Here is a 55,895-nt window from a genome sequence, read left to right as displayed (position 1 = left end):
GTGCAACCGTTGCGCGCCTTGCGCCTGCAATGGAAAGCCGCCGCTAGCGAGGATGCCGGGCTGAATGATTTGCGCGAACAGGTAAAGTCACTGGAGATGGAAGCCGAACGACATCTGCTGTCACGGCTGGAACGATTGGCACAGAGTTGGCCGCAGTATGAGGAGACCGAACGAACGGCCTGGCTCGAAGGTGTGGCGGCGGGTGCCGCCAACCTGGACCGCGACGCGCTGCATCAGCTGCGCGTCGCGGTAAGCAGCACTTAGGAAGCGCTGGTTGGGGTGGTTGCTGCGATCGATGCGGCGGCCGGCGTTGGCGCTGGCGTGGCTGTCGAGGTGGCTGCTGCTAAAGCAGACGTTGCTGCCGGAGCCGGGTTGGTTGGCTTGGCAACTGGCGCGGTGGCCGGCTTGGCGGCAACCGGTTTTTTCACCGCGGGTTTAGCAGCCGGTTTGGTAGCGGCAGGTTTGGCTGCTGGTTTCGCTGCGGCAGGTTTTGCAGCAGTGGTTGGCTTGGCTGCAGCAGGTTTTGCAGCAGCAGTTTTGGCAGCCGGTTTGGCTGCAGGTTTGGCTGCAGCTTTTGCAGCTGGCTTGGCAGCTGTTTTAGTCGCGACTGATTTCGCGGCTGGCTTGGCAGCAGGTTTCGCAGCGGCAGTTTTTGCAGCTGGTTTTGCGGCCGGTTTGGCAGCTGCTTTCGCCGCTGCAGTTTTCGCCACCGCGGGTTTAGCAGCAGCGGTTCTTGCAGCCGGTTTAGCGGCAGCTGTTTTGGCAGCGGCTGGCTTGGCAGCAGGTTTCGCAGCGGCAGGTTTGGCAGCCGGTTTTGCAGCCCTTGCAGCGACAGTTGTTTTCGCCGCAGGTTTAGCGGCAGGTTTTGCTGCGGCTTTCACCGGTGCTTTGGCAGCCGGTTTGGCAGCAGACTTGGCCGGTGCTTTTGCAGCAGCCGGTTTGGCAGCGGCTTTCTTGGCAGGAGCCGCAGCAGGCTTGGCCGAACGCAGGGACAACGCCTTGCCGACAGCCTCTTGTACACGACCGACGCCCTGGGCCAGTTTCAGGCTTTCTTGAGCATCGCGCTTGAGTTGCAGAATGTAGCTGCGCGTTTCGGATTGACGATCCTTGAGGGCATCGAGCAAGTCCTCAAGCTCCTTCACCGCACCCTTGGCTTTGGCTTGTGCCTTGGCCTTGCCGGCCGCCGCAGCGTCCTGCAATTTGGTACGGGACTTGTGCAATTTCTCTTGCGCTTTTCCGCGTTGCTTCTCCAGTTTGGCGAGCAGTTTTTCAGCATCAGCCAAGGCTTGGGAACAAGCGTTTTCCAAATGCTCGAGCAGGCTGCCCGAGAGTTGTTGGAGTAAGTGCAACGGAGTATTTACTGGCTTCTTGGTGGCCGACATGGTTTTACCTCCTGGCTGACGTGAATGCGGCTCATACTAGACCTCTGCTGCAACCGCCGCTAGGGCATGTTGACAGTATCGAAAGCACTACGTTGCAACGAAGTAAAAATGTTCTGTGCTTGCGCAAAACCAGTTCACCTTTGAACGCATTCACACTGGCATAATCCTGCGCATCTCAGGTCGGAGAGTGCCCATGTCGCGCTACCTTTTTTTATCGTTGTGCGTGGTTTTTTCTGTGGCACAAGCCGCCGAAAAAACCGCCGCAAATGACACTCACGATCTCGCTTACAGCTTGGGCGCAAGCCTTGGCGAACGCTTGCGCCAGGAAGTTCCGGACCTGCAACTTCAGGCCCTGCTCGAAGGTTTGCAACAGGCCTATCAAGGCAAGCCGCTGGCACTGAAAGATGAGCGGATCGAACAGATTCTGGCTGAGCATGAAGCCCGGATTGCCATGCAGTCGCCTGTGCCGCAAAGCGAATTGGCATTGGAAAACGAGCGACGGTTTCTCGTTGAAGAAAAAGCCAAACCCGGCGTTCGCGAACTGGCCGATGGAATACTGCTGACAGAGTTGGCGCCGGGCACCGGTGCCAAGGCCGGTCCGAATGGCAAGGTCCAGGTGCTGTATATCGGACGCCTGCCTGACGGCTCAGTGTTCGACCAAAACAGCGAGGCGCAGTGGTTCAGTCTGGATAGTGTGATCACGGGTTGGCGCAGTGCGCTGCAAAACATGCCGGTCGGCGCGAAATGGCGCCTGGTGATCCCATCGGCCCAAGCCTATGGTGCCGACGGTGCCGGCGACCTGATTGCGCCATTCACGCCGCTGGTATTCGAGGTCGAATTGCGCGGTGCTAAAAGCTGAAAACCGGAAACGAAAAACGGCGCGCATTTGCGCACCGTTTTGAGGGTGTTGCTGGATAAGGTTCAGGCTTGAACCGAATCCTCTTCCTTGTGAGCAGTGTGCAGCACTTCGATCAGGCAATCTTCCAGTTCGAAGCGTTCGTGCAACAAGCCACCCAGCTCCTTGAATTTCTCCGCGACACACTTGCCGGCATCACACAGGTCGTTGAACGCCAGCAGCTTCTCGGTGATGACGTCGATGCGCGGGTAAATTGTCTCGGCCAACTCCAGACCACGAGAATCACCGAACGCCTTGGCTTCGCCCGTCAGCTGTTCGTAGATCTCGAAATGCCCGGCAGACACGTAGTCGACCAGCACACCGCAGAATTCCTGCAACGGTTTTCGGTTCTCGCCCAAAGCTTCGGGCTTGGCGCCGAGAGCGTCATAGGCCCGAACCAGTTCGTGACGCTCCTGCAACCAGCGATCGATCAGCAGATGCACTCCACCCCAACGTTCCTGAGCATTCTGACAACTTTCGAGCATGGTGATTCTCTCTTCCCTTGTGGGTCATGCTGCTCTACACCTGTCGCACACTTGAAGATCAAGAATCGACCAGGCAGAGCGTCATTCGAGCAACATAAATCCAATGACACGTGCGGGCCAGATTATGCCCGCGCGCCTATGGCTTCAAGGTACGCAGGAGATAAAGTTCATACAAGTGTTTAATCACCCGCCAATGCCCGGTGCGACGACTCGCCGCTGAGCGGTCGCTGACACGCGATCCAGACAAGGCGCAGCAACTGATACCCGCCCAGAATCATCATCGCAACGAAGAACAGCAAACTCCATTCCGGGATGCTCAGGTCGAACAGCGTCCAGGAAATTTCCGCGCAATCGGCGGTTCCTTTGAACATTCGCTGCACGACACAAAGCCAGGGCGTACTGGCGAACAGATCGGCCAGATCAGGCGAACATGTCGATAACTGATGCACCGGATCGCTCTGCAACACCACCTGCCGCCACGCCGTGATGGTGCCCGCCAGACTGCAGAACAGACCCAGCAACCAATACAGGAAGGATCCAAAGCGTCCAGGTCCCTGCACCGAAGCCGTCAGGCAGACACCCGTCAGCAGCGCCAGGCAAACTCGCTGCAACAGGCACAACCCGCAAGGCTTGAGGCCGACCACATATTCCAGGTGATAGGAAACGCCCAAGGCCAGGGCACCTGCAATGAAAACCATGAAAAACAAGGAGCGTGAGCAGGCCAAAGACATGGCTTTTCCGTAACAGTAGAGACAGGCGGTTACGGTAGAGGAAAGCGCAGCAGCCTTTCAAGGCAGGCCCCCACGGACACTTCACCAGAAGTGTAGGGAATTCCCGACAGCGTCGAGAGGATTTGATGTAGTCCTCTGTAGGACTTTGCCGGCGAAGGATTACAACGCTGAAACAGTGGCGGGTTCGAAGCGATTCCCGCCCTGTAGCCGCTGCCGAAGGCTGCGTTCGGCTGCGAAGCAGTCGTCATAAGTTTAACGTGCCCGCCTGATCAAACTGCGGCGTCTGATTTTGCGACTGCTGCGCAGCCGAACGCAGGCTGCGCCAGCTGCTACAGGGGCGGGAATCAGGCGTGAGCCGGCACTGGCAGCGGTGCCGCCAGCAAACGCTCATCCAATAGACCCAAGCCCTCCTGGAACAGCTGATTACTGCGTTCGGTGTCACCCAGTTGCGCCAGCAACCGCGCCAGCTCGGCGCAGGCTTCAGGGTTGCGCTGCACGCGCAGGCTGCTCTCCAGATAATCCCGGGCCTTGCCCCACAGACTGCTTTGCAGGCACAAACGGCCCAACGTCAGCAGCAAGCTCGGGTCGGCGGGATGATCCTTGAGCCAACCCTCGGCGGTGTGCAGTTGCCTGGCCGGATCGCTGCCGCGAACCAGTCCGTAAAGGCGTGCCAGATGGCTGTCGTATTTGCGCTTGAGGGCTGCACGCAGGACCTCCTCGGCCTCGACCTGTGCCCCTAGTTGCCGCAATTGCTCGGCATAGGCCAGCACCAGTTGCGGTTCCTGGCGCTGAGCGGCGGTGAGTTGCTGCCAGGCGCGATTGAGTGATTGCAAACCGACCGTTCCGTCCTCTTCCCGCTGCGCCGCCAACGAAAGATTTTCACCCCAGGCACGGCGCTCCAGCTCAGCCAGTTCGGCCGGTGGCAATACCTTGTCCTTGCGTAACTCCGGCAACAAGCGAATCACTGCCGACCAGTCGCCCCGCTGCTGAAGCAGGCGCTGCAACTGGCGCAGGGTCTGGACATTATGAGGGTGACGCTCGTGCATGGCTTGCAGGGTTACCAGCGCGCCTTCAGTGTCGCCGCGGTCAGTCTGCAACTGGGCATGGTTCAAGGCAATCGCCAGCTCGGCCTGGGGCTGCCGCTCGAGGGCGCGCTCCAGCAGGTTGTCGCTTTCCTCGTAGTGACCTTGTTCGTTCGCGGCGCGGGCAGCACCGAGGTAGTAGAGCAGCGGCTGGCGCTCGGCTTCCGCTGCGCGATACAAATGACGCTGCGCACTGGCCCAGCGGCCCTCGGCCAAATCCAGCTGACCGTGTTCTATCGCCACTTGCACCCGCCGACTGCGATTGCGCCGGGACCATGGATTGACCACTCCACCGGAAGTCGTCACCAGCTCGATCAGTGCCTTGATGCCCCAGAACACCAGCCAAAGCACGGCCACCAGGGCGAGGGTTGCCCACAGGCTCGATTCGTAACGGAAAGTTTTGTAGGCGATCAGCACATAGCCAGAATGCTCGGCAATCGCCAGCCCCAGCGCGGCAGCCGCCGCGATGACCACGAACACGATCACATAGAGGCGCTTCATGGCATGGCCTCCTGCGTCGTGCTCGCGGCAGGTTTGGCCAGAGGTTTCACCGACTCCTCGGCGTTGACGTTGCGCCGCTCAAGATAGGCCTGGACCGTACTCAACGTGCCCGTCAGATCTGGCGTGATCACCGTGACTGGCTGCTTGCTCAACTCGGCCACCTGCTCCAGCATGACTTTGCTCTGAGGGTTGTCCGGGTTGAAGTTGCTCTTGAGCACGTCCCGCGCTTCGGCCAGCGCTTGTGTGTAAACCGCGGCCTGGCCATTGAGCGCGGCCCATTGCGCCTGCTCCAGCGCCAGGCTCAGGGCCAGACGCACCTGGCTCAAGCTCTGCCCTGCCAGCAACGGCCGGACATTCTTGTCGGCGTTGAAATCGATGCGGATATAACGAGAGATCTGATCCCACCATTGCGCCCAGCGACTGGCGCCGTCGCCATCAGCGGTCAGGCCCAGCAGGGATTCGCCACGATCCTTGTACTCAGGCGCCAGCTCGGTGAGGTTGATCACCTGATCGCGCAAGGCACCCAGTCGCAGGAACAACCCGGTGCGATCCGGCTGTTCGGTACTGCGCAGGGCCACCAGGGTTTTGGCCACTTGCTCGCGAGCAGCGAAAGCCCCGGGGTCGTTCTGTTCACGAAGAATTTCGTCGGCGCCTTGCACCAGAGCCTGGGCGCTGCTGATGTCCTGCAATGCCGACAGACGCAGGCTGGCCAGGCGCAGCAAGTGCTCGGCTTCGGCCAGACGCCAGTCCTTGCGGCTCGCGCCGAGGACGGTTTCCAGACGTTGATTCAGGCGTTGCTGATCGCCTTGGAGTTGAGTGACCAGACGACTGCGCGCGTCGAGTTCCTCGGCAGCAGGCATTTGCTCGAGGCGAGCCGTCAGGCGTTGTTCGTTGAGCTTCAAGCTCTGGGCCTGATCGTTCAGCGCCTGAACCTGACTCAACTGTTGCTGGTTATTGGCTTGCAGGTGACGCACCTGCCAGACTCCCCAGCCGCCCACGGCAACACCTGCCGCGCCCAACAGCAGCGCGACGGTTGCCAACCCATTACCTCGGCGCTGCTCAACAGCAGGTGGCGCAGTTTCAACCGGTGCATCAGCCGGTGCATCAAGCACGGGCCGGACGTCATCTTTAGGCAAGGCTGTTTCGCTCACGTATCCATCCTTTGCATTAGAAAACGGGCACGGGGTGTTCCCGTAACGCCGCCAGCAAGGCCGCGGCACTGGCGCCACGACAATCCACAACTGTTTGGGCCCCGGCGGCGCGTGCCAGCTCGGCGACCCTGGGGCTTGGAACAAACAACGGCAGCCGCACCATGCTCGGCCAGGCATCGCCAGCCAATCGGTGCAGGTGCTCAAAACCCTGTCCACTGCTGACCACCAGCCCGTTCAAGCGTTCCGCCTTGATCCGGTCAGGCAGCGTTGCCGACGGGTACTGCGGCAAACCGCGTCGGTACAACTCCAGATACTCGACACTAGCACCAAGCTCGCGTAAACGCTCAGCCAGCAGCTCGCGCCCACCCTCCCCGCGCAGGATCAGCACTCGCGGATCGGGACCGGCGACAGCCTCGCGCAACGGCGCAAGCGCAAGCAAGGCTTCGCTGTCATCGCCGTCGACCGGGAAGCTCACATCCAGCCCGCTATCCTCGAGAATCTGCGCCGTCGCCGCGCCCACGCTGAACCACTTCAGGCACGGTGGTTGCGACCAGTACTGGTTGAGCAGACTGACAGCGATTCTGGCGGCCGGTTTGCTGACCACGATCACCGCGCAATAGTTTTCCAGGTTCTGAATCACTTCGCGCATTGTGTCAGAGGCAGGAATCGGCTCGATATCCAAAAGCGGCAAGCTGCTGCTGAAAATCCCCGCGTCGGCCAGCACACGGGCAAGCGCCGCCGATTCATCCGCAGGGCGCGTCAGCAACAGGCGCCAGCCAGTCACTCGTGCCCTGCCTCGCCATAGACTGCTTTCAGAATGTCGGCGGCGCCCTGGCTCAGCAGGTCTTCAGCCACTTGCACACCCAATGCCTCGGCATCAGCCCGCGGCGCCCGGGCCTCGGCGCTGAGCAACAGGCCGCCGCCCGGATCGCCCACCAACCCGCGCAACCAGATTTGCTCGCCTTCAAGCACGGCGTAGCAAGCGATTGGCACCTGGCAGCCGCCATTCAAATGTTTGTTGAGCGCACGTTCGGCGGTAACGCGAGTGGCCGTGTCCTGATGATGCAGCGGCGCCAGCAGCGCATGGATTTCAGTGTCGGCGCTACGGCATTCGATACCGACCGCGCCTTGGCCACCGGCCGGCAGGCTGTCTTCGACACTGATGGCCGAGGTGATGCGGTCTTCGAAGCCCAGGCGAATCAAACCCGCCGCGGCGAGGATGATGGCGTCGTATTCGCCGGCATCGAGCTTGGCCAGGCGAGTGTTGACGTTGCCGCGCAGGAAGCGGATTTCCAGGTCCGGGCGGCGGGTCAGCAACTGCGCCTGGCGACGCAAGCTGGAGGTGCCGACGATGCTGCCTGACGGCAACTCATCCAGGCTGGTGTAGGTATTGGAGACAAAAGCATCGCGCGGGTCTTCGCGCTCGCAGATGCAAAACAGACCGAGGCCTTCGGGGAAGTCCATCGGCACGTCTTTCATGGAGTGCACGGCGATGTCGGCTTCGTTTTCCAACAGCGCAGTTTCCAGCTCCTTGACGAACAGGCCCTTGCCGCCGATTTTCGACAGCGGCGAATCAAGCAGCTTGTCGCCGCGACTGACCATAGGCACCAGCGTCACGAGCAGGCCCGGATGGGCCTGTTCCAGACGAGCCTTGACGTATTCGGCCTGCCACAGGGCGAGAGCACTTTTGCGGGTGGCGATGCGGATTTCGCGAGAGGACATGGATCAATCCGTACTGAATAGATACGGCAGATAATAACAGCTCAGCCAAATCCGCTTTGACTTGTATCAGAAACTGCATGGCCTCCCTGGCCCTCAATGTCCGGTAATAGGGTAGAAATCCGCCCCCTAAAGCTGTTGCATCATTTTGCGCACGCCGGCCACATGGCGTCGACTGACGATCAGGGCATCGCCGTTCAGGCCTTTGAGAAACAGCTGGAAATGCCCCAAAGGCGTGCGTTGCAGCCGCTCGATGCGTTCGCGAGCAACCAGTGCGTTGCGGTGGATCCGCACGAAACGGTCGCCAAATTCGTCTTCGAGAGCCTTGAGTGGTTCGTCGAGCAGCACTTCACCGCCTTCATGACGCAAGGTGACGTACTTGTGGTCGGCAATGAAGTAGACCACCTGACCCAACGGAATCAGCTCGATGCCTTTTCGGGTGCGGGCGCTGATGTGGCTGCGCGGACCGCTACCGGTTTCGGCCGCCGGGCGAGTCAAGGCCGCGAGCTGGACGCGATTGGGTCGCTCGGCTTTCTTTAATGCTTCGTGTAACTGTTCTGTGCGCACAGGCTTCACCAGATAGCCCACGGCGCTGGCCTGTAGGGCTTCCACGGCAAATTCATCGGGCCCGGTGCAAAACACCACGGCGGGCGGGGTTTCGCGTTCGCACAATCGTGCAGCCACTTGCAGGCCATCGAGGCCCGGCATGCGAATATCGAGCAGCACGATATCCGGTTTGTGACTGTCGATCAGTGCCAACGCCTCTTCGCCGTTCGTGGCGCTGGGCTCCAGGACATTGTATCCCTCGAGTTCGCCCACCATTCGGCTCAGGCGCTCGCGGGCCAGGGGTTCGTCATCAACGATCAGGACATTCATATTGCGCTGGATTCCTGCGTGAGTCTCGCACAAGGATAGCGTAGACAGGTGAAGTGACGTCCGTCACCGCGATCCACGCTAAGACTAGCGCGAGGGCCAAAAAGTGCCGCGAGACCGGCGGCTAAATTTTTATCTGCCGCGTGACTGGCGGCCCAGGCCCGCACTGGCGAGGCATCGCCGTAGGGTTTGCTGATACACAATATGAACACCCCTCTTCTCTCTATAGTCAGCTGCAGCATCGAGAAGTGCGCTGATCCTCTGTCCAACTGTAGACGGTTGCCGGGACGATATTGCTCAATTGAGAAATATCGTTGTGCAATTTCCGCATCGCTTGCTTCGAGCAGGGGTCGCACGATGAGAAAAAAACCTGTCGACCAGTGTCAGCGACAGGATTGGCAACCCTGTTATTATCCGCGTCAGCGTTTCACGCCATCTTTCTTCAAGCCGATACGAGCGAATTCATGAGCACTGACAAGACCAATCAGTCCTGGGGCGGCCGCTTCAGTGAACCCGTCGACGCCTTCGTCGCCCGCTTCACCGCCTCCGTCACCTTCGACCAGCGCCTGTATCGCCACGACATCATGGGCTCGATCGCCCACGCCAGCATGCTGGCCAAGGTCGGCGTGCTGACCGATGCCGAGCGCGACAGCATCATCGATGGCCTGAACACCATCCAGGGTGAAATCGAGGCCGGCCAGTTCGACTGGCGCATCGACCTTGAAGACGTGCACATGAACATCGAGGCGCGTCTGACCGACCGCATCGGCGTGACCGGTAAAAAGCTGCACACCGGCCGCAGCCGTAACGACCAGGTCGCCACCGACATCCGCCTGTGGCTGCGTGACGAGATCGACCTGATCCTGGGCGAAATCACCCGCCTGCAACAAGGCTTGCTGGAGCAGGCCGAGCGCGAAGCCGCCAGCATCATGCCGGGCTTCACTCACCTGCAAACCGCCCAGCCGGTGACCTTCGGGCATCACATGCTGGCCTGGTTCGAAATGCTCAGCCGCGACTACGAGCGTCTGGTCGACTGCCGCAAGCGCACCAACCGCATGCCGCTGGGCAGCGCCGCGCTGGCGGGCACCACGTACCCGATCGACCGCGAGTACACCGCTCAACTGCTGGGCTTCGACGCGGTCGGCGGTAACTCCCTGGACAACGTGTCCGATCGCGACTTCGCTATCGAATTCTGCTCGGCCGCGAGCATCGCGATGATGCACTTGTCGCGGTTCTCCGAAGAATTGGTGCTGTGGACCAGCGCGCAATTCCAGTTCATCGATCTGCCGGACCGTTTCTGCACCGGCAGCTCGATCATGCCGCAAAAGAAAAACCCGGACGTGCCGGAACTGGTTCGCGGCAAGACTGGCCGGGTATTCGGCGCATTGATGGGCTTGCTGACCCTGATGAAAGGCCAACCATTGGCCTACAACAAGGACAACCAGGAAGACAAGGAGCCGCTGTTCGACGCCGCCGACACCCTGCGCGATTCGCTGCGAGCCTTTGCCGACATGATCCCGGCGATCAAGCCGAAACACGCGATGATGCGCGAAGCGGCTCTGCGCGGTTTCTCCACCGCCACTGATCTGGCTGACTACCTGGTGCGCCGTGGCCTGCCGTTCCGTGATTGCCACGAGATCGTCGGCCATGCGGTGAAGTATGGCGTGGACACCGGCAAGGATCTGGCGGAAATGAGCCTGGAAGAACTGCGCAAGTTCAGCGACCAGATCGAACAGGACGTATTTGCCGTGCTGACCCTGGAAGGCTCGGTGAATGCCCGTGACCATATCGGCGGGACTGCGCCGGCGCAGGTCAAGAAGGCTGTTGCTCGCGGCCAGGCATTGCTCGCCAGCCGTTAAAAGCTTCGCGGGCAAACCCGCTCCCACAAGGATCTCCGACTGGCCAAAATCTATGGCAGACAGAGAACCTGTGGGAGCGGCGGTGCGACGATTCGACTTGCCCGCGATGACTGACTTCAGAGCACTACAAAACCTACTTTTTGGACGCGATCATCTCCAGGAACGCTGGCATCGCCGCGTCCTTGTCCTTTGCGATCCGCTGCACATGCGGGTTCTGCCCCAGACGCTCCAGCAGCGCCTTGGCCGCCGGCATCCCGGCCAACAGATCGATATCGAACAGCTTCTGCGCCACGGCACAGGCCATCGGCACGCTGTACAGAAAATACAAATCCGCAATGCTGAGACTGTCGCCCGCCACGTAAGGGGCGAACTTGCCATGCCTGCCCAGCGAGGCGAACCCCAGCAGCAGCTCGGTCTTGGTCTTGTCCTTGATCGCCTCCGGCACAGACATGCCGAAAAACGCTTCGGGGTAGCAGGCGCGCGCCGGCAGTTCGATGTACAACTCGATTTCCTTGGCCAACGCCAGCGCCTGCGCTCGCTCGAAGGGCTCGCTGGACAGCAGCGGCGTGCCTTTCTGGCTCTGCTCGAGGTACTCGAGAATCACGCTGGTTTCATTGATGAAACCTTGTTCGACGCCCAGCACTGGAACCTTTCCACGCGGGCTGATGGCTAGCGTCTCGGGGGTAGTGCCTGGGTAAAACGGCACTTCTTCAAACGGCAGTCCCTTCTCCAGCAACGCCAGCTTGACCATGTTGTAGTAGTTGCTGACGCAAAATCCATAAAGCTTGAGCATTACATAGCCTCCAGGCCGTGCAGGGGGTTGGCAGCGCCCGTTATAGAACGCCCGGGCACTTCTTGCCAGCAGCATCACAGCGCTGAATGCAGGTAAACTGGCCGCCTTAACTTGAGGAGCCTGCCATGAGCGAGCCAACTGATATCGAGATCGACGAAGAAGAGTTCGCCGAAAACACCCTGATCGAAGCCATCGAAAACCAGATCGAAAGCGATAACCCGCCAGCGGCCAAGGCGACCTTCAACAAGCTGACCCTGGTGGGTTACGAGCGTGAGGAAATCCTCAACCTGATGGCCCACGTGTTGGCGGTGGAAATCGACGCGATCCTCGAAGAAGACCGTGCGTTCAATACCGAATGGTACGAAACTGCGCTGCGTGCGCTGCCAGAGTTGCCGCCGGAAAAGAAATAAGCCCAGCCCTGTCACGGGGCTCTTATGGCCAGGGGGCTTGCCTGTGGCGAGGGAGCTTGCTCCCGCTGGGTCGCGAAGCGGCCCCAAAAGCTTTGCGGCTGCTACGCAGCCGAACGGGAGCAAGCTCCCTCGCCACAGGCAAACCCCCTCGCCACAAAAGCCCGCCCCCACTTAGATTGTCACCAATCAGTACCGCCGTGCCCCAGACGCTGACTAAACTGGAAACCACCCCAAGGCGAAAAAACCCTGTTACGAGCACTGGACATGCTGCGCAAGTGGGATCACCTTAGGAGCGCTATCGTCCAATTCCTAGAAAGTCTGGAGTCCTTATGTCGCTTACCCCTGAGTTGGTTGCCGAACTGGAAATCCTCGCCCTCTTCAACCTGGACAGTTCCCAGGAAGGTTTGAAAATTCATCAGACCGCTGCCCCGAAAGCCATTGCCGCTGCCCAAAGACTGTTCGACAAAGAATTGATCACCCAGCCCGATGGCGGTTATCTGACCAGCCTGGGGCGTGACGCTGCACAAAATGTGCAAACCGTTCTAACCATTCTGTCCGTGCGCGAAACAGCCTGAGCCTCACCGCATCGCCCACGGAAACCTCTGTCACGGGATTTCCGCGGGCACACTTTGGTGCCCGCTGTCGCCGCGTGATAGAAACCTGACGCCAGAAATACAAAATCAGCTTAAAAGTCCCGGGGCCGAGGCGCTAAACTGCCCCTCATCCCGAGCCCACCACGTCCGAGCCCCGCGAGCCGGATTGAGCTGATATGACCCGCACCCATGAAATCCGCCCCGATCTGGACGAGGGAATCGACCGTAAGGTTCTCAGCCAGCTGCGCGCCCGTTTTCTGAAGCTCAACGAGGGCCGCATGGCCCGTGCCATGGAAGGGTTATCGACCCGCCAGCAAACGGTTCTGACCCTGCTGCCGCTGTTTTTCCACGTCAATCATCCGTTGTTGCCGGGTTACGTTTCGGGTAGCACCCCGGCCGGGCTGTCGAATTTCGAACCTGACGCCAATACACTCGCCGAAGCCCAGCGCCTGACCCGCTCGTTTTCCTACAAGCCACGCCACGGCAGCAACCCGCCGCGACCGATTCACGGCCTGTTCCTGATGGGCAGCCTCGGTACCTTGGCCCAGGCCGATCAGAGCGACATGGACGTCTGGGTCTGTCACGGGCCGGACTTGAGCGAAAGCGAACTCAGCGAGCTGCGCAAGAAATGCCAGTTGCTTGAAATATGGGCCGCCAGCCAGGGTGCCGAGGCACATTTCTTCCTGATTGACCCTGCTCGCTTCGTGCTCGGCGAGCGCGATACCCAACTGAGTTCGGAAGACTGCGGCACCACCCAGCACTACCTGCTGCTGGACGAGTTCTACCGCACCGCGATCTGGCTGGCTGGCCGCACACCCATCTGGTGGCTGGTGCCGGTTTATGAAGAGGCCGCGTACGACCGTTACACCCACACGCTGCTTTCCAAGCGATTCATCCGTGCCGACGAAACCCTGGACCTGGGGCATCTGTCGTACATCCCCCCCGGGGAATTCATCGGTGCCGGGCTCTGGCAATTGTTCAAGGGCATCGAGTCACCGTACAAATCAGTGCTCAAACTGCTGCTAACCGAGGTCTACGCCAGCGAACACCCCAAGGTCCAGTGCCTGAGCCTGCGTTTCAAGCAGGCGGTGTTTGCCAATCGACTGGACCTCGACGAACTGGATCCATACGTCGTGGTTTACCGGCGCATCGAGGAGTACCTCACAGCCCGGGGCGAACCGGAACGCCTGGAGCTGGTACGCCGCGCGCTGTACCTGAAGGTCAACCGCAAGCTCACCGGCAGCAGCGGTCGCACCCAGAGCTGGCAGCGTTCATTGCTCGAACGCCTGGCCAACGAATGGCAGTGGGATCAGCGTCAGCTCGCATTGCTCGACAGCCGCAGCCAGTGGAAAGTCCGCCAGGTCAGCGCCGAACGCCGAACCCTGGTTGGCGAACTGAATTACAGCTATCGCTTCCTGACGCAGTTTGCCCGCAACGAGCAGACCGTCAGCCTGATCAACAAGCGCGACCTCAATGTGCTGGGCCGGCGGTTGTACGCAGCCTTCGAGCGCAAGGCCGACAAGGTCGAATTCATCAACCCGGGCATCGCCCCTGATCTGGCCGAAGACACCTTGACGCTGGTGCAGGCGCCAAACAAGAAAGAACCGGGGCAAACCCAATGGGGTTTGTACAACGGCAGCCTGGCCGCCCACGAATGGGAGCATTTCGCGCCAATCAAGCGCAGCCGCCAGCTGCTGGAACTGCTCACCTGGTGCCACCGCAACGGCGTGATCGACAGCAGCACCCGCCTGGCCCTGCACCCCGGCACCAGCGACTTGAGCGAGTTCGAACTGTTCAACCTGCTTGGCAGCCTGCAACAAAGCATCGCCCTGCCCCTGACCACTGTCGCCGAAGAGCCTTTGCTGCGCGCCAGTGTGCCGAGCGAAGTACTGATTCTGGTGAACGTCGGCATCGACCCGCTCAAGCACCATCGCGACCTGAACATCCTGATGACCACCGAGCGCACCGACTCGCTGAGCTACGCCGGCGTGCGGGAAAACCTGGTGCTGACCCTGGATCAGGTCATGCTCAATAGCTGGAACGAGGTGCTGGTCAGCCGTTTTGACGGCCCCCACGCCCTGCTCGACTGCCTGCGCGATTACCTCAACAATCTGCCGGACGGGCCACAACAGCCCAAGCTGCGGGTGCGTTGCTTCTGTCACAACCGCGCACAATTCATTGCCCGGCGGGTCGAAGAAATCCTCGACACCGCGCAGAACCTGCTGCTGAGCAAACTCAATCATCGTTACCTGATTCAGGTCCAGCAGCACTACCACGTGCTGGAGCTGGTGCCGGGCCAGGTCAATCACATTGCCCTCGCCACCCTGCCGGCGCTGTTCGATTACCTCGGCGAAGAACTGGCGAGCTACAGCCCGTTTCATCTGGACCCGATGGCACTGGAAGACCATGACCTGGCGCTGATCCTGCCCATGGGGCAACCCGACTGCGTTCAGGTGTTCTACCGGATTAACGAACACCAAGCCGATGTGTATGTACTGGATGAATTCAATGCCCTGTGGCAGCAACGCTTGCCCTATCACGACGAACAAAGCCTGTTGGTGCCACTGCAACGATTCCTGCAATCGATTCAGTACCGGCGCGATGCCTTGCTGCCGATGGACACCTCTCAGCCGCTGAGCCTGGAGACTTTGTATTACCAGTTGTTGCCTTCAGGCTCCGCGCGGGCGCGTCGGGTAGAAGCCCGGCCGGCACCGCAAACCCCGGTCAACAAACCGTTCTATGACGTGCAGGCCATCGTCGGCAAAGCCGCACCAGGGCAGGTGCAGGTCACTCTGTATTGCAATCAGCGGGAATTTTCAGAGCTGGAACATGGCGACGAACTGTTCAGCGTAGTCGCCCGGGAAATCGTCGAACAGCGCCGCGAGACCGAACGCTATCGCTGCTACATCACCGACCTGGACCTGTCGGGCCTGCTCGGTGATGGTCAGGGTTCAAGCCATCTGTATCTGCGCTACAAGGCCGACCTGGAGCGCGCCTTGAACGAGGCGCTCGAGCAGGTCTGAAGGGATGTCATTCCGGGAAGGCGCCGCCATTGGCAGGTTGCGATTCGACTTCCAGCAAAGTCAGTTTGAGGGTCTTGCCGCCCGGTGCCGGCCAGTCGATGTGCTGACCGACTTTCAGACCCAGCAAAGCACTGCCCACCGGCGCCAGAATGGAAATCCGGCCTTCGTCGGCGTTGGCATCCTTGGGGTAAACCAGGGTCAGGTGATAGTCCTTGCCGCTGCTCTCTTCACGGCAATGCACACGGGAATTCATGGTCACGACATCGGCGGGCACTTCATCGTGACCGACCAGGGTATCGGCGCGATCCAGTTCGGTTTGCAGCGCGATAACGCCCGGCAGCGTGTCATCCAGGCTGTCGATCAGGCGCTCCAGACGTTGCACGTCCAGACGGGTAAGGGTGATGGAAGGTGCGGTCATGATCAGGGCAGACTCCTTTCTTCTGCACGAAAAAAGCAAAACCCCGCCAGAAAAAGGCGGGGTTTTCACGAGCCTCGATGGGTTGAGGCGTCTCTGGACACTATCACAGCTCAATAAATATACAAGTGAGGCCGCTGAACGCACTCTTTAGGGTTGGCGAGTAACTTTGTGGCGAGGGAGCTTGCTCCCGCTGGGGCGCGCAGCGGCCCCGAAAAGTTCACGACTGCTGCGCAGCCGAACGGGAGCAAGCTCCCTCGCCACAAAAGCCCTTAAGCCAAAGCTTTGCGTTGTGCAGCCTGCGCACAAATCACTCGCCGCCGCTCATCGTCGGCCGAACGCCATTCGCGAATGTCTTCGACATGGCGAAAACACCCCAGACAAACCTTCTGCTCATCCAGCCGACACACACCGCTGCACGGCGACGGCACCGCCGGGCTGACATTGCTGTAAAGCGGTTTGGGCGGACGAACGGGAGCGGGCTGGGTCACGATCTCACAGACCTTCGAAATCGAGTTCGACGTCGGCTTGCTGCTTGACGATGCGCTCGAGCATTTCGCCCAGTTGCTCGTCGCTCTTGTCGCACATCCAGCGTTTGCTCTCTTCGTCATAATCAAAATGGAAGCCACCCGACACGGCCGCCAGCCACAGCTGACGCAGCGGTTCCTGACGACTGAAGATCAATTGGCTGCCGCTTTCGAACTTGACGGTGAGCACACCGGCCGAGCTCTCCAGATCGATATCCAGGCCACTCTCGTCGAAAATATCCTCCAGCGTCTGCTGGGTTGCATCGACCAGGTCGTGGAAACGGGCTTCGGTCAAACTCATTGCGGGAACCTCAAAAAGTGTCTACTCACGCTCAAGCGCCGCAAGATACGGGCGAGCCCCGGTGATTGCAAAGGATAACGATCAAGCGTCGATATCGATATGGTAGCGCTGTACCTGTGGGAGCGGGCTTGCTCGCGAAGGGGCCAGCACATCCAACATGTTTGTTGACTGAACCACCGCATTCGCGAGCAAGCCCGCTCCCACAATGGACTGCACATAACTTACCGGCATCAGGCGAAGGCCCGCCGGACGGGAGCCGCGTCGCATAGGCAAGCTGCCGGGTGGCCGGTATACTCCGGCGCAATTAACGCATTTTCAAGGATTTCGCCATGAAGCGCCTGATCTCTTCCCTTGCTGCGCTCGTCGCGGTTGCTTGCCTTGTGTCGGCCTGTGGTCAAAAAGGCCCGCTGTACCTGCCTGATGAAAATCAGGACCCTGCAGAGCAAGCCAAATCGTCGCAGCAGACTCCGTCGAAAGCCCACAAGCACGACGTCTACTAAGGGAACGCTATGGACGCTTTTAACTACCGTGACGGTGAGCTGTTCGCGGAAGGGGTTGCCCTGTCCGCCATCGCCGAGCGCTTTGGCACACCGACTTACGTCTACTCCCGTGCCCACATCGAAGCCCAGTACCTGGCTTACGCCGATGCGCTGGCCGGCATGCCGCACCTGGTCTGCTTTGCGGTCAAGGCCAACTCCAACCTGGGCGTACTGAATGTCCTGGCACGTTTGGGCGCCGGTTTCGACATCGTTTCCCGTGGCGAGCTGGAGCGCGTACTGGCCGCTGGCGGCACTGCTGACAAGATCGTGTTCTCCGGTGTCGGCAAGACCCGTGACGACATGCGTCGTGCGCTGGAAGTCGGCGTGCACTGCTTCAACGTCGAGTCCACCGATGAGCTCGAACGCCTGCAAGTAGTGGCCGCCGAGCTGGGCGTTCGCGCGCCGATCTCGCTGCGCGTGAACCCGGATGTCGACGCTGGCACCCACCCGTACATTTCCACTGGTCTTAAAGAGAACAAGTTCGGCATCGCCATCGCCGACGCCGAAGACGTGTACATCCGTGCCGCGCAACTGCCTAACCTGGAAGTGGTCGGCGTCGATTGCCACATCGGTTCGCAACTGACCACCCTGCCGCCGTTCATCGACGCCCTTGACCGCCTGCTGGGCCTGGTCGACCGTCTCGGCGATTGCGGCATCTACCTGCGCCACATCGATCTCGGTGGTGGTTTGGGCGTGCGTTATCGCGATGAAGAGCCGCCATTGGCTGCCGACTACATCAAAGCCGTGCGCGAGCGTCTCGACGGTCGTGACCTGGCGCTGGTGTTCGAGCCGGGCCGTTTCATCGTCGCCAACGCCGGCGTGCTGCTGACCCAGGTCGAGTACCTCAAGCATACCGAGCACAAAGACTTCGCCATCGTCGACGCGGCCATGAACGACCTGATCCGCCCGGCGCTGTATCAAGCCTGGATGGACGTTACCGCCGTGCGCCCGCGCAACAGCGCCGCTCGCGCCTACGACATCGTCGGCCCGATCTGCGAAACCGGCGATTTCCTGGCCAAGGATCGTCAACTGGCCCTGGAAGAAGGCGATCTGCTGGCCGTGCATTCGGCCGGTGCCTATGGGTTTGTCATGAGTTCCAACTACAACACCCGTGGCCGTGCCGCTGAAGTGTTGGTGGACGGTGATCAGGCATTTGAAGTGCGTCGCCGTGAGACGGTAGCCGAGTTGTTTGCTGGCGAAAGCCTGCTGCCGGAGTAAAACCATGCTGCTGCGTTTTACCAAGATGCACGGCCTGGGCAATGATTTCATGGTCCTCGACCTGGTCAGCCAGCACGCGCACATCCTGCCCAAGCACGCAAAGCTTTGGGGCGATCGGCACACCGGCATCGGCTTCGACCAGTTGCTGATCGTTGAGGCGCCGAGCAATCCGGACGTAGATTTCCGCTATCGGATCTTCAACGCCGACGGCTCCGAAGTGGAACAGTGCGGCAACGGTGCGCGCTGCTTCGCCCGCTTCGTGCTCGACAAGCGCCTGACCGCCAAGCGGCTGATTCGCGTCGAGACCAAAAGCGGCATCATCGAACTGGACATCCGCAACGATGGCCAGATCAGCGTCAACATGGGCGCCCCGCGCCTGGTGCCGGCCGAGATTCCGTTCGAAGCCCCGAACCAGGCCCTGAGCTATCAAGTTGACGTCGACGGCACCACGGTCGAACTGGCCGCGGTGTCCATGGGCAACCCCCATGCCGTGTTGCGGGTCAGCGACATCAACAACGCACCGGTGCATGAACTGGGGCCGAAAATCGAACATCACCCGCGCTTCCCGGCACGGGTCAATGTCGGTTTTCTCCAGGTCATCGACCGGAGCCGTGCGCAGTTGCGCGTCTGGGAACGCGGGGCCGGGGAAACCCAGGCATGCGGAACCGGCGCCTGTGCTGCCGCAGTGGCCGCGATCAGCCAGGGGTGGATGGATTCACCGCTATTGATCGACCTGCCCGGCGGGCGTCTGTCCATTGAATGGGCAGGCCCAGGCCAACCTGTCATGATGACCGGCCCGGCAGTGCGCGTATACGAAGGACAAGTGCGTCTTTGAGTGAGCCAAATCCATGACCGACAAGCCTCAGGTTCCCGCCCTACAGCCCGACGAATCCCCTTCCGAAAGCCTTGAGGCGGCGGCGATTGCCGCGTACCTGGAGGCTCATCCGGATTTCTTCATCGAGCACGAAGAACTACTCCCGGCGCTGCGCATTCCGCACCAGCGCGGCGACACCATTTCGCTGGTCGAACGCCAGATGACGATTCTGCGCGACCGCAATATCGAGTTGCGTCATCGCCTCTCGCACTTGATGGACGTAGCCCGGGACAACGATCGACTGTTCGACAAGACCCGCCGCCTGATCCTCGCGCTGATGGACGCCACCAGCCTGGAAGATGTGGTGATCAGCGTTGAAGACAGCCTGCGGCAAGACTTCCAGGTGCCCTTCGTCAGTCTGATCCTTCTCGGCGACAACCCGATGCCGGTGGGCCGGTGGGTGACGCATGCCGAAGCGCAAACGGCCATTGGCGGCTTGCTCTCTGAAGACAAAAGCGTCAGCGGCAGCCTGCGTGAGCATGAACTGGACTTCCTGTTCGGTGAAGAACAGCGCAAGCAGATCGGCTCCACCGCCGTCGTCGCCATTAGCCATCAGGGCATCCATGGCGTCCTGGCCATCGCCAGCCGCGATCCGCAGCACTACAAGAGTTCGGTGGGCACGCTGTTTTTGAGTTACATCGCCGAAGTCATGGGCCGCGTGCTGCCACGGGTCAACAGCTCCTTGCGCTCGGTACGCTGACCATGGAACGACAACTGGACGCTTACTGCGAACACCTGCGCAGTGAGCGGCAGGTGTCGCCGCACACGCTGTACGCCTACCGCCGCGACCTCGACAAAGTGCTGGGCTGGTGCATCAAACAGAACATCAGCAGTTGGGCCGCACTGGACATCCAGCGCCTGCGCAGCCTGATCGCTCGCCTGCATGCCCAAGGTCAATCGTCCCGCAGTCTGGCGCGGTTGCTGTCGGCGGTGCGTGGGCTCTATCACTATCTGAACCGCGAAGGTCTGTGCGATCACGACCCAGCCAATGGTCTGGCCCCGCCCAAGGGCGAACGTCGCCTGCCGAAGACCCTCGACACCGATCGCGCACTGCAACTGCTTGAGGGCGCGGTAGAGGATGATTTTCTCGCGCGTCGGGATCAGGCGATTCTGGAACTGTTCTATTCCTCCGGCCTGCGGCTTTCGGAACTGACCGGGCTCAACCTTGATCAGTTGGACCTGGCTGATGGCATGGTCCAGGTGCTCGGCAAGGGCAGCAAGACTCGACTGTTGCCAGTGGGCAAAAAGGCTCGCGAAGCACTAGAGCTATGGTTGCCTTTGCGGGCAATGACCAACCCGGCGGACGACGCAGTGTTTGTCAGCCAGCAAGGCCGGCGTCTCGGTCCACGGGCGATTCAGGTACGGGTCAAGGCTGCCGGCGAGCGCGAACTGGGGCAGAATCTGCACCCGCACATGTTGCGACACTCCTTCGCCAGCCATTTGCTGGAGTCCTCTCAGGACTTGCGGGCGGTGCAGGAACTGCTCGGCCACTCGGACATCAAGACCACCCAGATCTACACCCACCTGGACTTCCAGCACCTGGCGACGGTCTACGACAGCGCCCATCCACGGGCCAAACGCATTAAAGGCGATGATTCATGACCATCCAATTGATCACCTTCGACCTCGACGACACCCTGTGGGACACCGCCCCGGTGATCGCCAGCGCCGAAGTCGTATTGCGTGAATGGCTGACCGAGCATGCACCGAACCTGGGCGCGGTACCGGTGGAACACCTGTGGTCGATTCGCGAGCGCGTGCTGAGCAACGAACCGAGCCTCAAGCACCGCATCAGTGCCTTGCGTCGGCGGGTGTTGTTCCATGCGCTGGAAGAAGCCGGTTATGGACATATCGAAGCATCCGACCTGGCCGATCAGGGTTTCGAAGTGTTTCTGCATGCGCGGCATCAGATCGAAGTGTTCCCTGAAGTGGAGCCGACGCTGGAGACGCTGGCCAAGCATTACGCCTTAGGCGTGGTGACCAACGGCAATGCCGATGTGCGTCGATTGGGGCTGGCGGATTACTTCAAGTTTGCCCTGTGCGCCGAAGACATCGGCATCGCCAAGCCCGATGCGCGACTGTTTCATGAAGCGCTGCAGCGTGGAGGCGCAACCGCCGAAACAGCGGTGCATATTGGCGACCATCCCGGCGATGACATTGCCGGCGCCCAGCAGGCGGGGTTGCGTGCGATCTGGTTTAACCCGGCGGGCAAGGTGTGGGAAGCCGAGAAGGTGCCAGATGCCGAGATTCGTAGCCTGAACGAATTGCCGGGGTTGTTGGCGCGGTGGAATGCCCAACACTAATCCTGTGTAAGTACACAAATACAATGTGGGAGCGGGCTTGCTCGCGAAGGGGCCCCGTCAGCCACCCTTGATGTCGGCTGACACACCGCTTTCGCGAGCAAGCCCGCTCCCACATTGGATCGCGCCCTGCCCAAGATTTTTATTCCACCCATGAAAAAGCCCGCAGCGACGGCGGGCTTTTTCAGCAAGCAAGAAGCAGGCGCTTAGATAGGCCGGCTGCCGTACTTGTTATCAGGCTTCTTGGGAGGATCGGCGACCACATTGGCCTCCACTTCCTGCACTTTGCCGCCCCGCGCAAGAAACTCTTCCATGGCCTTGGCCAGGGCGTCGCGCTCCTTGTTCTTGGCTTCAACGCTCGGCAGTTCATCGACCGATACCGCAGCCTTGGCCTTGCCTTTGGCAGTCGGAACGGGCGTATCACCGCCGTCATCTTCAGCGACGTCTTCTACCGCCGCTTCAAGGCCTTCTTCGGTTTCATCTTCGTCGCCTACTTCGAGGTCGTCGTTTTCCAGATCATCGTCGCTCATGTTCTACCTCATGACTTGCGAAAAGCAGATTAGTTATAGCCCAGCTTTGCCGTCTGTCGACGGCTGCCGGAAAAAAATCAACCACCGCTGGTAACCAGCGGTTTTATGCCCCTTCACCGTGCACGGTGGCGAGGACTTTACGGGCACCGCCATGATCACGGTGCTCGCCCAGATAAACACCTTGCCAGGTCCCCAACGCCAGTCGGCCTGCCGAGATCGGCAAACTGAGCTGACAGCCAAGTACGCTGGCCTTGAAGTGCGCCGGGAGGTCGTCCAGGCCTTCGTCGTTATGCTCATAGCCGTCTGTTCCTTGTGGGATCAGACGATTGAAAAATCGTTCGAAGTCGCGACGTACCGCCGGATCGGCGTTCTCGTTTATGGTCAACGACGCCGAGGTATGCTGTAGCCACAAATGCAACAGACCGACCCGACACGCCTTGAGTTCAGGCAAGCCAGCGAGTAATTCGTCCGTTACCAGATGAAAGCCCCGGGGCCGTGCTCGCAAGGTGATCAGAGTCTGTTGCCACATACAGTTCTCCGCACGTTCGGGGCGCATTCTAGCGCGCTCTGGAAAAAAACAAAGGCCCTAATATTCCTTCAATCGTGTAAGCCATTGGCCGCAGAAAAACGCCCGTCGTAAACGGGACTGAACGTGTATGAAAAAACCTTTCAGCCCTTCCTTCACTGACAAATTCCAGACAAAAAAATGCCCGGCAAGCCGGGCAAGTTTTTCATGCGCGTGCTTACAAGTTGTAGCCGCGTTCGTTGTGAAGCGCCAGATCGATGCCGACAGCTTCTTCTTCCTCGGTGATACGCAGACCCATGACAGCGTCCAGGACCTTGAGGATGATAAAGGTGACGATCGCGGTGTAGATCACCGTGAAGCCCACGCCTTTGCACTGGATCCAGACTTGAGCAGCGATGTCGGTAACGGTACCGAAACCGCCCAGCGATGGTGCCGCGAACACACCGGTCAGGATTGCGCCGAGGATACCGCCGATACCATGCACGCCGAAGGCATCCAGGGAATCGTCATAACCGAGTTTGCGTTTCAGGGTGGTGGCGCAGAAGAAGCACACCACGCCCGCCGCCAGACCGATCACCAGAGCGCCCATCGGGCCCACGGTGCCTGCCGCCGGAGTGATTGCAACCAGACCGGCCACCACACCCGAAGCGATACCCAGTGCGCTTGGTTTGCCGTGGGTGATCCACTCGGCAAACATCCAGCCCAGCGCCGCAGCAGCGGTGGCGATCTGGGTGACCAGCATCGCCATGCCGGCAGTGCCGTTGGCGGCGGCAGCGGAACCGGCGTTGAAACCGAACCAGCCGAACCACAGCATTGCAGCGCCCATCAGGGTGTAGCCGAGGTTGTGCGGAGCCATCGGGGTGGTCGGGAAACCTTTACGCTTGCCCAACACCAGGCAGGCAATCAGACCGGCCACACCGGCGTTGATGTGCACCACGGTGCCGCCGGCGAAGTCGAGAACGCCCCAGTCCCACATCAGGCCGCCGTTGCCGGACCAGACCATGTGCGCGATCGGTGCATAAACCAGGGTGAACCAGATGCCCATGAAGATCAGCATGGCGGAGAACTTCATCCGCTCGGCGAACGCACCGACGATCAACGCGGGGGTGATGATGGCGAAAGTCATCTGGAAGGTGATGAAGACCGCCTCGGGGAATAGTGCCGCAGGACCGGTCAGGCTCGAAGGCGTGACACCGGCGAGGAACGCCTTGCCCATGCCGCCAAAGAACGAGTTGAAGTTGACGACGCCCTGCTCCATGCCGGTGGTGTCGAACGCAATGCTGTAGCCATAAATGACCCACAGAATGCTGATCAGACCAGTAATGGCGAAACACTGCATCATCACGGAAAGAATGTTTTTCGAGCGAACCATGCCGCCGTAGAACAGCGCGAGGCCGGGAATGGTCATGAACAGCACAAGGGCTGTCGAGGTCATCATCCAGGCGGTATCGCCGGAATTGAGGACTGGGGCCGCCACTTCGTCTGCCGCCATGGCCAGGCCGGGCATTACGAGGGACAACAGGGCTCCTAGCCCTGCGATTTTACGCAGAGTCATATTGTTTTCTCCTGGGGCGTTGGGTTTGTGGCGGCTTAGATTGCGTCGGTATCGGTTTCGCCGGTACGGATGCGAATCGCCTGTTCCAGATTGACCACGAAGATCTTGCCGTCACCGATCTTGCCGGTGTTGGCGGCCTTGGTTATCGCCTCGATAACCCGGTCCAGATCCTTGTCGTCAATGGCGACATCGATCTTCACCTTGGGCAGAAAATCGACCACGTACTCCGCGCCGCGATACAGCTCGGTGTGACCCTTCTGCCGACCGAAGCCTTTGACCTCAGTAACGGTAATGCCCTGCACGCCGATCTCGGACAGCGACTCGCGCACGTCGTCCAGTTTGAACGGCTTGATGATGGCAGTGACTAGCTTCATGAAAACTCTCTCCCGAATTGGTGGACTTGCCCCAGGAAAACAAACCCGACTCAAGTCTAAGCGCAGTGCCTGGCTTTGTAACGCATCGTTCGGCCTTACCTGCCCGTCCGACGCCAGCTAACCACTCCGCACGAAACTTCCCCCGTTCCGCTTGGCGCACTGCATTCGTCACAGCGACTGCATCAGTGCATGGGTCACCAGCGACTAAGCAGAAAGCTTGCCATCTATCCAAAACCCATTGATTTCAATACCTTGGCCGCTACCGAAGAGCCTTTCGCCCAATTGACGCAACCGTTACGCACAACAACAGTGCGCGGCTGCCCACTCGACTGCGCGAAAAGCGTGCATCGCAGCTGCCGAGATTGACTATAGACACTGCGTGATACACTGCCCGCCATTGTTGACAGGAACATTTCCCATGCTCGCGCCCAAAGACTTCCTCGACGCCCTGAGCGGCACCGCCTCCCGCCTCTTCAGCGGCGACACCCCACTGCCGAAAAGCGAAATCGAAAGCCAGTTCAAGGCTCTGTTGCAGAGCGGCTTCAGCAAGCTGGATCTAGTGAGCCGGGAAGAGTTCGATAGCCAGATGGTCGTGCTGGCACGCACCCGTGCACGGTTGGAGAGCCTTGAGGCGAAAGTGGCGGAGCTGGAAGCGAAGCTCAACCCACCTGCTGACGCCGAGTAATCCGATCGTTCCCACGCTCTGCGTGGGAATGCTGCCAGGGACGCTCCGCGTTCCACTCCAGATGTGACGCAGAGCGTCACGGGATGCATTCCCACGCAGAGCGTGGGAACGATCATTCAATGTGTTCTGTAGGAGCTGCCGAAGGCTGCGATCTTTTGATCTTTAAGCCCTCAATAACCCCGGCAACGTCCTACAAGAAAACCACCGCCGTCCGATTGCGTCGCAAAGCCCCGGTTTCTAAGCTCACCCAATGCTGAATGTTCAGCACTGGGTTTGGCGACCCGGAAGCTTAAGGCGCACGACGACCATCCGATGGCGGGCTTATTCCCGCCACATCGAGTCATGGCGGTTGTGCGTGGGAGATCTTCGGGTCTGCCGGGTTCCTTTTGCTCCGGTTCGCCAACCCGCGTACAGCTGCCACCCAATCGTTTGGCGACGATTGACGGCAGCCCCTTTTGCAAAAGGAGCTGTATCAATGAATAGCGATGACGCTTATCTGATTCCCCACATCTTCACCCGCCACAAACTCCACCTCCACGCCCTCCTCCTGGAAAACCAAGCCTGGTTCAGCGCCCGAGACCTCGGCCGCCTACTCCGCCTCTTCCTCGACGAACGAGCGCTACGCAAACTCGATCCCGACCAACACCAAACCGTACAAATGCTCATCCACGGAGCCATCGAAAACACTCTGCTGATCAGCGAATCCGGCGTCTACGCGTTACTGGTTTACCACTACTGCCCCGAATACCGAGGCCTGCGCGAATGGCTGACCCACGACGTAGTGCCAGCCCTCAGAGACGCCCAACAACCCGCCTCAACAGAGCGCCCTTTTCTGAGCCTGCTGAATTGGCCGCAGATGTCATTGAGTTTGCTGCACTGGAACAACCAGCCGTGGATTCGGTTGCAGGATGTGCCGCAGCTGCTGGCTGATCGGGAACAGGCAACACGCCCGGCGGTGGGGTCTTGGTGGAAAAGGGCTTCGCGGATGCTGCAGTCCTTTTGAGTACGCTGCTGCCTCAGAGAACTCCCGAATCTCTATGGCCACGTAAATCATTGCAGTAGCCATTTTCTGCGCCAGCCTATGGATAGTCCGTTGGTTCCAACGTCCTTCACTCACGTAAGTACCGTCCTACAACCACTGTCCCCTGCACCTGATTACGTAGACATCCCCGTCTTCGATACCTTCTCTCGCCTTGATTCAACCAGAACAAAAGCGATGAGAAGAAATGGGAAAAGAACTGAACTTCGCAACCAGACTTTTAGATCGAACGCGCGAAAGCTCGCATACAAAATGTTTGTTAAGGACATCGCTCCTCAAGCTTCAAAATTCGACGAATCAGCATTGAAGTTCGACCCGATTACCTCTGCCGCTATTGATGCATGCCACCTATGGGAAGGAGCAGCAATTTACCCATGGGATAAGATTCAGGACTGGAAGTGCAAAGATGATAAAGGCTTGGATTTAGCGATTTGGTATGAGCAGAAGCTATGTGGGTTGTGCTATGCGACTCCGCGAAGAAGCACAATCTGTGTCAAGGTCATCCTTTTGCAGGGCCACCCGGACAAAATGCATCCGCTACGCGGCTGGATCGCCCCTATGGCGCTATCAGTTACAGATGTATATGCACGGATGCTGGGATGCAAAGAGATCGAGATACAGGATCCTGATCCGAATGTTGTTTTTTACTATCAACAACTCGGATTTGTTTTCGACCAGACCGGCCGCCTTGTCATTTACCTGGACGGCCAATAACATCAACACATGCATCCAAACACACGAGGTTTGTATGAGCCCCAAAAAGCGAAAGGCCAAGCTGCTACAAATTGTTGAGTTTCACGCCGAAGCAATCCGTCTAGCCGGCAATGTGTCGGCCAATCAACGTCGGTTTCTTGAGGTCGCAGCAGCTTACGGAAAAGAACTTGAGCCTAGCGGCCTGCTCGCTGGTGGAAGAGCTTGAGGATTATTTTGAAGAAACCGCCTTAATGGCGGTTTTTTTTCGCCTCGTAATTGGCGTGCATGGGGATTCGCAACATCCAGTGAAAGTTTGTCGCCCCAAACATCCCACCAAATCCCCCTCCCCCTACTACCCTTCAAAAACCGCAGGAAGCGGTCCCTGTACAGCTCAAGGAACGACCATGTCCCTCTCCATCGTCCACAGCCGCGCCCAGGTTGGCGTGGAAGCGCCCGCCGTTACCGTAGAAGTCCACCTGGCCAACGGGTTGCCGTCACTGACAATGGTCGGTTTGCCCGAAGCCGCCGTGAAGGAAAGCAAAGACCGGGTGCGCAGCGCGATCATCAATTCCGGCCTGCAATTTCCGGCACGGCGCATCACCTTGAATCTCGCCCCTGCCGACTTACCGAAGGACGGCGGACGGTTCGATCTGGCGATTGCCCTGGGGATTCTCTCGGCCAGCGTGCAAGTGCCGACGTTGACGCTGGATGATGTGGAGTGCCTGGGAGAGCTGGCGCTGTCGGGCGCGGTGCGGGCGGTTCGTGGGGTGTTGCCGGCAGCGCTGGCAGCGCGCAAGGCCGGGCGCACGTTGGTGGTGCCGCGGGCGAATGCCGAGGAGGCATGCCTGGCTTCGGGGTTGAAGGTGATTGCGGTGGATCATTTGCTGGAAGCGGTCGCGCATTTCAATGGCCACACGCCCATCGCCCCCTACGCTTCCAACGGTTTGCTCTACGCCAGCAAACCCTATCCAGACTTGAACGAAGTTCAGGGGCAACTTGCGGCCAAGCGCGCGTTGCTGATTGCGGCGGCGGGTGCTCATAACCTTTTGTTCAGCGGTCCGCCGGGGACGGGGAAAACGTTGTTGGCGAGTCGTCTGCCGGGGCTGTTACCGCCACTGGCCGAGAGTGAAGCGCTGGAAGTCGCGGCGATTCAATCCGTCGCCAGTTGTGTGCCGTTGAGTCATTGGCCACCGCGCCCCTTCCGACAGCCACACCACTCCGCTTCAGGCCCGGCACTGGTAGGCGGCGGCTCAAAACCGCAACCCGGCGAAATCACCCTCGCCCACCATGGCGTGCTGTTCCTCGATGAACTCCCGGAATTTGATCGCAAGGTATTGGAGGTATTGAGAGAGCCACTGGAATCCGGCCACATCGTGATTTCCCGCGCCAAGGACCGCGTACGCTTCCCGGCGCGCTTTCAACTGGTCGCGGCGATGAATCCTTGCCCCTGTGGATATCTTGGCGAGCCCAGTGGTAAATGCAGTTGTACACCGGACATGGTCCAGCGTTACCGCAACAAACTCTCGGGGCCACTGCTTGACCGCATCGACCTGCATTTGACCGTAGCCCGGGAAAGCACGGCGCTGAACCCGATCAAGGCCGGTGACGACACGGCCAGCGCTTCTGCCCTGGTCGCCCAGGCCCGGGAGCGTCAGCAGCAGCGTCAGGGCTGCGCCAACGCCTTTCTCGACCTGCCAGGTCTACGCCAGCATTGCGCGTTATCCAAAGCAGATGAAGGCTGGCTGGAAAGCGCCTGCGAGCGACTAACCCTTTCGCTTCGTGCTGCTCACCGCCTACTGAAAGTCGCCCGCACCTTGGCGGATCTGGAACAAGTAGACGCTATCAGTCGCAGCCACGTCGCCGAAGCACTGCAATATCGGCCATCAGCCCCCAGCTAGAGACGCAACAGGTTGGCATCGGATACACCCGTTCGTCCCAGGCGCCTTGCCGCGCGCCTGGTTTTTCGCCCAATGATGGACATCAGCCTGGTAATAGCCCGGAGTAACAGGGTTAACGATAGACAGGATGACGGCGGCAGAGCTCCACCACCTGTTCGCGCACGTGGTGCCCGACCCTTTCGCTGTCGCCGTTTTCCAGGGCGTCCAGTACGTCGCACAACCAGCCCGCCAATTGTTTACATTCGATCACGCCGAAACCACGGGTAGTGATGGCTGGGGTACCGATGCGCAGCCCGGAAGTCACGAACGGTGAGCGCGGGTCGTTGGGCACCGAGTTCTTGTTAGCGGTGATGTAGGCATTGCTCAGAGCCGCATCGGCTTCCTTGCCGGTATAGGGCCTGTCGGACAGGTCGATTAGCATCATGTGATTATCGGTGCCACCGGAGACGATCTTGTAACCCCGCTCTTGCAGCACAGCCGCCATGGCCCGGGCGTTGATCACCACTTGGGTCTGATAGGTTTTGAACTCGGGCCTCAGTGCTTCCTTGAAAGCGACGGCTTTGGCGGCGATCTGGTGCATCAATGGGCCGCCCTGAACACCCGGGAATACCGCAGAATCGAGTTTTTTGTAGAATGCTTCATCTTGCCCCTTGGACAAAATCAAGCCACCCCGTGGGCCCCGCAGGGTCTTGTGCGTGGTGCTGGTGACCACATGGGCGTGCGGCAATGGGTCCGGGTATTCTCCTGCGGCGACCAACCCTGCGACGTGGGCCATGTCGACCCAGAAAATGGCTCCGACCTTGTCGGCAATCGCCCGCATGCGCGCCCAGTCTTTGTACCGGGAGTAGGCGGAAAAACCACCGATCAGCATCTTCGGCCGGGTTTCCAGGGCGATACGTTCCATCTCGTCGTAGTCAAGAAAGCCCGTCTCCGGGTCAAGGCCATAAGGAACGATCTTGTAATGACGGCCCGAGAAGTTTGAAGGGTTGCCGTGGGTCAGGTGGCCACCTTGGGCCAGGTTCATGCCCATCACCGTATCGCCGGGATTGATCAACGCCAGGAATACCGCGGCGTTCGCCTGTGCACCCGCATGCGGCTGCACGTTGGCGTAGTCGCAGTTGAACAGGGCCTTGACCCGCTCGATGGCCAGGCGCTCGGCCACATCGACATATTCGCAGCCGCTGTAGTAGCGCTTGCCTGGATAGCCTTCGGCATATTTATTGGTGAGCACGGTGCTCTGGATTTTCATCACCAGAGGGCTGGCGTAATTTTCGGAAGCGATCAGTTCGACGTGGTCTTCCTGACGATGTTCTTCGTTATGAATCGCCTCACACAGCTCGGCGTCGAATGCTTTAAGGGTCAGCGTTGAGTCGTACATATGAAGGGGTCCTTGGTTGGGAAAGTAAGCCGGTTTACGAGAAGAGCCGAGTAACACGCGCTGCGATGTCATCGATCTGCGAGTCCTCACAGATCAACGGCGGCAGCAATCGGAGGGTGGTGCCGCGAGTCACTGTTATCAGCAGGCGTTGTTCATCCCGCGCCCGGCCGACTAGTTCGGCACACTGACGGTTCAGTTCGATACCGACCATCAGGCCCAGGCCGCGAATGGAAACGACCTCGCTGTGATTGCCCAGCGCCTCCTGCAGCGCAGCCAGCAGCCGACGGCCCGATGTGGCTGCGCGCTGCGGGATGTGATCGCGCTCCATGATGTCGAGTACCGTGCATCCCACGCGGCAGGCCAGGGGATTACCGCCGAAAGTGGAGGCATGATGGCCCGGGGAAAACAGTTCAGCGGCCTTGCCCCGAGCCAGGCATGCGCCAATGGGAAAGCCATTGCCCAGTGCCTTGGCCAACGTAATGACATCCGGCACTATTCCCGCGTGTTGGAAGCCAAACCAGGCGCCGGTGCGGCCCATCCCGGTTTGCACTTCATCGATCATCATCAGCCAATCGTGCTCGTCGCACAGTTGCCGCAGAGCCCGCAGATAGCCGGTGGATGCGGCATGCACACCACCCTCACCCTGCACGGGCTCGACCAATACCGCGACGATGTTGGGTGATTGCGCCGCCACCTCGCGGATCGCCTCGATGTTGTCGTAAGGCACCCGTAGAAAGCCTGGCATCAAAGGCTCAAAGCCACGCTGCACGGCCGGGTTCCCGGTGGCCGCGAGGGTGGCCAGAGTGCGACCGTGAAAGCTGTTTTCCATCACAAGCACTTGTGGCTGTGCCACGTGCCTGGCGTTGGCGTGGAGTCGGGCCAACTTGAGCGCCGCTTCGTTGGCTTCAGCCCCCGAGTTGCAAAAAAAGGCACGTTGCATGCCCGACAAGACGCACAAGCGCTCACTCAACTGCTCCTGCCATTCGATGCGAAACATGTTGGTGGTGTGCAGTAACTGGCCCGCTTGCTCGGCAATGGCGGCGGCAATTTCGGGGTTGGCATGCCCGAGACTGGTCACCGCCACACCGGCGATTGCGTCCAGGTATTCGACCCCGTGCATGTCCCACAGAGATGCTCCTTGGCCTCGACTGAAGGAGACCGGCTGACGAGCATAGTTGTGCATGAGGTACGAAGGTGCAGAGGTCATCGGATGGCTTCCTGTAGAGCTGGATCAAGATGTTAGGAGGGTGTAGCGACGACTACTCATCACTTTCCGGATGGGTATCCGCGGTCGGCCAGTAGTAGGCATCCGGCATGGCACGTGCGCCGAAGATGGCCTGACCGACACGCACCACGGTCGCCCCTTCTTCAATGGCGATTTCGAAGTCACCAGACATGCCCATGGACAGTTCCTCCAGCCCGACGCCCGCCGGGGCGTGCTGGCGCAAGCGCTCGCGCAGTTCGCGCAGCCGTACAAAGCAAGGGCGGACACGGACCACGTCGGCCGAAAACAGCGCCAGCGTCATCAAACCACGCACCCGTAACGCCGAGAACGCCGGCAGGGCGTACAAAAAGTCTGCGACGGCTTCGGGCGCCAAGCCGTATTTGCTGGCTTCGCCGGAGGTATTGACCTGAACGAACACATCCAGTTGGCGCCCCTCGATGTGCAGGCGACGATCCAGAGCCTCGGCCACTCGCAGGCTGTCCAGCGCCTGAAACTCACTGGCAAAACGCGCCACCTGCTTGGCCTTGTTGGTTTGCAGGTGGCCGATAACCGACCATCGCAGATCGGCCAGATCGGCCATGGCCTGCGATTTGCGCTGCGCTTCCTGCACTTTGTTCTCACCCAGTAGCCGGCAGCCGGCGGCGTAGGCCAGACGCAGATGTGCTTCGTCAAAGGTTTTGCTGACCGGCAGTAGACGCACACTCGCCGGATCACGTCCGACCCGCTGACAGGCATTGGCGATTCGCTGCTGCACGGCTGCCAGGTTGCGGCGAAAGTCCTCGACGCTGGTGGGCTGTGGGTAACGGCCATGACGCTCGTGCAGGGTGACGGTTTCTTCCAATTGATCGAGCATCAGTGGGTGGCTCCTTTAGTCGTCACAACAGCGTCGGCAGCCGGAATGACCACCGCCTCGCGACGCGGCAAGCGCCCATTGAGTAAGGCGTAGGCCGCCAGACCGATCAGCAATCCCCAAAACGCCCCACCGATCCCCAGCAAGGTGATGTTTGCGGCGCACGCCAGAAAGGTGATCAGCGAGGCTTCGCGGGTTTTGACGTCAGCCATGGCACTGGCCAGGCTGGCGCCGATAGTGCCGAGCAGGGCCAGCCCGGCCAGCGTCGTAATGAAGGTGGGCGGGAACGCCATGAACACTGCGGCGAGGGTCACCCCGAAAATCCCTACGAGGATGTAGAACAATCCCGCGGCAACCCCGGCGACCCAGCGCTTGGACGGATCCTCCGAGGCTTCCTTGCCTGTGCAGATGGCCGCCGTGATCGCCGCGACGTTGAAGGCGTGGGAACCGAAGGGTGCCATCAGCAGCGAGCCCAGCCCTGTGACAGTCAGGATAGGGTTAGCACTGGTACTGAAGCCATCGTTGCGCAGTACCAGCATGCCCGGCATGTACTGGCCGGTGAGGGTGATCAGGAACAGCGGCAGCGCCACGCTGAGCAGCGCATTGATCGAAAACTCGGGCTGGGTGAATACAGGTGCCGCGAATTGCAGCGCCAGCCCCGACAGTTCTACACGGCCCTGCGTCAGAAGATACGCCAGCCCCAGCACCAGAATGCCCACCACCGCGTAGCGCGCGGTAAAGCGCTTGAGCAAAACGTAAGCGGCAATCAGCAACCCGACCAACACCGGGTCAAGACTCATGCCACCAAATGCGCCGATACCGAACTGCAGCAAGATACCGGCCAGCAGCCCGGCAGCCACACCCGGCGGAATCAGTCGGATGACTTTTTCGAAGCAGCCGGACAAACCCAGCAGCACGAAGGCGGCGGCTGAAATGATGTACGCACCTACTGCCTCGGCGTAGGGCGTAGTAGACAGCGCGACGACCAAAAAGGCCGCGGCGGGTGTCGACCAGGCAGTGATGATCGGCTCACGACTCACCCAACTGAGAAACAGCCCGGTAATACCCACGCCAATTGACACCGACCATACCCACGACGCCGTCATCTCGGGGCTGAGCCCGGCGACTTTGGCGGCCTGAAAAACCAGGATGAACGTGCCGCCATAGTTGACGATGACTGAAATCAGCCCGGCGACGATCGGATGCACAAGATCGCGTAAACGCAGGGGCGATGGGGATGCTGAAGAAGACATGATTGCTTTGCTCCTTGCAAAACGAGGTGTTGGCCCCGGGTAAGGGGATTTATAGCGCTGAAATGGCATGTTTTGCCCCTACACTTTCTCGTAGAAGGCCAGACCACTTACCAGACCGCTTGCAGTGACTGAAAGCGATCCCTGCCTCAGCCATACACGCGGGCAAAATTCTTCATGAAGTCACTCAATGCCTCGACCGCCTGCAGCGTGACCGCGTTATAGAGGCTGGCTCGCAGCCCGCCGACCGAGGCATGCCCCTTCAGCCCGTTGAGACCGGCCTGTTCGGCCCGTTGCACAAAGGTCTTTTCCAGCGCTGCATCGGCGAGCACGAATGGCACGTTATTGATCGAACGAAACGGCGCTTGCACGCTGTTGCGGTAAAAACCATCACTGTCGTCGAGGGTGCGATACAGCAACTCGGCCTTGGCCTGATTAAGCCGGTGAAGGGCATCGAGGCCGCCGCTGCGCTTAATCCATTTGAGCGTCAGGCCGGTGAGGTACCAAGGAAAGGTCGCTGGGGTGTTGAGCATCGACTGGGCGTCGGTGATGTGCGCATAGCTGAGTATGTCGGGGGTGAACGTCTGCGCGGCATCCAGCAACGCCGGTTCGACGATGACCACCGTCAGCCCGGCTACTCCCATGTTTTTTTGCGCGGCGGCATACACAAGGCCATGTTTAGCCATGTCAATCGGCTTGGAAAGCAGGCTTGAACAGGCATCGCACACCAAAGGCGCCAAGCCATCAGGTGCCTCGACGAATTGCACGCCGTGTACGGTTTCGTTCTCGGTGTAGTGCAGGTAGGCCGCGTTCGGGTTGAGGTTCCAGTCCGACACATCGGGGATGCGATCAAAACCAGACGCCTTGCTGCTGGCGACGATGCGAACGTCGCAGTAGCGCCGGGCGGCCTCAATGGCCTTGCCTGACCAGAGGCCGGTATGCAGATAGTCCGCCGTGCGCTTATCTCCCAACAGGTTCATCGGCACCTGGGCAAATTGCAGTGAGGCCCCCCCTTGCATAAACAGCACCTTGTACTCGCCGGGCACCTGCAGAATTTCCCGCAGGTCGTGTTCGGCCTGGTAGGCAACCTCCATGAACACCTCGGAGCGATGGCTGATTTCCATCACCGACATGCCCGTACCTGCGAAGTCAAAAAATTCCTCGTGCGCTTGCCGAAGTACTTCCATCGGCAACGCAGTCGGGCCTGCGCTGAAGTTGTGTGACCTGGCCATAGCTGAGTAACCCCTGTTCAAAATTGCTCGCAATGCACGTGCTCGCCGAGCGCAAAGGCAGTGGCGAGGGGCGGATTCTACGGATAGGATGGCCTGCTACTACAGGCCAATTTATTCAATCAAGGCAGACCGCATGGCTAGAACGTTCGAACTGGAAACGCTCAAAATGCGCCTCAACGATGTCGAGTTTCAGCTGTTGGACCTGCACCAGCGGATTCAACGCGCATTGCGTGCATTGATCCTCGAGGGCGCCCTTGACCCAGGCTTGAAGCTGCCTGCGACTCGGGTCTTGGCCAAGTCACTGGGGATTGCCCGCGATACCGTTGAGAACGCCTATGTGCAACTGCACCGCGACGGGTTTATCGTGCGGCGCGAGGGGGCTGGCAGTTATGTCTGTGAAACGCTGGGTACCGACTTGCGCGGCGCAGCGCGCCGACGCATCAAGGCGCAAGAGGTCAAAGGCAACCAGGCGGCACCGGGGGCGGGATTGAGCCAGCGCGGGCGGATGATCTTCGACAGTGGCGGCGTGACCGATCAGCAGGTGATCAAAGCGTTTGCGACCGGCCTGCCGGAAACCCGCACTTTCCCCACCGATGTCTGGGAGCGCCTGCAACGCCAGGTGATGAAGGACTATCGCGCCAACGTGCTGTTGCACGGCGACCCGCAAGGTGCCGAGCCGCTGCGCAAGGCCATCGCCACCTACTTGAACCTCGAGCGTGGGGCCAAGTGCTCCGCAGACCAGATCCTGGTGCTGAGCAGCACTCGCCAAGCCCTCTTTCTGTGTGCGCAGTTGTTGGTGGACGCCGGCAAACCGATCCTGCTGGAAAACCCGGGTTATTTTGGTGCCAGGAAAGCCTTTGAAACCGCCGAGACCAAGGTTCTGCCCATCGATGTCGATGAACTGGGCATACGCACCGACCTGCTGTACGCCGATCGCAGCGGCGCCAACTGCGTCTATGTCACGCCTTCTCATCAATACCCCACCGGCGCGACCTTGCCGCTGGAACGCCGGCTCGAGCTGATCAACTGGGCCGCAGAGAAGGGCAAGTGGATCCTCGAAGATGACTACGACAGCGAGTTTCATTACGACGGGCAACCGACCGCCTGCGTGCAGGGCCTCGACAAGTACCAGCGCACCCTCTACCTCGGCACCTTCAGCAAGACCCTCTACCCCGGGTTGCGAATGGGCTACATGGTCTTGCCCCACGAGTTGATCAAAGCCTTCACCTACGCGCGCAGCATGATGGACGGCCATACGCCCCAAATCCTGCAACTGACCCTTGCACGCTTTATGGAAGACGGCCATTACAACGCCCATGTCCGGGCCATGCGCAAGCTCTATGCCGGGCGCCAATCCATCATGCTCGACGCCATTGGCAAGCACTTGGACGGCATCGTTACCGCCTTGCGCCCCCAGGGCGGGCTGCAAATTCCCTGCCTGCTGCATGATGGCTGGTCGGAGGGAAAAACCATCCGCCAGGCAGCCAGCGCGGGCGTGCAGCTTTCCGGCCTCAGCCGGTTGTACGCCGGCGATCAGAAGAAACAAGGTTGGTTATTGGGTTACTCGTCCTTGACCGCTTATGAAATCGAAGCCGCCATGCTGCGCTTGGCCAATGCGCTGAAAACCAGGTAGAGCAGCGTCAAGCGGCTAGTGGCCCAAGGCATAGTTCATCAACAGGCGTTGTGCCTCAGCGGCAATCCGCGCGCGCTTCATCCCTTTGGGGCAGGCGACAAAGTTCACTTCAAGGTGCCGGTACAAGGGCTCGACCATGGCCGCGTTGAGCAGCCTGAGCCTTGGGGTTCCCGCTCCCCTAAAGCGGCGGGCCTGGTTGATGTCTGGCATTGGAATTCCTTTTCAAGCAAAAAAGCAGAGGGAGGTTAATAAGGCAGTCTGAAACGCTTGGTCAGGTCGGCAACGCCTTCACGAATGGACATCTCCGTGCGGCTGTCGATGGTTCCGCTACGCACCCCGCCGAGTAAGGCGAGGATCATGTCGCCGATTTCCTGGAATTCCTCGGTACCCATGCCGCGCGACGTGCAGGCCGCACTGCCCAGGCGAATGCCAGAGGTCACTGTGGGCTTGGCCTCATCGTTGGGCACGGTGTTTTTGTTCACGGTGATGCCAATCTGTTCCAGGGCGTGCTCGGCGACATTGCCCGCAAGGCCCCAAGGCCGCAGGTCAATGACGCCCAGATGACAGTCGGTGCCCCCCGAAACAATCGACAATCCACCTTCGGCAAGTCGGCCACACAGGACCTGTGCATTGGCGACGACTGCGTGAGCATAAGTGCTGAAAGAGGGCTCCAGCGCCTCACCCAGAGCGACCGCTTTTGCCGCAATGATGTGCATCAGCGGAGCGCATTGCAGGCCGGGAAACACCGCCGTGTTGATTTTCTGCGCAATAGCTTGCTCGTTGCACAGGATCATCCCGCCGCGTGGCCCGCGCAGCGTGGTGTGCGTGGTGGTCGTGGTGACGTGGGCGAACGGTATCGGTGATGGATAGGCGCCCCCGGCGACCAGGCCGGCGACATGGCCGATGTCAGCCATCAGGAACGCGCCCACCTCGTCTGCAATGCTTCGAAACCGGGCAAAGTCCAGCGTGCGCGAGTAGGCCGAGGCGCCGACGATCATCAGCCGGGGACGCTCTTGCCGGGCTATCCGCTCGACTTGGTCCATGTCTACTCGATGGGTAACTGGATGCACTCCATAACTCAGGGCCTGGAACCATCGTCCGGACATGTTGAACGTGGCGCCATGTGACAGATGCCCGCCAGCCTTGAGGTCAAGCCCCAGGATCTTGTCGCCCGGAGCCAACAATGCCAGGAATACCGCCTGGTTCGCCTGACTACCCGAATGGGGCTGCAGGTTGGCGTAAGCACACTTGAACAGCCGCTTTGCTCGCTCGATGGCGATGTCTTCAATCGCATCGACATTGCGGCAACCGGCGTAGTAGCGACGCCCCGGATAACCCTCGGCGTGCTTGTTGGTCAATACCGATCCCTGAGCCTCGAGCACTGCGCGGCTGACGAAATTCTCGGCGGCTATCAGCTCGATCGAGTGCATCTGACGCAGGCGTTCGGTGTCGATTGCGCGCCAGACATCCCGGTCTGCCTGGGGCAAATTAACGCCACCGACAACCGGCAGTACGTGCCCGTCCATATGAGCGAAGTGCGGCATTTTTACTCCTGTCGGTGAACGCTAAATAACAAGCAGCACCTGCCTGCGGGCTTATCAATTGGCGACTACCCTATCGGCTAATGGACTGACAAGACATACCATTTCATGCAAGTTCTACAGACCACTTCTGTGCGATGCGGCCTGAGTGCATATACCTTGGGCGAAAACGCACGGGCCCCCCGGGCCCTTTTAAAGTGGTCTGGTTGCCTTGCCAGCAATGGACTACCACGCAAGACCATGGCGTGCTTAAGATCTGCGCCGACCCGGCCCTGCCCTGTATTTTTCTACTGCCAGCAGGTGACTTAGCCGGATCTTCTTGCCAGAGCGTTGAGGCTCATAGAACAGGTTTAGCCATGTCGATTGTTCATATCGGACTGCTTCCGCAGGTAGCAACGGCGCACTTTGTCAGTCATTTGCACATCATGGTGTTGGCGGCCCTGTTTCCCCTGCTGCCGGATTTTTTTGGCGTGGGTTATGTGGAGCTGGGCCTGGCCCTGAGCATCTTCAATATCGTCACGGCACTGGTGCAGGCCCCCATGGGCTTTGCTGTCGATCATTACGGGGCCAGGCGTTTGCTGATCGCCGGGGTTGCCTTGGGCAGCATCAGTTTCCTGCTGATCGCACTGTTCTCGAGCTACAGCTTTTTGCTGATTGCCATGGCGGTGGCAGGGGTTGCCAACGCCGTCTATCACCCAGCCAACTATGCGTTGCTGTCTCAAGAGATCAATCCTGCCCACATTGGCAAGGCGTTCTCTGTCCATACCTTTGCCGGATTTCTGGGCGCCGCCATTGCGCCGGTGTTTCTGTTGGGGATTGCCACCGCAAGCGATCCGGGCCTGGCATTCGTTGGCGCCGCGCTGGTGGGTTTTGTCGCGCTGGGGCTGTTGTTGATACCCGGTTCGGGGCTGGCACGAGTTGCCCGGGTGCGCCGCTCCCTCAAGCCTGAACTCAACATCGCCGACACCCGACTGTTGTCACTGCTCTCGCCGATGATCCTGAGCCTGACCTTGCTGTTCGTATTGTTGAACTTAAGCACCAGCGCGGTTGAAAAATTCTCTGTCGCGGCCCTGATGCAAGGGCAAGGTGCAACGTTGCCCTGGGCCAACTCGGCGCTGACGGCGTTCCTGTTTGCCAGCGCCTTCGGCGTACTGGCCGGCGGTGCGCTGGCCGATCGCACCCAGCGTCATGGAGTGGTTGCCGCCATCGCTTTTGCATTGGCTGCCGTGTTGATGGCCATCATCGCCACGGCCAGCTTGAGCGGGCTGGTATTGATCATCGCTCTTGGCACCGTAGGGTTTCTGACAGGGTTGATCGCACCGTCGCGCGACATGCTGGTGCGGGCGGCATCACCCAAGGGGGCTGAAGGCAAAACCTTCGGCATCGTCTCCACCGGTTTCAACATCGGTGGTGCAATCGGCCCCGTCGGCTTCGGTTGGATGCTGGACCAAGGACACCCCACAGCCATCTTCTGGGCCAGCGTGTCATTCATGAGCCTTACCGTCGTGCTGACTCTGATGCAGGAGTGGTACCTGGCAAGACTCAGAAAAGCGACGCCACTGCTTGTGGCCTTTAGATGACTTGGGGCAAGGCCTCTGCGGCATTTTTACAGCAAACTTGAAGGGCGGCTGCCTGCCGGCATCGTCTCACCACTACCGCCGTTACTTCTTGCATCCGACCCGGAATGAGAGCGGATAAAAATCCATGCAGATCACCTGCTCCCTTACGGTGCGAGGATTTGCAGTGGTGGGTGACGATCAAGCAATGACTGTCGCGTTAACACCTAAAAAATAGCCTGAACAATTGGAGCTAAAACATGGACTGTTTGAACTGTGGAACCGATGACGTGGTTCAAAACATGCTGGCGAAGTTATCCGGACTCTGGAAAACCCGCGCCGCCGTAAACAATGACCAACCGGACTATTGGAACCTTGCCTTCAACCCGGCCAAGCAGGATTTCAGTGTCTCCCTGCTGCCTTTCCGTCATCACCAGGCATGGCAGGAAGCCCCTGAAAAGCTTCAATCCAAGTGTCTCTCCTATGCCTGGGGAATCTATAACCTCAAGACCATCTACATCGAATGCGATGTGGTGGTGCCCGCCTGCGAAGACATTATCAAGACGCCGCCTGCGAGCCAGAACCGCGCACTGCTGCAGGATGTGATGTCTCAGGCACTGCTGGACGAGGCGCTGCACACGCGCATGTCGATCATGGCCTGCAACTATATCTACGACATGCGCGCACTCACGCCACTGGACTTTCGCGACTTCAACCTGGTCACCTGGCGTGAAGGTCTTCTGACCAACTGCAATGCCGAGTGGGAGCGCCGCCTGACGCGCTTCGGTATCGCGTGCGCCAGTGAGACTTTGATCACCGACTACCTAAAGACCATGGCTGAAGACGATATCATCCAGTCAATCTGCCATGAAGTCACGCGCACCCATGCCATGGATGAATGGAGCCATTCCAGTGTCTTCAGCTTCGTCGCCTCCGACATCGTTCATGGCCTGAGCCGCAAAGAACGTGAGTATCTGCGCTCGGTCATTCTGAAGACCGTCCAGATGTTCGCCAACAATGAAATGGGTGCGTGGTCCACGGTATTTTCGATGTTGGCGTTTCCCCATGCCAGAGACATCCTGCATGACGTGGGCGATAGCAACGAGATCAGCGTCTACACCAGCTCGGTCGAAGCTCTGATCAACCGCATCGGACTGACCGGCAACGGCCTTGGCAGTGCTGATGACGCCCTTGAAACCTTACGCGAAAAGGCCCGCGCATGAACGACATCACCCTTCAGGCGCGCTGCGAGCGCGTAATCACTGAAACGACGGGCGTGAAGGTATTCACGTTGCGTGCGCAGGGCGCCCATGCCGAGTTTCTCAACAGCCTGGAGCCAGGCAAACATGTGGCCCTGCAGTACCCGGACACGGCAGGCACTCAGCACCAGCGGCTGTATTCGATCACCCGCAAAAAAAGTGCAGATCTGTTCGAAATCGCGGTCAAGCGCGAAGGCCGCGGCGGGGTGTCGGACCATCTGCATGCCACCTTGCAGGAAGGCTCGATAGCACCACTACAATTTGTGGCTGGGGAGATTTCCTTGGCGTCGATCGTCGGCTGTCAACAGGTGGGCATGCTCGCAGGCGGCATTGGTATCACCCTGCCGATTGCCTTGCTGCGCGGGTTGCACGAGCGTTCGCGTCGCGGGTTGTCGGTACCCAGGGTCGCGTTGCTGCTATGTGTGCCGACCATTGCCGAGATCCCTTTTCTGCACGAGTTGCTGGAGCTGGAGTTGACCACGTCCTGGTTCGCCTTGCAGGTGTTTGTCACCCGCGAGACAGTCAAGAGCAACGGGCATTTTACGTCGGGCCGTCCTGGTGCCAAAGACTTGAGCCTTCTGGGAACGCCAGAAACCGTGGTGATTTGCGGCAGCCATCGCTTTGCCCAAGGCTTGCGCGAGCATACCCAGGCGATGTTTCCCGCAAGCAAGCTTCTCATCGAGTCATTCACCCCCCCAGCGGCACCTGTAGCGACAGAGCAGACAAATACCCAGGCGCCAGGCTCCGTGCGATTGCACCTGACGGATAGCGATCAGGTAATTGAAGTGCCCGCAGGCAAGAGCCTGCTGGACATGCTCGAATCCAACGGTATTGCGGTGCGCAGCCTGTGTCGGGCCGGTATCTGCGGCAACTGCCGGATCAAGGTGTCGGACGGTGAGTACACCCTCGAGCCGGACTTCTGCCTCAGTGATCAGGATAAGGACGAAGGATATGCGCTGGCATGTTGCACCTTCCCCCAGTCCGGGGCGATCAAGGTAGGCCTGAACCCACCGGCTTGAATCATCTCTCCTGCTTCTTTCACAAGTGAGTTTTTCCATGAAAACCGCAATTGCACTGCGCCACATTCACTTCGAGGACGTTGGCACCCTCGATACCGTAATCGCCGAGCAGGGGTATGAGCTGCGTTACCTCGACCCCACCCTCGACACACTGGACAGCGCTCAGGTGCAACAGGCCGATTTGCTGATCGTGCTCGGTGGTCCCGTTGGCGCCTATGACGAACAGCTGTATCCGTTTCTTGAAGATGAGATGGAGCTGGTGCGTCAGCGCTTGCAGTCCAACAAACCCATATTGGGTATCTGTCTGGGCGCGCAACTGATCGCTCGCGCCCTGGGCGCCAGGGTATATCCGCTGGGCATTAAGGAAATCGGCTTTTCGCCACTGACCCTGACCCCGGCGGGGCAGGATTCGGTGCTGGCCAAACTCGGAGACACGCCCGTGCTGCACTGGCACGGCGACCAGTTCGATATTCCTGAAGGTGGCGTGCATTTGGCCAGTACCGCTGTCGGCGCCCATCAGGCGTTTGCGGTGGGCCGCAACGTCCTCGGCCTGCAATTTCACCTGGAAGCCGATGTGCACAAGCTCGAACAATGGCTGGTCGGTCATGCCAGCGAATTGGCGCAGGCCGGTATCACTCCTTGCGAACTGCGTGACGCTGCTGCTGCCGTCGGCAATCGGCTGGCCCGTGCGGCACACGCGGTACTTGGTGATTGGCTGAGTAGCCTGGATAACCACGCTACGGCCTGAAAGTGGTCTGCTTTGCTACCGGCAACCGGACTAGCAGATCACTCCATTTCCACCGTATAAATCGGCCTGTAAGTCATCTTGACCAATATGACCCCAGAGGAACCAAGGAAGGTGGAGAGGGCCTTGTCGGTACGCCTTCTCATCATCACCCAAACCAGGGTTTTCACGTTTTGGTGGGCAAGAAGTACGTTTTTTTATACCTATAAATGCAAGGATGAGGAGTCAAAAATGATCGTAGTTTTGTTTGAGTTGCAGGCACTGCCAGGTCAAGGCGAGACCTACGTTGACCTGGTAAACAAGCTGACGCCGATGCTCGAACCCATGGATGGCTTTATTTCGGTCGAGTGTTTTCAAAGCACGCTGAACCCCAAGAAAGTTATGTCGGTCACTACCTGGCGTGATGAGGAAGCCGTGGTGCAGTGGCGCAACGTGACCGCACACCTGTCGGCGCAAAAAGCGGGCCGCGACAAAATTTTCGATGACTACCGTGTACGTGTGACCTCGGTGATTCGTGACTACGGATTGCGTGATCGTGAACAAGCCCCCTACAACGAAGTGATCGACGGCGAACCCGCCAAAACAACCGCCCAGGTGTAGGGCCCAGGCTCTACCGGGCAAACAGGACTCTTTACGCAATCCCGGGAAACACAGAAACAAGAACGCCGGTTTGATGGATGTTGTACTTGCAATCAAACACATCCAGAACCGGCGTTCTTACCCGCGAAATTAATACTCTCCTTCCTTTTGGGAGAGCTTGCGCGAGCGGCCCATCGACTGCTCAAGGTTGCTCGCACCTTGGCAGACCTTGAGCAAGTCGATGGCATCACCCGCGAGCACTTGGCCGAAGCGCTGCAGTATCGGCCGACAACACTCTAGCCGGCGTCACCCCTTGGTCAGATCAACCAACGGCGTCTGCCGCACCTCAGTCTCCCGCCCACCCTGAATCTCGCTCACCCGCTTCAACGCCTTATCCACAGCCGCCTTATCCGCCAACAAGCTGTAGCTGATCCCGAACTGCTTCTGTTCTTTCGGCCCAATCGTCGGCACCAGGTTCAGTGGCCGCTGATACCGTCGGTTGTAGGAAAAACTCGTCCCCGGCTCAAGCCCCGTGACATAGCCCTGCCCCTGGGTATCGGTGTTTTTCCACAGGGAGAACACGGGCAGTGTTTGAGTATTGAAGCCGACCGAAACCCCCAGGCTGCCGGCCTTGTTATGCAGCACGGTCAGCGTATCGCCCTTGGCATCGGCATACGGCACCACGTTGTAAACCGTTTCGTCGTAGTCCTTGGTCGGTGCGCGGTAGGTTTGCCAGTCCGGCAAATCGCCTTTGGCTTTGTCGTTGAATGGCGAAACTTGCTTCACCGGCGCGGCGAAGCGGGCGCCCTGCTCCAGGAATGGGGTGCTGAAGTTGCTGTGATACAGCGCCTGGTATTCCTTCGGATAGTCGCCATTGTTGGTCAGTGTGTCGTTGAGGGCGAACGCTACGCTGCCGGGTTCGGTGACCAGTTCGGTCGCGACGGAGAAATCGACTTTCTTGAACGCCTGTTCTTTCAGCTCGCCGCGCAGGGTGATGGCGTACGGCGGTTTTTCATCAATGTGCAGGGTGACTTTGTTCGCGGGAATGTTGGCGGCGCGACCGTGCAGGGTCAGCAGTTCACCATTGTCGACGCCGGGGTGGCCGACCCATTCGTAGCCGCAGCGGGTGACCAGTTCGTTGAAACCTTCCAGCCAGCCCAGGCCACCACGGCCGTTGAGTTCGATGAAGGACGGGTTGACCACTTCCTTGACCGGCGAATCCCAGCCCATGCGCACATCGCCGACCGAGGCCTGCAGGACGTTCATGCCACGAGTCGGTACCACCGAGAGTTTCATTGTGCCGTTATCAATGTCGACGATGCTGACACCCTCCTGCCGACCGCCGTGCAAGGTGCGCAGGGTCACGGAGAAGGGTTTGTCGGTTTTCACACCGAGTTGCTGGCTGGTGATCTGCCAGTTCTGGGCGGCTTTGTCGGTGTCGAGCAGGACGTAGTCCCAAGCCATGGCTTGGGAAGCAGCGGACAGTGCGCTGAGAGCAACGAAGAGTTTGAGCGGGGTCATGGCAGCAGCCTTTCTTGGAGTTGTGCCAATTTTATAGACTTGAAGAAACGTTTCAGCAAGCATAAAAATCGAGACACTGGTGCTAAATGCCAAGGAAGACGACTAGAGAGGAATTGATCCGCAGATTTGGGACAAATCCTTGAATTGGGGGTCGATCCCTTCGCGAGCAAGCCCGCTCCCACATTTGATCTCGGGTGTTCACACATAGTGTGTTCACCGCAGATCTACAGTGGGAGCGGGCTTGCTCGCGAAGGGATTTCAGAGGCGACTCAACGAAACCGGTCAACCTCATGCCGCAAGTCCGCCGCCAGCTTCTCCAGCTCTTTGGCAGTCACAGCCAGGTTCGACACCACTTCGCGCTGTTCACTGTTCGCCAAAGCGATGCTTTGCAGATTGCTGCTGAGCAAGGTCGCGGTGCTGCTTTGTTCCTGGGTCGCGGTAGTGATGGCGGCGAATTGCTGACCGGCCGAGCGGCTTTGTTCATCGATCCGCGCCAGTGCCGAAGCGACGTTGGCGTTGCGCGACAGGCCTTCCTGCATCAGCACGTTGCCCTGCTCCATGGTGCTGATGGCGTTGCCGGTTTCCTGCTGGATGCTTTGGATCATCCCGGAAATTTCATCAGTGGCCTGGCGCGTACGCGAGGCCAGGTTGCGCACCTCATCGGCCACCACCGCAAACCCGCGGCCCTGCTCACCAGCGCGGGCGGCTTCGATGGCGGCGTTGAGCGCCAGCAGATTGGTTTGCTCGGCGATCGCGGTAATCACCCCGACAATGCCGCCGATTTCCTGGGAGCGCTGGCCCAAGGTATTGATCACCGTCGCGGTGCTGTTCAATGCACCGGCGATTTGCTCCAGGGATGAGGACGCTTCGTCCATCGACGTACGACCGATCTGGGTTTGCTGTGCGTTTTCCTGCGCCAGTCGCTGGGTGTTGCCCATGTTGTCGGCGATGTTCAACGAGGTGGCGCTGAATTCTTCTACGGCGCCGGCCATGCTGGTGATTTCGCCAGACTGCTGCTCCATCCCTTCATAGGCGCCACCGGACAAACCGGACAACGCCTGGGCACGGCTGTTGACCTCTCCCGAGGCTTTACGGATGTGCTCGACCATGGTCGACAGAGCCTGGCTCATCTGGTTGAAGGCGCGGGCAAGTTGGCCGATTTCGTCATTGCTCGACACGTTCAGGCGCACACTCAAATCACCGGCGCCCAAGGCTTCGGCCTGACGCACCAGATCACCCAGTGGCGCCAGTTTGCTGCGCAGCAACCAGACCGCCGAACCGACTGCCAGCAACATCGCCAGCAGGCTGCCGATCGCCAATTGAATGCCGACGCTCCAGGTCACCGCGCGGATTTCGGTTTTCGGCATGCTCGCCACCACCGACCACGGCCCGCCGTCGAATGGCACGGCAACACTGTAAAAGTCTTGCGACTTGTCGTTCCAGAAGTCGCCTTTACCCGGTGTCTTGGCCAGACCGACAATGCTCGGGACCGCTTGATCCAGCGCTTGCACCCCGGCAATCGGCACCAGCCATTTACCTTGTTCATCCAGCAACGCCAGGGAACCGGTCTGGCCGATGCGGAAGCGTTTGAGGTTGGAGAACTGTGCGTTCTGCGCGTCGGTGTAATCGAATCCTACATACAGCACGGCAATGACCTTACCGCTGCTGTCACGTACGGGGGTGTACTGCGACATGTAGAAGCGTTCGAACAGCAACGCTCGCCCCACATAACTCTGCCCCGCCATCAAACGGGCGTAAGCCGGGTTCGCGTGGTCGAGCAGAGTGCCAATGGCACGGCTGCCGTCTTGTTTGGTGACATTCGTGCTGACCCGAATGAACTCTTCTCCGCTGCGTACGAACACGGTCGCAACACCAGCGGTCATCTGCTTGAACTCGTCGACTTCCGCAAAGTTGTTGTTCAACACTTCACTGCCCAAGTGCAGGCCCGGGGTCTGCACACCCGCCACGGTCACCGGCTCATCCGGGTGCACGCTCAAACCGGCGCTGAAGCGCTTCTCGAACAGGCCGGCCAGGCGCTGGGTGCTTTCACGCAAAGTGCCGTGAAAGGTGCTCAACTGATCGGCAAGCAAGCGGGCCTCACTGGCCAGATGCTCTTCGCGGGTGGCGAGGTTCGCGGTGTCCAGCGAGCGCAGGGCGAACACGGTACTGCCACTGATGACAATCGCCAGAATCACGGCAAGCGCAAGACCCAGCTGTGAGGCAATCCGAGCACGAGGTTGAGACATGACAGCTCCTGACCCAGTGGCCGGATCATTCTGATCCCATCGCACACTCGGCAAAATTTCTGATTGTGGGAAAAACATGGAACCTGCACGAAGGTCCTATCAGCAGATTTTCGGCGGCAAAGCTGAATACTTGAGTAATTAACGGGGATATGGCTCAAGGCCGCCATTGCGGCGGCTCCATCGATTCAGCCCAGGCGTTCGACATCCGGTAATTCCATGGCCCGGACCTCGCCTTGCAGGAAATCGCTGAGGCGGCGCAAACGTTCGCCGCCGGGGCGGGTTTTCGGCCAGACCAGGTAATAATTCTCACCACTGGCAACGGCCGTCGGCCACGGCAGACTCAGACGTCCCTGTGCGACATCCTCCGCCACCATCAGCAAATCGCCCATGGACACGCCGTAACCTCGGGCAGCGGCGATCATGCCCAGCTCCAGCGTGTCGAAGACCTGCCCGCCCTTGAGCGAGACTTGATCGGTCAGGCCCATGCGCTCCAGCCAGTTGCGCCAGTCGCGGCGGTCCGGCGTCGGGTGCAGCAACTCGGTACTGGCCAGGCGCGCAACGTCCCATGGTTGATCCTTCAGAAGATTCGGCGCGCCCACCGGAATCAGCTCTTCGGGGAACAGGAAAGTCGCCTCCCAGTCTGGGGGAAAATGCCCGTTGCTGAGAATGACGGCGCAGTCGAAGGGTTCATGGTTGAAGTCCACCGTATCGATGTCCATCCAGGCGCTGGTCAATTGCACCTCGTTCCCCGGTCGCAGGTGCCGAAAACGACTGAGCCGCGCCAACAGCCAGCGCATGGTCAGGGTCGACGGGGCTTTCATGCGCAGGATGTCGTCCTCGGCACGCAAGGTATTGCAAGCCCGTTCGAGGGCGGTGAAGCCTTCGCGAATGCCGGGCAGGATCAGCCGCGCCGATTCGGTCAGTTGCAGGTTGCGCCCGCTGCGATGAAACAGCCGACAGGCGAAATGCTCTTCGAGCGTACGAATGTGCCGACTGACCGCACTTTGCGTGATCGACAGTTCTTCGGCGGCGCGGGTAAACGAGCTATGCCGCGCCGCCGCTTCGAATGCTCGAAGGGCATACAAGGGAGGAAGACGACGAGACATCAGGAAAGCTCCTATAGCGCGATTGCACCAACTTATCAGAAACTCCCCAGCATGAGTTTTAATCATGCCACCCATCCTTTTTATCCCTTTGTGCAAACCCCGCAGAGCGCCGAGAATCGACGCTTCCTGTTCTCTCTGACAATCGAGCGTGATGACCATGCAGCATCCAGCGCGTAGTGAACTCTGGGCCATTCTGCGGCTGGCGGGGCCGTTGATTGCCTCGCAGTTGGCGCACATGTTGATGGTCCTCACCGACACGTTGATGATGGCGCGCCTGAGCCCCGAGGCGTTGGCCGGCGGCGGCCTGGGCGCGGCGACGTATTCGTTCGTGTCGATCTTCTGCATCGGTGTGATCGCGGCGGTCGGCACCCTGGTGGCGATCCGTCAGGGCGCCGGCGACATCATCGGCGCGGCGCGGCTGACCCAGGCCGGGTTGTGGCTGGCCTGGTTGATGGCGCTGGTGGCGGGTTTGCTGCTGTGGAACCTCAAACCGGTGTTGCTGCTGTTCGGCCAGACCGAAACTAACGTCCAGGCTGCCGGCCAGTTTCTGTTGATCCTGCCGTTCGCCCTGCCTGGCTACCTGAGCTTCATGGCGCTGCGTGGTTTCACCAGCGCCATCGGCCGGGCGACACCGGTGATGGTCATCAGCCTCGCCGGCACCGTGGCCAACTTCCTGCTCAACTATGCGTTGATCACCGGCATGTTCGGTCTGCCGAAAATGGGTCTGGTGGGCATCGGCCTGGTCACGGCGATCGTTGCCAACCTGATGGCGCTGGCGCTCGCGCTGCATATTCGTCGGCATCCGGCCTACGACGCGTATCCATTGCGCCAGGGTCTGTCGCGGCCCAACCGTCAGTACTTAAAGGAACTGTGGCGCCTGGGCCTGCCGATTGGCGGCACCTATGCGGTGGAAGTCGGTCTATTCGCCTTCGCCGCGCTGTGCATGGGCACCATGGGCAGTACGCAACTGGCGGCGCACCAGATCGCCCTGCAAATCGTTTCGGTGGCGTTCATGATTCCGGCGGGGCTTTCCTACGCGATCACCATGCGCATCGGCCAACATTACGGCGCCGGGCAATTGCTTGATGCGCGGCTGGCCGGACGGGTCGGGATCGCCTTTGGTGCGGCGGCAATGCTGGGTTTTGCGATGGTCTTCTGGCTGCTGCCGCATCAGTTGATCGGCTTGTTCCTGGACCACAACGACCCGGCGTTCCGCGAAGTCATCAACCTGGCCGTGAGCCTGTTGGCGGTGGCGGCATGGTTCGAGCTGTTTGACGGCACGCAAACCATCGCCATGGGCTGCATCCGCGGGCTCAAGGATGCCAAGACCACGTTCCTGGTGGGTTTGGGTTGCTATTGGCTGATTGGCGCACCGGCCGCCTGGTGGATGGCCTTCCATTTGAATTGGGGGCCAACGGGGGTCTGGTGGGGGCTGGCGCTGGGGTTGGCGTGTGCGGCGGTGAGCCTGACGCTGGCGTTTGAGTGGAAGATGAAACGGATGATTCGGCGGGAGCCGTCGTCAGGGGCGAGTTTCCAAATCGCCCAGCCAGATTGAGATCCCCTGTGGGAGCGGGCTTGCTCTCTAAAGCGGTGTGTCAGTCGACATCTACGTTGACTGATACACCGCTTTCGCGAGCAAGCCCGCTCCCACATTTGTCCGTGTTTAAACCACGACTTCCAGTGCGGGCTGCTGACTGCTGCCGAACGTCAGGTACTCAACCAGTTCCGCCAACGGCAACGGCTTGCTGATCAGATACCCCTGCACCTGATCGCAACCAAACCCGCGCAACAAATCCAGTTGTTCCGGCGTTTCCACGCCTTCGGCGACCACTTCGAGGTTGAGGTTGTGTGCCAGGTTGATCATCGCGTGGACCAGTTTGCGATTCTCTTCCCGCTCTTCCATGCCGCCGACAAAGCTCTTGTCGACCTTCAACAACGCAATCGGCAGGCTGTTGAGGTGCACGAACGAAGAGAATCCGGTGCCGAAATCATCCAGCGAGAAGCGCACGCCCAAACGCCCCAGGGCGTCCATGGTCTGCTTGACCAGATCGCTGCGACGCATCACCGCGGTTTCCGTCAGTTCGAATTCCAGCCATTGCGCCTCGACGCCTCGCTCGGCAATCAGCCGGCTCAGGGTCGTCAGCAACTGGCTGTCCTGAAACTGCCGGAACGACAGGTTGATCGCCATGTGTAGCGCTGGCAGACCTCGTTCGCGCAACGCCTGCATGTCCCGCAAGGCCCGGGAAATCACCCAGTAACCCAGCGGCACGATCAAGCCGCTTTGCTCGGCCAATGGCACGAATTCGCTGGGGGGCAACAAGCCGCGTTCGCCATGACGCCAGCGAACCAATGCTTCGAGGCCGACGATCTGGCCGTCCTCAAGGTTCAGACGAGGCTGGTAATGCAACTCCAGCTCATCGCGGCGCAAGGCCCGGCGCAGCTCGCTTTCGAGGTCGGCGATGCTGCGGGCATTGCGATTGATCCGTTCGTTGAAGATGTGAAAGGTGCAGCCCTGAGTGCTCTTGGCCTGTTGCATGGCGATGTGCGCGTGCCACATCAACGGGTCGGCGCCGGCCTGCGCTCGTGCGTGAGCGATGCCGAGGCTGGAACCGATCAACAGGCTTTCGCCGTCGATCCAATAGGGTTCGGACAGGGCTTCGGTAATGCGTTCGGCCATCCATTCGGCGCGCTGAGGGGCGCGGCGGGTGTCGATCAGCAGGGCAAATTCATCGCTACCCAGCCGCGCCAGTTGATCGCTGGCCTCCAGTTGGCTTTTCAGCCGCGAGACCACTTGCAGGATCAGCCGATCGCCAGCCTGATGGCCGAGCGCGTCGTTGGCGTGTCGAAAATTGTCGAGGTCGAGGTGACCGAGGGCCAGGCCCCGACCATCGTTTTCGGCCAGGCGCGCCGCCAGCAAGGTCTGGAAACCCTGACGGTTGGCGATACCGGTCAACGGGTCCTGCTCGGCCAGGCGCTGCAAGGTGTTTTCCAGCACGCCGCGTTCACGCACATGGCGCAGGCAGCGGCGCAGCATGCCGGGATCCAGCAGATCGCGCACCAGCCAGTCGCTCACACCGTCGGGCGGCGCCAGCGGCTCGTGTTCGAGCAGCAACACCGTCGGCAGGTTGCAACGGCCGGGTGCTGGCTGCAGAGCGGGAATCGTCAACAACACCGCGCTGCGGTTGTCATCGAACAGGTTGCTGACCGACTCCCAGCTCGGCGCGCTGAGCAGCACAGTCGAACTCCCCATCGGAGCCAGACACTCGCGCAACAACGCTGCCCACGCTGGCTCTTCGGCCAGTAACAGCAAACGCAAGGGTTCGACAGGCGTAGACAAGCTAGCTCCCTAGACTCTGCAAAGATGTAGGCGGCGGGCATTATGCCGCGCAGATAACCAATGACCAAATGACATCGGTTATCAAACACGGCTTTTGTGTCTTGAATACGAACATTAGACGCAAATTCACTACGCATCCTGCGTGAAAGTATCAAAACCGGCAATTAGAGATCGCGTGTTACGTCACAAGTCGGAGAGAGCAGCACAATTCGCTGAGCCTGTTAAAATGCCGGCCCATTTCGCTAATGACTCCCTGATTTCGTATGTCCCGACTCAATCCCCGGCAGCAAGAAGCCGTGAGCTACGTCGGCGGCCCTCTTTTGGTGCTCGCCGGTGCAGGCTCCGGCAAGACCAGCGTGATCACCCGCAAAATTGCGCATCTGATCCAGAGTTGCGGCATCCGTGCCCAGTACATCGTCGCCATGACCTTTACCAACAAGGCCGCGCGGGAGATGAAGGAACGGGTCGGCACCCTGCTCAAGGGCGGCGAAGGCCGTGGCCTGACGGTCTGCACCTTCCACAATCTGGGCCTGAACATCATCCGCAAGGAACACGTGCGGCTGGGCTACAAGCCAGGTTTCTCGATCTTCGACGAGACCGATGTCAAAGCGCTGATGACCGACATCATGCAGAAGGAATACTCGGGCGACGACGGCGTCGACGAGATCAAGAACATGATCGGCTCGTGGAAAAACGACCTGATCCTGCCGCCCGAAGCCCTGGAAAACGCGCGCAATCCCAAGGAACAGACCGCCGCCATCGTCTACACCCACTACCAGCGCACGCTCAAGGCGTTCAACGCGGTGGACTTCGACGACCTGATCCTGCTGCCGGTAAAACTGTTCCAGGAACACGACGATATCCTGGAAAAATGGCAGAACAAGGTCCGCTACCTGCTGGTGGACGAATACCAGGACACCAACGCCAGCCAGTATTTGCTGGTGAAACTGCTGATCGGTAAACGCAACCAGTTCACCGTGGTGGGCGACGACGACCAGTCGATCTACGCCTGGCGCGGCGCCCGCCCGGAAAACCTGATGCTGCTCAAGGACGACTATCCGTCCCTGAAAGTGGTCATGCTCGAGCAAAACTACCGCTCCACCAGCCGCATTCTGCGCTGCGCCAACGTGCTGATCTCCAACAACCCGCACGAATTCGAAAAGCAGCTGTGGAGCGAGATGGGCCACGGCGACGAGATCCGCGTGATCCGTTGCCGCAACGAAGACGCCGAAGCCGAGCGCGTGGCCGTTGAACTGCTGACCCTGCACCTGCGCACGGATCGGCCATACAGCGATTTTGCGATCCTGTATCGCGGTAACTACCAGGCCAAGCTGATCGAGCTGAAGCTGCAGCACCACCAGATTCCGTATCGCCTGTCTGGCGGCAACAGCTTTTTCGGACGTCAGGAAGTGAAAGACCTGATGGCCTACTTCCGCCTGATCGTGAACCCGGACGACGACAACGCCTTCCTGCGGGTGATCAACGTCCCACGCCGGGAGATCGGTTCGACCACGCTGGAGAAGCTGGGCAACTACGCCACCGAGCGAAAAATCTCGATGTACGCTGCCACCGACGAAATCGGTTTGGGCGAGCATCTGGACACGCGCTTCACCGATCGCCTGTCGCGCTTCAAGCGCTTCATGGACAAGGTCCGCGAGCAGTGCGCCGGCGAAGACCCGATCTCCGCCCTGCGCAGCATGGTCATGGACATCGACTACGAGAACTGGCTGCGCACCAACAGCTCCAGCGACAAGGCCGCCGATTACCGCATGGGTAACGTCTGGTTCCTGATCGAGGCGCTGAAGAACACGCTGGAGAAAGACGAAGAAGGCGAGATGACCGTCGAAGACGCCATCGGCAAACTCGTCCTGCGTGACATGCTGGAGCGTCAGCAGGAAGAGGAAGACGGCGCCGACGGTGTGCAGATGATGACCTTGCATGCCTCAAAGGGTCTGGAATTTCCTTACGTGTTCATCATGGGCATGGAAGAGGAAATTCTTCCGCACCGCTCCAGCATCGAAGCCGACACCATCGAAGAGGAGCGTCGCCTGGCCTACGTCGGGATTACCCGAGCGCGTCAGACGTTGGCGTTCACCTTTGCTGCCAAGCGTAAGCAATACGGCGAGATCATCGACTGCGCGCCCAGCCGCTTCCTCGATGAACTGCCGCCGGACGACCTGGCCTGGGAAGGCAATGACGACACTCCCGTTGAAGTCAAAGCCGTCCGCGGTAATACCGCATTGGCGGATATACGCGCGATGTTAAAGCGCTAGAATTGAGCACTTTTTAACCGCACACTTTTTACACGCCAGGCGCACATGGCGTCAGTAGAGGAAAGCTTCATGGAAGCACTGCACAAGAAAATTCGCGAAGAAGGCATAGTGCTTTCCGACCAGGTCCTGAAAGTCGACGCCTTTCTGAACCACCAGATCGACCCGGCCCTGATGAAGCTGATCGGCGACGAATTCGCCACGCTGTTCAAGGATTCGGGCATCACCAAGATCGTCACCATCGAAGCCTCGGGCATCGCGCCTGCGATCATGACCGGCCTGAACCTTGGCGTACCGGTGATTTTCGCCCGCAAGCATCAGTCCCTGACCCTGACTGAAAACCTGCTGTCGGCGACCGTTTACTCGTTCACCAAGCAGACCGAAAGCACCGTGGCGATCTCCCCGCGCCACCTGACCAGCAGCGACCGCGTGCTGATCATCGACGACTTTTTGGCCAACGGTAAGGCGTCGCAAGCGTTGATCTCGATCATCAAACAGGCCGGCGCGACCGTGGCCGGCTTGGGTATTGTGATCGAGAAGTCGTTCCAGGGCGGCCGTGCAGAACTGGATGCTCAGGGTTATCGCGTTGAATCGTTGGCTCGGGTGCAGTCGCTGAAGGATGGCGTTGTAACCTTCATCGAATAAACCGCCACACCACATCTGCTGCCTGCTCGCTCCCACATTAAACCGCGTCCGCTTGGACAACTCGGTCAATTGTGGGAGAGAGCTCGCTCCGGGTGACGTTCCGGGATGACAATAACGCGACGATTCAGTGATTACTCGAACACCTCGGTTTCAAGCCTTTGGCAGGTCCATTCTGTAACCCGCCCCAGGCGCTCCTTCATGCATTGCTGCCTGAATGTCCGCATACAAGGCGTTCGCCTCAGCGGTAGTGATTGATCGCGAACAATCGCGCAGCACCACGCGTAAAAGCACATTTTCCTGGCCTGGCAGCAGCCCGAGCCGTTCAATTGCCTGCGCGGGTAAATCCGAGAACGCCCACCGCCCCTGAACTTGCATCTCCTCGATCCAGTCAGAGCAGTCGCCGGCTGCCTGCAACATTCTTTCGGTCAACACTTCCTCGCTCAGCCCCGGCGTTACCGCCAACGAAATGTCACGAGCAATAGACGGCAAACGAGATACTGCGGTCCATGGATTCAGATCATACATCTGCGCCTGCACTCGCACATTCTGATCGCGTAGCAAGCGAATATCTGGAATACCTTTTCGCAACATCGTCAGGCGATCCAGCCCCATCCCGAGCGCCAACCCTCCATGATGCAGCGGGTCAATGTTCAAGCGTTCCAACAAAGACCTCGCAATACGACCACACTCAAGTACCTCAACCGGAACCCCATCATTCAAGACATTTACTTCGATTCCGCCCTCTGTGTAGTGATGCGGACTATTGCTATGGACCCAACGTTTGTCAGGAACGGCGGACTTAAGTATATCGCCGACCAAACGCAACAGATGCTCGTGCGTTGCCAGTTCCGGATCTCCCAGCACCCAAATATCCATTTGATGCGGTTCCGCGCAATGCCAACGATCCCGACTATCACGACGGAAAGTAATACCTGGCGCTGCCAGCAATATCGTCTGTCCCGGCTGGCGCACCTGAGCCGCTCGCTGAAGCGCTACCGGGATCTGGCTGGTGGTTTGTGTTCGCAACAGCGAGTGCTCATCGACCCAACGGGTGTGTTCACTCCCCAGCGTAACCTCTGCCGGGTCATAACCGAGCAAACCGTAATTTTCCTCAGCAGACACAATCCTCGGCCCGGTTTGTAGTTGCGCTTGAGGCCAACCTTTTTCAGAGAGTCCTTTGAGGATTTCATTTAGCAGCAACCGAACGGCGTGATCGGGATCTTTTGTTTCGGTTAGATCATCCAATAATAGAGCCTGATGGACAGACGTATCTGTCAGATATTTCTTTGATGCGCGCACTATATAACCCTCGACCTACAGTTGAATATCGAGCCAGAAAAACAAGCCCATAAATAACGACACAAGATCATCTACCACAACCCAAAAATGGCAAATACCAAAATTTCAGAACAAGACTACAGATACACCCCACACAAATAACCAAATTAAATCTTCGAGCCCCGCGCCAGATAAATTGATTCTAAAAAACGCCCAACAAATCATTTAACACATCAAAAAATTCTGTATTAATT

The 55,895-nt window shown here is 59.5% G+C and carries 54 protein-coding genes and 1 pseudogene (1 of these 55 cut by a window edge); 27 read left to right on the top strand and 28 right to left on the bottom strand.

Features of this window, described 5'->3' with window-relative positions:
- On the top strand, window positions 1–264 hold the 3' portion of the coding sequence (locus ACZ9IM_RS23955; RefSeq protein ID WP_476225094.1) for a TIGR02444 family protein. The gene continues 201 nt to the left of window position 1, outside the view; only the last 264 of its 465 coding nucleotides appear in the window; its start codon lies off the left edge, out of view; its stop codon occupies window positions 262–264.
- Here ACZ9IM_RS23955 and ACZ9IM_RS23950 read toward each other — a convergent pair.
- Entirely contained in the window at window positions 261–1,382 is a 1,122-nt protein-coding gene (locus ACZ9IM_RS23950; protein WP_476225093.1) for an AlgP family protein, read from the bottom strand. The genes ACZ9IM_RS23955 and ACZ9IM_RS23950 overlap by 4 nt on opposite strands.
- Window positions 1,383–1,575: 193 nt before the next feature.
- Here ACZ9IM_RS23950 and ACZ9IM_RS23945 point away from each other — a divergent pair, with 193 nt between their 5' ends.
- Window positions 1,576–2,241 (top strand): FKBP-type peptidyl-prolyl cis-trans isomerase, encoded by a 666-nt coding sequence (locus ACZ9IM_RS23945; protein ID WP_476225091.1) that lies wholly within the window; start codon window positions 1,576–1,578, stop codon window positions 2,239–2,241.
- Window positions 2,242–2,303: 62 nt separating this feature from the next.
- Here the strand turns inward: ACZ9IM_RS23945 and rsd are convergent, their stop codons facing one another.
- The 7 genes from rsd to ACZ9IM_RS23910 all read right to left on the bottom strand — a co-directional run bounded on the left by rsd (window position 2,304) and on the right by ACZ9IM_RS23910 (window position 8,822).
- Window positions 2,304–2,762: a sigma D regulator gene (gene rsd, locus ACZ9IM_RS23940; RefSeq protein ID WP_476225089.1), complete on the bottom strand. Its 459-nt coding sequence runs from the start codon at window positions 2,760–2,762 to the stop codon at window positions 2,304–2,306.
- A 179-nt stretch (window positions 2,763–2,941) separates the two neighbouring features.
- Window positions 2,942–3,493 carry a disulfide bond formation protein B gene (locus ACZ9IM_RS23935; protein WP_427624108.1) on the bottom strand — a complete coding sequence of 184 codons (552 nt, stop codon included), beginning with the start codon at window positions 3,491–3,493 and terminating at the stop codon, window positions 2,942–2,944.
- Window positions 3,494–3,837: 344 nt separating this feature from the next.
- A complete protein-coding gene (locus ACZ9IM_RS23930; protein ID WP_192345016.1) occupies window positions 3,838–5,076 on the bottom strand; it encodes a heme biosynthesis protein HemY in 1,239 nt (412 codons plus the stop codon).
- On the bottom strand, window positions 5,073–6,227 hold the full coding sequence (locus ACZ9IM_RS23925) for a uroporphyrinogen-III C-methyltransferase (RefSeq protein WP_476225088.1): 1,155 nt from the start codon (window positions 6,225–6,227) through the stop codon (window positions 5,073–5,075). The genes ACZ9IM_RS23930 and ACZ9IM_RS23925 overlap by 4 nt, the downstream gene beginning before the upstream one ends.
- Window positions 6,228–6,243: 16 nt before the next feature.
- Window positions 6,244–7,011, bottom strand: coding sequence for a uroporphyrinogen-III synthase (locus ACZ9IM_RS23920; RefSeq protein ID WP_427624106.1), 768 nt, complete (start codon window positions 7,009–7,011; stop codon window positions 6,244–6,246).
- Window positions 7,008–7,949 carry a hydroxymethylbilane synthase gene (gene hemC / locus ACZ9IM_RS23915; protein ID WP_427624104.1) on the bottom strand — a complete coding sequence of 314 codons (942 nt, stop codon included), beginning with the start codon at window positions 7,947–7,949 and terminating at the stop codon, window positions 7,008–7,010. The genes ACZ9IM_RS23920 and hemC overlap by 4 nt, the downstream gene beginning before the upstream one ends.
- A 126-nt stretch (window positions 7,950–8,075) precedes the next feature.
- On the bottom strand, window positions 8,076–8,822 hold the full coding sequence (locus ACZ9IM_RS23910; RefSeq protein WP_007899317.1) for a LytR/AlgR family response regulator transcription factor: 747 nt from the start codon (window positions 8,820–8,822) through the stop codon (window positions 8,076–8,078).
- A 461-nt stretch (window positions 8,823–9,283) separates the two neighbouring features.
- Between ACZ9IM_RS23910 and argH the strand changes: the two genes are divergently transcribed.
- Complete coding sequence (argH, locus tag ACZ9IM_RS23905) at window positions 9,284–10,678, top strand: argininosuccinate lyase (RefSeq protein WP_008076102.1); 1,395 nt, start codon at window positions 9,284–9,286, stop codon at window positions 10,676–10,678.
- Window positions 10,679–10,811: 133 nt separating this feature from the next.
- On the opposite strand, the gene ACZ9IM_RS23900 is transcribed toward argH, so the two are convergent.
- Entirely contained in the window at window positions 10,812–11,471 is a 660-nt protein-coding gene (locus tag ACZ9IM_RS23900; protein WP_476225087.1) for a glutathione S-transferase family protein, read from the bottom strand.
- Window positions 11,472–11,596: 125 nt separating this feature from the next.
- Between ACZ9IM_RS23900 and ACZ9IM_RS23895 the strand changes: the two genes are divergently transcribed.
- The 3 genes from ACZ9IM_RS23895 (at window position 11,597) to ACZ9IM_RS23885 (ending at window position 15,497) form a co-directional block, all read left to right on the top strand.
- Entirely contained in the window at window positions 11,597–11,881 is a 285-nt protein-coding gene (locus ACZ9IM_RS23895; RefSeq protein WP_007894899.1) for a hypothetical protein, read from the top strand.
- 329 nt (window positions 11,882–12,210) lie between these two features.
- The gene (locus ACZ9IM_RS23890) at window positions 12,211–12,456 is read left to right on the top strand and encodes a TIGR02647 family protein (RefSeq protein ID WP_007894898.1); all 246 of its coding nucleotides are present in this window, start codon (window positions 12,211–12,213) and stop codon (window positions 12,454–12,456) included.
- 194 nt (window positions 12,457–12,650) lie between these two features.
- The gene (locus ACZ9IM_RS23885; RefSeq protein WP_476225086.1) at window positions 12,651–15,497 is read left to right on the top strand and encodes a class I adenylate cyclase; all 2,847 of its coding nucleotides are present in this window, start codon (window positions 12,651–12,653) and stop codon (window positions 15,495–15,497) included.
- Between the two features lie 7 nt (window positions 15,498–15,504).
- On the opposite strand, the gene rnk is transcribed toward ACZ9IM_RS23885, so the two are convergent.
- From rnk to cyaY, 3 genes are all read right to left on the bottom strand, one after another.
- Window positions 15,505–15,915 (bottom strand): nucleoside diphosphate kinase regulator, encoded by a 411-nt coding sequence (gene rnk, locus ACZ9IM_RS23880; RefSeq protein WP_008076120.1) that lies wholly within the window; start codon window positions 15,913–15,915, stop codon window positions 15,505–15,507.
- 269 nt (window positions 15,916–16,184) lie between these two features.
- Complete coding sequence (locus ACZ9IM_RS23875; protein WP_081235258.1) at window positions 16,185–16,403, bottom strand: DUF1289 domain-containing protein; 219 nt, start codon at window positions 16,401–16,403, stop codon at window positions 16,185–16,187.
- A 4-nt stretch (window positions 16,404–16,407) separates the two neighbouring features.
- The gene (gene cyaY / locus ACZ9IM_RS23870) at window positions 16,408–16,740 is read right to left on the bottom strand and encodes an iron donor protein CyaY (RefSeq protein ID WP_008007543.1); all 333 of its coding nucleotides are present in this window, start codon (window positions 16,738–16,740) and stop codon (window positions 16,408–16,410) included.
- Between the two features lie 329 nt (window positions 16,741–17,069).
- Between cyaY and lptM the strand changes: the two genes are divergently transcribed.
- From lptM to ACZ9IM_RS23840, 6 genes are read left to right on the top strand one after another with little or no spacing between them, the layout of a single operon-like run.
- On the top strand, window positions 17,070–17,240 hold the full coding sequence (gene lptM, locus ACZ9IM_RS23865) for an LPS translocon maturation chaperone LptM (RefSeq protein ID WP_074871901.1): 171 nt from the start codon (window positions 17,070–17,072) through the stop codon (window positions 17,238–17,240).
- Between the two features lie 9 nt (window positions 17,241–17,249).
- Complete coding sequence (lysA, locus tag ACZ9IM_RS23860; protein WP_038980781.1) at window positions 17,250–18,497, top strand: diaminopimelate decarboxylase; 1,248 nt, start codon at window positions 17,250–17,252, stop codon at window positions 18,495–18,497.
- 4 nt (window positions 18,498–18,501) lie between these two features.
- Complete coding sequence (dapF, locus tag ACZ9IM_RS23855) at window positions 18,502–19,332, top strand: diaminopimelate epimerase (RefSeq protein WP_008076125.1); 831 nt, start codon at window positions 18,502–18,504, stop codon at window positions 19,330–19,332.
- Between the two features lie 13 nt (window positions 19,333–19,345).
- Entirely contained in the window at window positions 19,346–20,071 is a 726-nt protein-coding gene (locus ACZ9IM_RS23850) for a DUF484 family protein (RefSeq protein ID WP_192345026.1), read from the top strand.
- 2 nt (window positions 20,072–20,073) lie between these two features.
- On the top strand, window positions 20,074–20,973 hold the full coding sequence (xerC, locus tag ACZ9IM_RS23845; protein ID WP_427624098.1) for a tyrosine recombinase XerC: 900 nt from the start codon (window positions 20,074–20,076) through the stop codon (window positions 20,971–20,973).
- A complete protein-coding gene (locus tag ACZ9IM_RS23840) occupies window positions 20,970–21,674 on the top strand; it encodes an HAD family hydrolase (protein WP_427624097.1) in 705 nt (234 codons plus the stop codon). The genes xerC and ACZ9IM_RS23840 overlap by 4 nt, the downstream gene beginning before the upstream one ends.
- 203 nt (window positions 21,675–21,877) lie before the next feature.
- Here ACZ9IM_RS23840 and sutA read toward each other — a convergent pair whose 3' ends face one another.
- The 4 genes from sutA to glnK all read right to left on the bottom strand — a co-directional run bounded on the left by sutA (window position 21,878) and on the right by glnK (window position 24,656).
- Window positions 21,878–22,201 carry a transcriptional regulator SutA gene (gene sutA, locus ACZ9IM_RS23835; protein ID WP_427624095.1) on the bottom strand — a complete coding sequence of 108 codons (324 nt, stop codon included), beginning with the start codon at window positions 22,199–22,201 and terminating at the stop codon, window positions 21,878–21,880.
- Window positions 22,202–22,304: 103 nt separating this feature from the next.
- Window positions 22,305–22,730 (bottom strand): secondary thiamine-phosphate synthase enzyme YjbQ, encoded by a 426-nt coding sequence (locus ACZ9IM_RS23830; protein WP_007989493.1) that lies wholly within the window; start codon window positions 22,728–22,730, stop codon window positions 22,305–22,307.
- Between the two features lie 214 nt (window positions 22,731–22,944).
- Window positions 22,945–24,282, bottom strand: a complete 1,338-nt coding sequence (locus ACZ9IM_RS23825) for an ammonium transporter (protein ID WP_237885080.1) — start codon at window positions 24,280–24,282, stop codon at window positions 22,945–22,947.
- Window positions 24,283–24,317: 35 nt separating this feature from the next.
- Window positions 24,318–24,656 (bottom strand): P-II family nitrogen regulator, encoded by a 339-nt coding sequence (gene glnK / locus ACZ9IM_RS23820; protein ID WP_002555808.1) that lies wholly within the window; start codon window positions 24,654–24,656, stop codon window positions 24,318–24,320.
- A 418-nt stretch (window positions 24,657–25,074) separates the two neighbouring features.
- Between glnK and ACZ9IM_RS23815 the strand changes: the two genes are divergently transcribed.
- From ACZ9IM_RS23815 to ACZ9IM_RS23795, 5 genes are all read left to right on the top strand, one after another.
- Window positions 25,075–25,341, top strand: coding sequence for an accessory factor UbiK family protein (locus ACZ9IM_RS23815; RefSeq protein WP_007894783.1), 267 nt, complete (start codon window positions 25,075–25,077; stop codon window positions 25,339–25,341).
- A 475-nt stretch (window positions 25,342–25,816) separates the two neighbouring features.
- Window positions 25,817–26,344, top strand: coding sequence for a BRO-N domain-containing protein (locus ACZ9IM_RS23810; RefSeq protein ID WP_476225084.1), 528 nt, complete (start codon window positions 25,817–25,819; stop codon window positions 26,342–26,344).
- 288 nt (window positions 26,345–26,632) lie between these two features.
- Window positions 26,633–27,094, top strand: coding sequence for an N-acetyltransferase (locus tag ACZ9IM_RS23805; RefSeq protein ID WP_427624091.1), 462 nt, complete (start codon window positions 26,633–26,635; stop codon window positions 27,092–27,094).
- A 34-nt stretch (window positions 27,095–27,128) separates the two neighbouring features.
- Window positions 27,129–27,299 carry a hypothetical protein gene (locus tag ACZ9IM_RS23800; RefSeq protein ID WP_427624090.1) on the top strand — a complete coding sequence of 57 codons (171 nt, stop codon included), beginning with the start codon at window positions 27,129–27,131 and terminating at the stop codon, window positions 27,297–27,299.
- A gap of 178 nt (window positions 27,300–27,477) precedes the next feature.
- The gene (locus ACZ9IM_RS23795) at window positions 27,478–28,971 is read left to right on the top strand and encodes a YifB family Mg chelatase-like AAA ATPase (RefSeq protein WP_476225083.1); all 1,494 of its coding nucleotides are present in this window, start codon (window positions 27,478–27,480) and stop codon (window positions 28,969–28,971) included.
- 112 nt (window positions 28,972–29,083) lie between these two features.
- Here ACZ9IM_RS23795 and glyA read toward each other — a convergent pair whose 3' ends face one another.
- The 5 genes from glyA to serC all read right to left on the bottom strand — a co-directional run bounded on the left by glyA (window position 29,084) and on the right by serC (window position 34,906).
- Window positions 29,084–30,349: a serine hydroxymethyltransferase gene (gene glyA, locus ACZ9IM_RS23790; RefSeq protein WP_427624089.1), complete on the bottom strand. Its 1,266-nt coding sequence runs from the start codon at window positions 30,347–30,349 to the stop codon at window positions 29,084–29,086.
- Between the two features lie 34 nt (window positions 30,350–30,383).
- On the bottom strand, window positions 30,384–31,556 hold the full coding sequence (locus ACZ9IM_RS23785) for an aspartate aminotransferase family protein (RefSeq protein WP_427624088.1): 1,173 nt from the start codon (window positions 31,554–31,556) through the stop codon (window positions 30,384–30,386).
- A 52-nt stretch (window positions 31,557–31,608) separates the two neighbouring features.
- Window positions 31,609–32,427 carry a YggS family pyridoxal phosphate-dependent enzyme gene (locus tag ACZ9IM_RS23780; protein WP_427624087.1) on the bottom strand — a complete coding sequence of 273 codons (819 nt, stop codon included), beginning with the start codon at window positions 32,425–32,427 and terminating at the stop codon, window positions 31,609–31,611.
- The gene (locus ACZ9IM_RS23775; RefSeq protein ID WP_427624085.1) at window positions 32,427–33,677 is read right to left on the bottom strand and encodes a benzoate/H(+) symporter BenE family transporter; all 1,251 of its coding nucleotides are present in this window, start codon (window positions 33,675–33,677) and stop codon (window positions 32,427–32,429) included. The genes ACZ9IM_RS23780 and ACZ9IM_RS23775 overlap by 1 nt, the downstream gene beginning before the upstream one ends.
- Window positions 33,678–33,823: 146 nt before the next feature.
- Window positions 33,824–34,906 (bottom strand): 3-phosphoserine/phosphohydroxythreonine transaminase, encoded by a 1,083-nt coding sequence (gene serC / locus ACZ9IM_RS23770; protein ID WP_476225082.1) that lies wholly within the window; start codon window positions 34,904–34,906, stop codon window positions 33,824–33,826.
- A 133-nt stretch (window positions 34,907–35,039) separates the two neighbouring features.
- On the opposite strand from serC, the gene pdxR reads away from it, so the two are divergent.
- Window positions 35,040–36,539: a MocR-like pyridoxine biosynthesis transcription factor PdxR gene (gene pdxR / locus ACZ9IM_RS23765; protein WP_427624083.1), complete on the top strand. Its 1,500-nt coding sequence runs from the start codon at window positions 35,040–35,042 to the stop codon at window positions 36,537–36,539.
- A gap of 15 nt (window positions 36,540–36,554) precedes the next feature.
- On the opposite strand, the gene ACZ9IM_RS23760 is transcribed toward pdxR, so the two are convergent.
- Both ACZ9IM_RS23760 and ACZ9IM_RS23755 read right to left on the bottom strand, forming a co-directional pair.
- A complete protein-coding gene (locus ACZ9IM_RS23760) occupies window positions 36,555–36,749 on the bottom strand; it encodes a hypothetical protein (RefSeq protein WP_476225081.1) in 195 nt (64 codons plus the stop codon).
- A gap of 35 nt (window positions 36,750–36,784) precedes the next feature.
- The gene (locus ACZ9IM_RS23755; protein ID WP_476225104.1) at window positions 36,785–38,065 is read right to left on the bottom strand and encodes a serine hydroxymethyltransferase; all 1,281 of its coding nucleotides are present in this window, start codon (window positions 38,063–38,065) and stop codon (window positions 36,785–36,787) included.
- 371 nt (window positions 38,066–38,436) lie between these two features.
- Here ACZ9IM_RS23755 and ACZ9IM_RS23750 point away from each other — a divergent pair, with 371 nt between their 5' ends.
- From ACZ9IM_RS23750 to ACZ9IM_RS23725, 6 genes and pseudogenes are all read left to right on the top strand, one after another.
- A complete protein-coding gene (locus ACZ9IM_RS23750) occupies window positions 38,437–39,660 on the top strand; it encodes an MFS transporter (protein WP_476225080.1) in 1,224 nt (407 codons plus the stop codon).
- A gap of 236 nt (window positions 39,661–39,896) precedes the next feature.
- Window positions 39,897–40,859, top strand: coding sequence for an AurF N-oxygenase family protein (locus ACZ9IM_RS23745; protein ID WP_476225079.1), 963 nt, complete (start codon window positions 39,897–39,899; stop codon window positions 40,857–40,859).
- Entirely contained in the window at window positions 40,856–41,914 is a 1,059-nt protein-coding gene (locus ACZ9IM_RS23740; protein ID WP_427624080.1) for a 2Fe-2S iron-sulfur cluster-binding protein, read from the top strand. Before ACZ9IM_RS23745 ends, ACZ9IM_RS23740 begins: the two co-directional genes overlap by 4 nt.
- 37 nt (window positions 41,915–41,951) lie before the next feature.
- A complete protein-coding gene (locus ACZ9IM_RS23735) occupies window positions 41,952–42,662 on the top strand; it encodes a glutamine amidotransferase (RefSeq protein WP_476225078.1) in 711 nt (236 codons plus the stop codon).
- Window positions 42,663–42,890: 228 nt separating this feature from the next.
- On the top strand, window positions 42,891–43,259 hold the full coding sequence (locus ACZ9IM_RS23730; protein WP_427624078.1) for an antibiotic biosynthesis monooxygenase family protein: 369 nt from the start codon (window positions 42,891–42,893) through the stop codon (window positions 43,257–43,259).
- 162 nt (window positions 43,260–43,421) lie between these two features.
- Window positions 43,422–43,538: pseudogene (locus tag ACZ9IM_RS23725) on the top strand (magnesium chelatase subunit ChlI family protein); the annotation flags it as partial.
- Between the two features lie 6 nt (window positions 43,539–43,544).
- Here ACZ9IM_RS23725 and ACZ9IM_RS23720 read toward each other — a convergent pair.
- The 3 genes from ACZ9IM_RS23720 to ACZ9IM_RS23710 all read right to left on the bottom strand — a co-directional run bounded on the left by ACZ9IM_RS23720 (window position 43,545) and on the right by ACZ9IM_RS23710 (window position 48,111).
- Complete coding sequence (locus tag ACZ9IM_RS23720; RefSeq protein WP_427624077.1) at window positions 43,545–44,759, bottom strand: aldose 1-epimerase family protein; 1,215 nt, start codon at window positions 44,757–44,759, stop codon at window positions 43,545–43,547.
- Between the two features lie 269 nt (window positions 44,760–45,028).
- Window positions 45,029–47,005 carry a methyl-accepting chemotaxis protein gene (locus ACZ9IM_RS23715; RefSeq protein WP_476225076.1) on the bottom strand — a complete coding sequence of 659 codons (1,977 nt, stop codon included), beginning with the start codon at window positions 47,003–47,005 and terminating at the stop codon, window positions 45,029–45,031.
- Window positions 47,006–47,190: 185 nt separating this feature from the next.
- Window positions 47,191–48,111: a LysR substrate-binding domain-containing protein gene (locus tag ACZ9IM_RS23710; RefSeq protein WP_007894759.1), complete on the bottom strand. Its 921-nt coding sequence runs from the start codon at window positions 48,109–48,111 to the stop codon at window positions 47,191–47,193.
- Between the two features lie 157 nt (window positions 48,112–48,268).
- On the opposite strand from ACZ9IM_RS23710, the gene ACZ9IM_RS23705 reads away from it, so the two are divergent.
- Window positions 48,269–49,666: a NorM family multidrug efflux MATE transporter gene (locus ACZ9IM_RS23705; RefSeq protein ID WP_192345038.1), complete on the top strand. Its 1,398-nt coding sequence runs from the start codon at window positions 48,269–48,271 to the stop codon at window positions 49,664–49,666.
- A 108-nt stretch (window positions 49,667–49,774) separates the two neighbouring features.
- Here ACZ9IM_RS23705 and ACZ9IM_RS23700 read toward each other — a convergent pair whose 3' ends face one another.
- Window positions 49,775–51,448 (bottom strand): putative bifunctional diguanylate cyclase/phosphodiesterase, encoded by a 1,674-nt coding sequence (locus ACZ9IM_RS23700; protein ID WP_427624075.1) that lies wholly within the window; start codon window positions 51,446–51,448, stop codon window positions 49,775–49,777.
- A gap of 263 nt (window positions 51,449–51,711) precedes the next feature.
- On the opposite strand from ACZ9IM_RS23700, the gene rep reads away from it, so the two are divergent.
- Together rep and ACZ9IM_RS23690 are read left to right on the top strand one after the other, a co-directional pair.
- Entirely contained in the window at window positions 51,712–53,721 is a 2,010-nt protein-coding gene (rep, locus tag ACZ9IM_RS23695) for a DNA helicase Rep (RefSeq protein ID WP_427624074.1), read from the top strand.
- A 69-nt stretch (window positions 53,722–53,790) separates the two neighbouring features.
- Window positions 53,791–54,363, top strand: coding sequence for a xanthine phosphoribosyltransferase (locus tag ACZ9IM_RS23690; protein ID WP_007934646.1), 573 nt, complete (start codon window positions 53,791–53,793; stop codon window positions 54,361–54,363).
- 150 nt (window positions 54,364–54,513) lie between these two features.
- Here ACZ9IM_RS23690 and srmL read toward each other — a convergent pair whose 3' ends face one another.
- The gene (gene srmL / locus ACZ9IM_RS23685) at window positions 54,514–55,662 is read right to left on the bottom strand and encodes a PheS-related mystery ligase SrmL (RefSeq protein ID WP_401175548.1); all 1,149 of its coding nucleotides are present in this window, start codon (window positions 55,660–55,662) and stop codon (window positions 54,514–54,516) included.
- Window positions 55,663–55,895: the final 233 nt, after the last annotated feature.

The organism is Pseudomonas sp. TE12508 (assembly GCF_056279485.1).
Note: the sequence above shows the minus strand (reverse complement) of the source record. Positions and strands in the feature narration are given on the sequence as shown.

Excerpts from the sequence above, each read along its gene's own strand:
- sutA (WP_427624095.1), bottom strand. The coding sequence starts at position 22,201 with ATGAGCGACGATGATCTGGAAAACGACGACCTCGAAGTAGGCGACGAA.
- ACZ9IM_RS23710 (WP_007894759.1), bottom strand. The coding sequence starts at position 48,111 with ATGTCTCGTCGTCTTCCTCCCTTGTATGCCCTTCGAGCATTCGAAGCG.
- serC (WP_476225082.1), bottom strand. The coding sequence starts at position 34,906 with ATGGCCAGGTCACACAACTTCAGCGCAGGCCCGACTGCGTTGCCGATG.
- ACZ9IM_RS23760 (WP_476225081.1), bottom strand. The coding sequence starts at position 36,749 with ATGCCAGACATCAACCAGGCCCGCCGCTTTAGGGGAGCGGGAACCCCA.
- cyaY (WP_008007543.1), bottom strand. The coding sequence starts at position 16,740 with ATGAGTTTGACCGAAGCCCGTTTCCACGACCTGGTCGATGCAACCCAG.
- ACZ9IM_RS23945 (WP_476225091.1), top strand. The coding sequence starts at position 1,576 with ATGTCGCGCTACCTTTTTTTATCGTTGTGCGTGGTTTTTTCTGTGGCA.
- dapF (WP_008076125.1), top strand. The coding sequence starts at position 18,502 with ATGCTGCTGCGTTTTACCAAGATGCACGGCCTGGGCAATGATTTCATG.
- ACZ9IM_RS23715 (WP_476225076.1), bottom strand. The coding sequence starts at position 47,005 with ATGTCTCAACCTCGTGCTCGGATTGCCTCACAGCTGGGTCTTGCGCTT.
- ACZ9IM_RS23735 (WP_476225078.1), top strand. The coding sequence starts at position 41,952 with ATGAAAACCGCAATTGCACTGCGCCACATTCACTTCGAGGACGTTGGC.
- ACZ9IM_RS23705 (WP_192345038.1), top strand. The coding sequence starts at position 48,269 with ATGCAGCATCCAGCGCGTAGTGAACTCTGGGCCATTCTGCGGCTGGCG.
- glyA (WP_427624089.1), bottom strand. The coding sequence starts at position 30,349 with ATGTACGACTCAACGCTGACCCTTAAAGCATTCGACGCCGAGCTGTGT.
- ACZ9IM_RS23800 (WP_427624090.1), top strand. The coding sequence starts at position 27,129 with ATGAGCCCCAAAAAGCGAAAGGCCAAGCTGCTACAAATTGTTGAGTTT.
- ACZ9IM_RS23935 (WP_427624108.1), bottom strand. The coding sequence starts at position 3,493 with ATGTCTTTGGCCTGCTCACGCTCCTTGTTTTTCATGGTTTTCATTGCA.
- ACZ9IM_RS23775 (WP_427624085.1), bottom strand. The coding sequence starts at position 33,677 with ATGTCTTCTTCAGCATCCCCATCGCCCCTGCGTTTACGCGATCTTGTG.
- ACZ9IM_RS23850 (WP_192345026.1), top strand. The coding sequence starts at position 19,346 with ATGACCGACAAGCCTCAGGTTCCCGCCCTACAGCCCGACGAATCCCCT.
- glnK (WP_002555808.1), bottom strand. The coding sequence starts at position 24,656 with ATGAAGCTAGTCACTGCCATCATCAAGCCGTTCAAACTGGACGACGTG.
- pdxR (WP_427624083.1), top strand. The coding sequence starts at position 35,040 with ATGGCTAGAACGTTCGAACTGGAAACGCTCAAAATGCGCCTCAACGAT.
- ACZ9IM_RS23900 (WP_476225087.1), bottom strand. The coding sequence starts at position 11,471 with ATGCTCAAGCTTTATGGATTTTGCGTCAGCAACTACTACAACATGGTC.
- ACZ9IM_RS23720 (WP_427624077.1), bottom strand. The coding sequence starts at position 44,759 with ATGACCCCGCTCAAACTCTTCGTTGCTCTCAGCGCACTGTCCGCTGCT.
- hemC (WP_427624104.1), bottom strand. The coding sequence starts at position 7,949 with ATGTCCTCTCGCGAAATCCGCATCGCCACCCGCAAAAGTGCTCTCGCC.
- rsd (WP_476225089.1), bottom strand. The coding sequence starts at position 2,762 with ATGCTCGAAAGTTGTCAGAATGCTCAGGAACGTTGGGGTGGAGTGCAT.
- ACZ9IM_RS23910 (WP_007899317.1), bottom strand. The coding sequence starts at position 8,822 with ATGAATGTCCTGATCGTTGATGACGAACCCCTGGCCCGCGAGCGCCTG.
- ACZ9IM_RS23750 (WP_476225080.1), top strand. The coding sequence starts at position 38,437 with ATGTCGATTGTTCATATCGGACTGCTTCCGCAGGTAGCAACGGCGCAC.
- ACZ9IM_RS23825 (WP_237885080.1), bottom strand. The coding sequence starts at position 24,282 with ATGACTCTGCGTAAAATCGCAGGGCTAGGAGCCCTGTTGTCCCTCGTA.
- ACZ9IM_RS23885 (WP_476225086.1), top strand. The coding sequence starts at position 12,651 with ATGACCCGCACCCATGAAATCCGCCCCGATCTGGACGAGGGAATCGAC.
- ACZ9IM_RS23730 (WP_427624078.1), top strand. The coding sequence starts at position 42,891 with ATGATCGTAGTTTTGTTTGAGTTGCAGGCACTGCCAGGTCAAGGCGAG.
- ACZ9IM_RS23785 (WP_427624088.1), bottom strand. The coding sequence starts at position 31,556 with ATGACCTCTGCACCTTCGTACCTCATGCACAACTATGCTCGTCAGCCG.
- xerC (WP_427624098.1), top strand. The coding sequence starts at position 20,074 with ATGGAACGACAACTGGACGCTTACTGCGAACACCTGCGCAGTGAGCGG.
- ACZ9IM_RS23740 (WP_427624080.1), top strand. The coding sequence starts at position 40,856 with ATGAACGACATCACCCTTCAGGCGCGCTGCGAGCGCGTAATCACTGAA.
- ACZ9IM_RS23930 (WP_192345016.1), bottom strand. The coding sequence starts at position 5,076 with ATGAAGCGCCTCTATGTGATCGTGTTCGTGGTCATCGCGGCGGCTGCC.
- ACZ9IM_RS23895 (WP_007894899.1), top strand. The coding sequence starts at position 11,597 with ATGAGCGAGCCAACTGATATCGAGATCGACGAAGAAGAGTTCGCCGAA.
- ACZ9IM_RS23780 (WP_427624087.1), bottom strand. The coding sequence starts at position 32,427 with ATGCTCGATCAATTGGAAGAAACCGTCACCCTGCACGAGCGTCATGGC.
- lptM (WP_074871901.1), top strand. The coding sequence starts at position 17,070 with ATGAAGCGCCTGATCTCTTCCCTTGCTGCGCTCGTCGCGGTTGCTTGC.
- ACZ9IM_RS23690 (WP_007934646.1), top strand. The coding sequence starts at position 53,791 with ATGGAAGCACTGCACAAGAAAATTCGCGAAGAAGGCATAGTGCTTTCC.
- ACZ9IM_RS23950 (WP_476225093.1), bottom strand. The coding sequence starts at position 1,382 with ATGTCGGCCACCAAGAAGCCAGTAAATACTCCGTTGCACTTACTCCAA.
- rep (WP_427624074.1), top strand. The coding sequence starts at position 51,712 with ATGTCCCGACTCAATCCCCGGCAGCAAGAAGCCGTGAGCTACGTCGGC.
- ACZ9IM_RS23815 (WP_007894783.1), top strand. The coding sequence starts at position 25,075 with ATGCTCGCGCCCAAAGACTTCCTCGACGCCCTGAGCGGCACCGCCTCC.
- ACZ9IM_RS23755 (WP_476225104.1), bottom strand. The coding sequence starts at position 38,065 with ATGGACGGGCACGTACTGCCGGTTGTCGGTGGCGTTAATTTGCCCCAG.
- ACZ9IM_RS23745 (WP_476225079.1), top strand. The coding sequence starts at position 39,897 with ATGGACTGTTTGAACTGTGGAACCGATGACGTGGTTCAAAACATGCTG.
- ACZ9IM_RS23840 (WP_427624097.1), top strand. The coding sequence starts at position 20,970 with ATGACCATCCAATTGATCACCTTCGACCTCGACGACACCCTGTGGGAC.
- rnk (WP_008076120.1), bottom strand. The coding sequence starts at position 15,915 with ATGACCGCACCTTCCATCACCCTTACCCGTCTGGACGTGCAACGTCTG.
- ACZ9IM_RS23890 (WP_007894898.1), top strand. The coding sequence starts at position 12,211 with ATGTCGCTTACCCCTGAGTTGGTTGCCGAACTGGAAATCCTCGCCCTC.
- ACZ9IM_RS23805 (WP_427624091.1), top strand. The coding sequence starts at position 26,633 with ATGTTTGTTAAGGACATCGCTCCTCAAGCTTCAAAATTCGACGAATCA.
- ACZ9IM_RS23810 (WP_476225084.1), top strand. The coding sequence starts at position 25,817 with ATGAATAGCGATGACGCTTATCTGATTCCCCACATCTTCACCCGCCAC.
- ACZ9IM_RS23830 (WP_007989493.1), bottom strand. The coding sequence starts at position 22,730 with ATGTGGCAACAGACTCTGATCACCTTGCGAGCACGGCCCCGGGGCTTT.
- lysA (WP_038980781.1), top strand. The coding sequence starts at position 17,250 with ATGGACGCTTTTAACTACCGTGACGGTGAGCTGTTCGCGGAAGGGGTT.
- ACZ9IM_RS23795 (WP_476225083.1), top strand. The coding sequence starts at position 27,478 with ATGTCCCTCTCCATCGTCCACAGCCGCGCCCAGGTTGGCGTGGAAGCG.
- argH (WP_008076102.1), top strand. The coding sequence starts at position 9,284 with ATGAGCACTGACAAGACCAATCAGTCCTGGGGCGGCCGCTTCAGTGAA.